Source organism: Pseudomonas nitroreducens (assembly GCF_014204515.1).
GTDB lineage: Bacteria > Pseudomonadota > Gammaproteobacteria > Pseudomonadales > Pseudomonadaceae > Pseudomonas > Pseudomonas nitritireducens_A.
This window is the reverse complement of the sequence record NZ_JACHLI010000015.1, coordinates 1-57,174: the sequence shown is the minus strand read 5'-3', so window position 1 is coordinate 57,174 and position 57,174 is coordinate 1. Positions and strand designations below refer to the sequence as shown.

Below are 57,174 nucleotides of genomic sequence, written 5' to 3'. Positions count from 1 at the left end.
CGCCCAGGTCATCGGGGAACACCTTGCTCGGCGGAAACAGCACCACCGCCGCATCCAGTTCGGCGTTCTCCAACCGCGCCAGCAGGTGACTGCCCCAGCCGCTGCTGACCTGCGCACGCAGCTCGGGGAACTCGCCGGCCAGTTGTCGCAGGGCTTCGAGCAGCACCACTTCTCCGATGCTCTGCGGCACGCCCAGGCGCAGTATGCCGCTGGGCGGGGTGTCGCTGGCCACCAGTTCGCGCAGCCCGTCCACCTCGCGCAGCACCCGCAGGCACTGCTCGAACACCCGGCGTCCGGCGGAGGTGGGCTTGAGCGGCTTGGTGTTGCGGTCGAGCAACTCCACCCCGAGGGACTCCTCCAGGCTCTGCACCCGCCGGGTGATCGCCGACTGGGTGAGGCCCAGGCTCTCGGCAGCCTGGCTGAGGGAGGCGTTGCGGATCACTGCGACGAAGGCGTCGATGTCATCGATTTTCATGGGCCAGGCACCAATTGCATTTCTCGCATATTAGCTTAGATTCAAAATGCATTTCAGGAATAAAAAACCGTTTGCTACCGTAGCGCCAAAACCGACCGGAGTGAATCCATCCGTATGTCAGCTCCCCTGCGCCTCGACCGCTTGCGCCAGTTCATCGGCGATCTCGCGGCCCTGCTCGACGACCATCCCGATGAAGCCACTTTGCTGGCCCAGGCCGGCCCACTGCTGGCGGAACTGGTTCGCCACGACGACTGGCTGCCCGACGACTACGCCCGCCCTGATCCGCAGCGCTACCAGCAATACCTGCTGCACGCCGACTCGCAACAGCGCTTCTCGGTGGTCAGCTTCGTCTGGGGCCCGGGCCAGCGCACGCCGGTGCACGACCACCGCGTCTGGGGCCTGATCGGCATGCTGCGCGGCGCCGAATACTCGCAGCCATTCGCCTTTGCCACCGATGGCAGCCTGCAGCCGGTGGGTGAAGCGCATCGCCTGGAACCGGGCGAGGTAGAGGCGGTATCGCCGCGCATCGGCGACATCCACCAGGTGAGCAACGCCTTCGCCGACCGCTCCTCCATCAGCATCCACGTCTACGGCGCCAACATCGGCGCGGTGCGTCGTGCCGTCTTCAGCGCCGAGGGCGAAGAGAAACCCTTCATCTCCGGCTATTCCAACAGCCAGCTGCCCAACATCTGGGACCTGTCGAAAGAGAACCCCGCATGAGCCAGATCACCCACCGCTCCTTCCACGCCATTCGCACCGCCCTCCTCGCTCGCGAGGAACTGGCGCTGCTCGATGTGCGCGAGGAAGACCCGTTCGCCCAGGAACATCCGCTGTTCGCCGCCAACGTGCCGCTGTCCAAGCTGGAGCTGGAAATCTATGCCCGCGTGCCGCGTCGTGACACGCCGGTGACCGTCTATGACGACGGCGAAGGGCTGGCAGAAATCGCCGCGCAGCGCCTGCTGACCCTGGGCTACAGCGACGTCGCCCTGCTCGAAGGCGGCCTGGCCGGCTGGCGCAGCGCCGGCGGCGAGCTGTTCAAGGACGTCAACGTGCCGAGCAAATCCTTCGGTGAACTGGTGGAAGCCGAGCGCCACACGCCGTCCCTGGCCGCCGAAGAAGTGCAGGCCCTGCTCGACGCCAAGGCCGACGTGGTCGTGCTCGATGCCCGCCGCTTCGACGAATACCAGACCATGAGCATTCCCTCCGGCATCAGCGTGCCCGGTGCCGAGCTGGTCCTGCGCGTCGCCGAACTGGCGCCGGACCCGGCCACCCGCGTCATCGTCAACTGCGCCGGACGCACCCGCAGCATCATCGGCACCCAGTCGCTGGTGAACGCCGGCATTCCCAACCCGGTGTCGGCGCTGCGCAACGGCACCATCGGCTGGACGCTGGCCGGGCAGCAACTGGAGCACGGCCAGGCGCGGCGCTTCAGCGACGTTTCCGCCGCCACCCGCGGCTCTGCCGCCGAGCGTGCTCGCGCCGTGGCGGATCGCGCCGAGGTCGCGCGCATCGATCTCGCCGGCCTGCGCCAATGGCAGGCCGATACCACCCGCACCACCTACCTGTTCGACGTGCGCACCCCGGAAGAATACGAAGCCGGCCACCTGCCAGGTTCGCGCTCCACCCCGGGCGGCCAGCTGGTGCAGGAGACCGACCATGTCGCCAGCGTGCGCGGTGCGCGCCTGGTGCTGATTGATGACGATGGCGTGCGCGCCAACATGAGTGCCTCCTGGCTGGCCCAGATGGGCTGGCAGGTCGCCGTGCTGGACGGCCTGGCCGCCGCCGATTTCAGCGAGCAAGGCGCCTGGAGCGCCCCGCTGCCGGCCAAGCCGCAGGCCGAGACCATCACCCCGCAGACCCTGGCCGACTGGCTGCGCGCACCGGGCACCGCCGTGCTCGACTTCACCGCCAGCGCCAACTACGTGAAGCGCCACATCCCCGGCGCCGCCTGGGCCCTGCGCAGCCAATTGCGCGAGGCGCTGGCCCAGTCGGGAGACGCCGACCGCTATGTGCTCACCTGCGGCACCAGCCTGCTGGCTCGTTTCGCCGTGGCGGACGTGGCTGCGCTGAGCGACAAGCCGGTATTCCTGCTCGATGGCGGCACCAGCGCCTGGGTCGCCGCCGGCCTGCCGACCGAGGAAGGTGAAAGCCTGCTGGCCGCTCCCCGTATCGATCGTTATCGCCGCCCTTACGAAGGCACCGACAACCCGCGCGAAGCCATGCAGGGCTACCTCGACTGGGAGTTCGGCCTGGTGGAGCAACTGGGTCGCGACGGCACCCACGGCTTCTTCGTGATCTGAAGCGAAAACGCCCGGCTGTCCTTTCGAGGGCGACCGGGCCTGATCTCAGGACGGGCCAGGCACGCCTGCGCTGGCCGCACCATCGAAAGGGAAATCACATGATCGAAGGCAAGACTCTGGTCATCATCGGCGGGACGTCCGGTATCGGCCTGCGCGCTGCTCGGCTGGCGCTACAACGGGGTGCGCGCGTGGTCCTTGGCGCGCGCGACGAAGCACGACTGGCCAGCGTGGTGGAGAGCCTTGGCCCCCGCGCCGAGGGCTACCCGGTGGACAACACCGATCGCCGCTCGCTGGGCGAGTTCTTCGCCCGCCTCGAGCGGATCGATGGCCTGTTCACGCCCGCGGCGAGCTATCAGGTTGCCGACTTCAACGAGCAGGACGAAGAGAAGGTGCGCAGCGCCTTCGAGCGCAAGTTCTGGCCGCAGTACTGGGCGGTGCAGGCCGCCCTGCCGGTTCTCGCGCCTGACGCCGGTATCGTGCTGGTCGGCGGCGCAGCCGGTGCGCGCCCGGTGCCGGGAGCGGCTTCCTACGCGGCCTGCAACAGCGCCATCGAAGGCCTTGCGCGGGCACTGGCGGTGGACCTGGCGCCGCGCCGGGTCAACGTCATCGCCCCCGGCACGCTGGATGGTGAATTGTGGCAAAGCCGCGATGCGCATCTACGCGAAAGCGCCTTCGCCCATTACGCCCAGGCCACGCTGCTCAAGCGTGTCGGCACCGTCGAGGATGCCGCCGATGCGGCGCTGTTCCTGCTCGGCAATCCCTACATGAGCGGTGCGACCCTTTCGCCGGACGGCGGCTACACCCTGCGTTAGCCGGGCAAGAAAAGGGGCGCAGCTGCGCCCCTCATCTCGCCTCAGCGCGGCGCCAAACCGACCGAGACGAACTTGGTGTCCAGGTATTCCTGGATGCCCCAGACGCCACCCTCGCGGCCGATGCCGCTCATCTTCACCCCGCCGAACGGTGCCTGGGCGGTGGACGGTGCGCCGTCGTTGATGCCGACGATGCCGTAGTCCAGGCGTTCGGACACGCGGTGCGCGGTATCCAGGTCGCGAGTCCAGAGATACGCGGCCAGGCCGTAAGGCGTGTCGTTGGCGGCTGCCACCACTTCATCGAGCGTGTCGAACTCGATCACCGGCGCCACCGGACCGAAGGTTTCCTCTTCGAGGATGCGCATGCCGGGAGCGACGTCTCGCAGTACGGTCGGCTGGTAATAAAGGCCCCCCAGCGCCTGGCCGCCGACTACAACGCTCGCACCACGGCTAAGGGCATCGGCGACATGCTCGCTGACCTTGCGCAGCCCCTGCTCGTCCACCAGCGGGCCGATCTGGGTGGCGTCGTCCGCGGGGTCGCCCACGCGCAGCTCCTGCACGCGCGCGGCCAGCGCTTCCAGCAACTGGCTGCTGATGGAGCGATGAACGTAGATGCGGTTGGTACAGACGCAGGTCTGCCCGGCATTACGGAATTTGCAGGCCATGATGTCGTCCACCGCGCGCGGGATATCGGCGTCGGCGAAGACAATGAACGGCGCGTGGCCGCCCAGTTCCAGGGAGACGCGTTTCATGGTCTCGGCAGACTGGCGGTACAGCAGCACACCCACTTCGGTGCTGCCGGTGAAGGTCAGCTTGCGCACCCGGCGGTCCTTGAAATACACCGCCGAGACGGTCGCCGCCTGGTTGGAAGTGATGACCTGGAAGGTCCCTTCCGGACCGCCGACTTCGCGCCAGTATTGCTCCAGCAGGATCGCGGTGATCGGCGACTGCTCGGCCGGCTTGACGATCACCGTGCAGCCCGCGGCCAGCGCTGGCGCGACCTTGCGGGTGATCATCGCCGCCGGGAAGTTCCACGGCGTGACCGCGAACACCGGCCCGACCGGCTGGCGGCTGGCGTACAGGCGCTTGTGCTCGTGCTGGCTGGAGAAGGTCTCGCCATACACGCGCTTGGCCTCCTCGGCGTACCACTCGGCGAAACCGGCGGCGTACATCACCTCGCCCAGGGCTTCCTTGATCGGCTTGCCCATCTCCTGGCTGATCGCCGAGGCAACTTCATCCGCGCCGCGAACGATGCGCTCGAACCATTTGCGCAGCAGTTGGCTGCGCTGGAACGCCGTGGTCTGTTTCCAGCTGTCGAAGGCCGATACGCAAGCCTCCAGCAGACGTTGTGCCTCTTCCTCGCCGCAGTCGGGTACGCGGGCGAAGACATCCTGGGTCGCCGGGTTGACCACGCTGTAGAAGCGGCCGTCGGCGGCCCCGCCGGCCAGCGATGGCAGTTCCCAGTCAGCACCGGCTGCAACGGTTAGCTTGTCATTCACGAATCATCACTCCCGTGGAAATGGGCATCCAGTTCAATGCCGGGTCGAGTCAGGCGTCGGCGGCGATCAGTGCGCGCTCGAACAGGCGCAGCGCCTCGGCGACATCCTGCTCGGAGATCACCAGCGGACAGAGGAAGCGCACCACGTTGCGGTAGACGCCGCACTTGATCACCAGCAACCCCTCCTCCCGCGCCGCGTCGATGACGCGTTGCGCCAGTGCTGCATCGGGGGCCTTGGAATCGCGGTCGGCCACGAACTCCACCGCGGCCATTGCGCCGATGGCGCGGATGTGGCCGATGCTGCGGAAGCGCGATTCCAGCGAGCGGAAACCCTCCAGCAGTTGTGCGCCGATGGCCTGGCTGCGCTCCAGCAGGTTTTCGCTCTCGAAGATGCGGATGACCTCCAGCGCGGCGGCGCAGCCCAGCGGGTTGCCGCCGTAGGTGCCGCCCAGGCCGCCGGGCTTGGGTGCGTCCATGATCGCTGCGCGGCCGACTACGCCGGAAATCGGCAGGCCGCCAGCGAGACTCTTGGCGACGGTGACCAGGTCCGGCTGGATGCCCGAATGCTGGAAGCCGAACAGCTTGCCGGTGCGGCCGAAGCCGGTCTGGATTTCGTCGCAGATCAGCACGATGCCCAGCTCTTCGGTCTTCTTGCGCAGCGCGCGCATGAACTCCACGGGCGCGGCGACGAAGCCGCCGTCGCCCTGCACCGGCTCGATGATGATGGCGGCCACACGGTCGGCGGCGATCTGCGTGTCGAAGACTTCCTGCAGCGCCGCCAGGGCCTGCTCGCTGCTGACCCCGCGGTACTCGTTGGGATACGGCACGTGGTAGACGTCCGGTGCCAGCGGGCCGAAATTCTGCCGGTACGGCTGGCTCATGCCGGTCAGGCTCATGCCCATCAGCGTGCGGCCGTGGAAGCCGCCACGGAAGGCGATCACGCCAGGGCGATTGGTGTGGCCACGGGCGATCTTGATGGCGTTCTCCACCGCTTCGGCGCCGGTGGTGAGGAATACCGACTTGTAGTGCTCTTCGCCGCCGACCAGCTGGTTCAGCTTCGCCGCCAGTTCGACGTACTGGTCGTAGGCTGCCACCTGGAAACAGATGTGCGAGAACAGCTCCAGTTGCTTGCGCACCGCCTCGACGACGCGCGGGTGGTTGTGGCCGACGTTGAGCACGCCGATGCCGCCGACGAAGTCCAGGTACTTCCTGCCCTGGTCATCCCAGACATAGGCCCCGGCAGCGCGGTTGAGGGTGATCGGATGGGCAACCGCCACGCCTTGGGAGACGTGCTGGTTGCGGGCGGCGACAGACGAATACGGACTGGAGGACATGGGCATCACCTTTGCGGATTGTGGAGAAATCCTATCCACCGTCCGGGACGCCAGATACCTGTGCCAGGCAGGAGATTGCGCGGGAGACTTCGAGCTGAAAGTAGGAAGGTCCAGCCACGGAGGCGGCCTTCACGCACGACTGTGACCTGGCTGGAAATGACTGCAGATGACAGCCCGGCAAGCGCCGGACCGCAAGGCTGAATCTGTTGTTCAGGCGTTCTCGTGGATAAGCCGGTACATCTGCGCGGCGACCTGCAACCGGAAACGATCGTCCGGATTCTCCAGCGAGATACCGAGGATGGTCTCCATCCGTGACACCCGGTAGCGCAGCGTGCTGATGTGGATGTCCAGCGCCCGCGCGGTATTGAGCAGCTGGAAACCCTCGCTGGCCAGGCACAGCACGGTGTCCACCAGCGAGTTGCCACGCCTGGGGTTCTCCAGCGGCGCGATCAGCCGTTCCAGCAGCATGCGCCGGGCATCCTCGTCGCCCATCAGCGCCCGCGGAAACAGAACTTCGTCGAAGTTGTGCAGCTTGCCTGGGCGCAGCAACGGCATCAGCGCCGCCACATCCTCGGCGCCCAACGCCATGCCGGATGCGCCGCGATGTACACGGCTCACCGCGAGCGCCCCACCCTCCTCCCCCAGGGCCTTCCAGACGCCATCCGCCGACACCTCGGCCGGAAGCAGGAAGCTGATCTGGTTCAACGACACGGAAATCAGCGGCGCCACCTCCAGCTCCTGCATCACCCTGGCGATGCGCTCGGCGCTGCGCGCGCGCCGATTGAAGCCATCCAGCGCCAGTGGAATCGGCTCGTCGAGCAGCAGCAGGCACACCCGGTAATCCCGGTTCTCGCTCCAGCCGGAGGCCTTGGCCCGCTCGATGGCGCTGGGCGTCGCCGAGAACTTGCCTTCCAGCAGACCGGCGACGAAGGCATAACCCAGGCGGGTTTCCTGGTTCGACAGCTCGCGCTGGTGGGTCAGGTGCAGCGCCGCGATCACCGCCGCATGTTCCAGGGCGCGGGAATCCAGTTCCTCGAATTGACCGTCGGCACTCTCCAGCCAGACGATGCCGATGACCTCGTCATGGGCGCGGATCGGGCAGCCCAGGCGTGCAGCGGCCAGACCGTGGGCTGCATCGAACAACGTCGGCGCATTGCCGTGGAAGGCATTGAACAGCGACTGGCGCTGGGTGATCCGGCTGATCAGCGTGCGCTCCTCGTCCTCCCTGCAGTCCGGCCGGGAACTGCCGAGCAAGGTGCCATCGGCCGAAACCAGGGTGGCCGGTTTCTCCAGCGCCTGGTTCAGGGCGATGGCAACCCCTTCCAGGTTGCTGGCGTCGATGGCGGCCGCGGTCAGGGTGCGATGGATGAGGTCCGAGCGGCGGATGATCTCCGCCTGCACGTTGATGATCCGTGCCAGCACGTCATGGGTGATTTCGCTGAACGGGATTTCCCAGGGCAGCTCCAGCAGCGGCAGGTCGCAGCGGTCGGCTTCGTCGATGGCGGCCTGGGTGAAGTGCTCGCGGAAATACGGCACCGCCAGTACCACACCGGCCAGGCCGATGCGGCTCAGGCTGCGGACCATCTCGCGGCAGGTCTGGTCGTCTTCCGGCCAGTTGTAGCCGGTGGTCAGCAGCAGCTCGCCGGGTTTCAGCCAGTTGGTGATCTCCGGGTGGTCGACGATGTGCACCCAGGTGATCTCGCGATCCATCGCACCGCGCCCGGCGACGACGGTGGCCTGGCGCAGAACCGTGTTCTCGATGGCGGTGTCGAGCTTCATGGGACCCCTTCAGAATGCTGAAAGCCCGCCGGCCAGTCGCGACAAAACCCTCGTGGCGAGGGTTCTGGCGGAACAGCGGCGGGTCGAACGAAAAGCATCAGCCATGGGCCTGCGCCCACGGCTGATCGATTGCCTCGCTTAACGGCTGGCCCAGGACATGAAGCGTTGCTCCAGCGCCTCGCCGTTCTCGGTCCAGAAGTCCACGTCCATCTGCAGCGCGTTCTTCATGTTCTCCGGCGCGGTCGGCAGCGCGCTGGCCAGCTTCTTGTCGAGCAAGGCGGCTGCGGCGGTGTTGGACGGGCCGTAGGCCATCTTCTCGGTGTAGAGCTTCTGCTGCTCCGGGCGCATGGCGAAGGAGATGAACTGGTAGGCGGCGTCCAGGTTCGGCGTGCCCTTGAGGATGGCCCAGTCATCGAACTGGTAGAGGTTGCCGTCCCAGACGATCTTCAGGTTGGCGCCGCTTTCCTGCGCGGCGTGGATGCGGCCGTTGTACGACGAGCTCATCACCACGTCGCCGGACATCAGGTACTGCGGCGGCTGCGCGCCGGCTTCCCACCACTGGATGCTCGGCTTGATCTCGTCGAGCTTCTTGAAGGCGCGGTCGACGCCGGCCGGGGTGGACAGCACCTTGTAGACCTCGCCCGGAGCGACGCCATCGGCCATCAGCGCAAACTCCAGAGCGCCACGGGCCGACTTGCGCAGGCTGCGCTTGCCGGGAAACTTCTTCAGGTCCCAGAAATCCTTCCAGCCGGTGGGCGCGACTTTCAGCTTGTCGGCGTTGTAGGCCAGCACGTTGGACCAGACGAAGATGCCCACGCCGCACTCGGACTTGGCGCCTTCCACCAGCGGTTCCTTGATGCCGAGGCGCTCATAGTCGAGCTTCTCGAACAGGCCGTCCTCGCAACCGCGGACGATGTCGGTGTCCTCGATGTCCAGTACGTCCCAGGAGACGCTTTTGGTATCGACCATGGCCTTGACCTTGGCCATCTCGCCGTTCCACTCGCCGGCGATCAGCTTGGTGCCGGTTTCCTTCTCGAACGGCTTGTAGAAGGCCCCCACCTGGGCCTCCTTGCTGGCGCCGCCGTAGGAAATGACGGTCACGCTGCCAGCCGCCATCGCCTGGCTGGCCAGGGCCAACCCGCTCAAGGCCACCAGGGCCAGTGCTTTTGCCTTCATTGTTGCGCTCCTGTAAAGCTGCAAGTCATTGTTGGAATTAGAAAAGGCAGAATTGGGGAACAGGCGGATCGACTTTCTTGTGGGATGTTTCCGCAGTGCCAGGGGCAATGGGGCCAGGTACGAACCGGCGATATCGTCAGCGTGACCGGCCAGGCGGGATCCGACTGTCCCGAATGATCCTAGGGCAGCCCCGCGCTGGCCGCTATCTACTTCAAGTATCAGGTTGGCGCCTGAAATTGGTACATGAAGTGGGAAATGTCTGTCGATCATAGCCGCGGAATCGGCAAATGCGCATCCACGTTGCTCACCATGGGCTGACGTTCCGCAGGGCGAATAATGCGCAGCGTTATCCGCCTTCCTTCGCGCTACGGCGAACAGGCTGACATACGCGAACCTCGAAAACTGCCACCCTCACCCACCTTTCCTGGACCTCGCTCCTACGCCGCGAAGCATCCTTCCGACGTGGCGCGGGCTTCCGGGAAACGCCCGACTTGCCATTGGCATTGCGATCCTACAAGGCCCCTGCTTAGCGTTCTTCCCGCCACGGAACAGCCGTGGCCAGGTGTGGAAGCCTGTTTGATAAAGCCTTGCTGTAGCAGGGACGGCCCGGCCTTTCGCGAGGCGGGGTCGTCCCTGGCTGTCTATGGCGGACCGTGTGAGGCGGGCTTCGGCCCGACCGGTCTATGGCTCTATCAGCCGGCTTCCACCCTTGCACGGTCCGCCTCCCCTTTGGGTGGCGGTTTGATCGCTGTACTTCCTGCCCTGCGCACGGAGAACGCCATGACCCCAAGCATCGAATTCCCGGCCAATCCCGGCCTGAGCGTCCAGACCTTCCAGCGTTTCGACCGCACCCTGCGCGGCCTGATGATCGACCAGCAGGCCTGGTTCGTCGCCCGCGACCTGGCGCGCCTGACCAACACCCATTTCAGCGCCCGCGTGCCGCGCAAGCTCGACCCCGACCAGTACCGCTGGGAGCTGCTGGCCGGCGGCCGCGAGGATGAGCTGCTGGTCAGCGAAAGCGGGTTGTACACCCTGCTGCTGGTCTACTTCTTCCACCCGGAGAATCGCAACCTGCGCCAGTGGCTGAGCAACGAGGTGGTGCCGGTGCTGCGTGACTCGCGGCTGCAGCAAGGCGGTGGCCCGCGCTACTTCCTGCGCAAGGTGCAGGAGCACTCGCTGGCGATGCTGGAGTGGCAGGGTGGCGTGTGGATGCGCGTGGGCGATGCGGCGCGGCTGCTGGAGGCGGAAACCCGCCTGTCGCGTTGAGCCCGGCTCGACCCTGTGAGAGTTTCAGCCCGCCTGCGTGCGGGCTTTTTCAGGCTTGCTCGGCCGTCAATTTGAAGCTGACGTCATGCACGTTGTGTCGCTCCACGCTGTTGCGGATGGAGTGATAGGCCTTCTGGAACCCTTGCAGGTCAAGGATCGGAATCTGCAGGTGGCGGGCGACATGGCACCAGGCGCGGGCTTCGCTCATCGCCGGGTCGGCCACCTGGAATTCGTGGGCGCTGCCGTCCCTGACGAAACACACACGGTATTGCGGTGCCGATAAATCATGCTGCATGGCTACCTCGGGCGTCTGGCTCTTGTGCTGCAGAAGACCGGAGGCTGGGCGCAGCGGTTCCGCCTTTTTAAAGAGAGCCGGCTGCGGAGAGCGTTGAGCAAGCCGTAGCCGCGAAGCCTGGCCGGCCTTGCGGTATTGCCGGCGGGATTTCGCGGACAAGGTCCGCTCCTACGGGGAGCGGCGGCGCAGCGCTTGCAGGAGCGGAGTTTCTCCGCGAATCCCCGGCAACGCCGGGGCAGACCGTAGGGCGCATAACGCGTCAGCGTTATGCGCCGTGGGGCATCGGCGGATAACCCGCTCCGGGTTATGCGCCCTACGCGGGCATAGTCGGGTGGGTTCGCGAGCAAGCTCGCTCCTACAGCCCGGCCCACGCTTGGTGCTACACGGCGAGCTGGCTGTCAGTTCGCGCCCACCGCCCGTGCCCGCGCCTGGTGCAGCTTCTTGTAGCTGTCGATCAGGCGCAGGTGGCGGTCAAGGCCTTCCAGTTTCGTGCTGGTGGGCGTCAGGCCGTAGAAGCGCACGCTGCCGTCCAGCGAGCCGAGTACCGCGTCCATGCGCGGGTTGCCGAACATGCGGCGGAAGTTGGCCTCGAAGTCGGCCATGTCCATTTCCTCGTCCAGGTGCACGTCCAGCGCGGCGTTGAGCGCCTGGTAGAACAGCCCGCGGTCGACGGTGTTGTCGTTGTACTGCAGGTACATCTCCACCAGTTCCTTGGCCGTCTCGAAGCGTTTCACCGCGAGGTTGATCAGCAGTTTCAGTTCGAGGATGGTCAGTTGGCCCCAGACGGTGTTGTCGTCGAACTCGATGCCGATCAGCGTGGTGATGTCGGTGTACTCGTCCACCTCGCAGGCTTCCAGGCGCTTGAGCAGCGACTTGAGGCGGACGATGTTGAGGCTGTGCAGGTTGAGGATGTCGGCGCGGAACGCCAGGGCCTTGTTGGTGTTGTCCCAGATCAGGTCTTCCACCGGGTAGATTTCCGAATAGCCAGGCACCAGGATGCGGCACGCGGTGGCGCCCAGGTGCTGGTAGACGGCCATGTAGACCTCCCTGCCCTGCTCTTCGAGGATGCCGAACAGGGTCTGCGCTTCCTGCACATTGGAATCGTCACCGTGGCCGGAGAAGTCCCATTCGACGAAGTCGTAATCGGCCTTTGCGCTGAAGAAGCGCCACGACACCACACCGCTGGAGTCGATGAAGTGCTCGACGAAGTTGTTCGGCTCGGTCAGCGCCTGGCTTTCGAAGGTCGGCTTGGGCAGGTCGTTCAGGCCCTCGAAGCTGCGGCCCTGGAGCAGTTCGGTGAGGCTGCGTTCCAGCGCCACTTCCAGGCTCGGGTGGGCGCCAAAGGAGGCGAATACACCGCCGGTGCGCGGGTTCATCAGGGTCACGCACATCACCGGGAACTGGCCGCCCAGGGAGGCGTCCTTGAGCAGCACCGGGAAGCCCTGCTCCTCCAGGCCCTGGATGCCGGCGAGGATACCGGGGTACTTGGCCAGCACCTCCTGGGGCACGTCCGGCAGTGCCAGTTCGCCTTCGAGGATTTCGCGCTTCACCGCGCGCTCGAAGATTTCCGACAGGCACTGCACCTGGGCTTCGGCCAGGGTATTGCCGGCGCTCATGCCGTTGGACAGGTAGAGGTTCTCGATCAGGTTGGACGGGAAGTACACCGTCTCGCCATCGGACTGGCGCACGAAGGGCAGCGAGCAGATGCCGCGCTCAGTGTTGCCCGAGTTGGTGTCGTAGAGGTGCGAGCCGCGCAGTTCACCGTCCGGGTTGAAGATGTCCAGGCAGTGCTCGTCGAGGATTTCCTCCGGCAGTTCGTCCTTCGCGCCGGGCTTGAACCAGCACTCGTCGGGGTAATGCACGAACGGCGCGTTGGCGATTTCCTCGCCCCAGTACTGGTCGTTGTAGAAGAAGTTGCAGTTCAGCCGCTCGATGAACTCGCCCAGCGCCGAAGCCAGCGCGCTTTCCTTGGTGGCGCCCTTGCCGTTGGTGAAGCACATCGGCGACTGCGCATCGCGGATGTGCAGCGACCAGACGTTGGGCACGATGTTGCGCCAGGAGGCAATTTCGATCTTCATCCCCAGGCCGGCGAGGATTTCCGACATGTTGGCGATGGTCTGCTCCAGCGGCAGGTCCTTGCCCTGGATATAGGTGCTGGCACCGGCGGCGGTGCTCGGCATCAGCAGCGCCTGGGCGTCGGCGTCGAGGTTCTCGACCTGCTCGATGACGAAGTCCGGGCCGGTCTGCACCACCTTCTTCACCGTGCAGCGGTCGATGGAGCGCAGGATGCCCTGGCGGTCCTTCTCGGATATGTCCGCCGGCAGCTCCACCTGGATCTTGAAGATCTGCTTGTAGCGGTTCTCCGGGTCGACGATGTTGTTCTGCGACAGGCGGATGTTATCGGTGGGGATGTCGCGGGTCTGGCAGTAGAGCTTGACGAAGTAGGCCGCGCACAGCGCCGAGGAAGCCAGGAAGTAGTCGAACGGTCCCGGCGCCGAACCGTCGCCCTTGTAGCGGATCGGCTGGTCGGCGATCACCGTGAAGTCGTCGAACTTGGCCTCCAGGCGAAGGTTGTCGAGAAAGTTGACCTTGATTTCCATGCGCGCGCACCACGAAAAGAGAAAAACAACAGGGCCGGCATTATCCGGACAAATGCCGCCGGGGGATACCTTGAGCACCGCGAGCCGTGCGCCGGGCGACGCGCGGCCCGCCCCTCGCGCCCCGCTGACGCGGCGCTTGCGGTAAGATGCGCGGCTTTGCGCCGGCCAGGCGCCCGTCCACGAGGAATCCAGCGTGCTCACATCCCAGGTCATCATTATCGGCGCCGGCGCCGCGGGACTGATGTGCGCAATGAGCGCCGCCGAGCGCGGCCGCCAGGTACTGCTGCTGGACCACGCCAACAAGGCCGGCAAGAAGATCCTCATGTCCGGCGGCGGGCGCTGCAATTTCACCAACCTGTACTGCGAGCCGGCCAACTTCCTGTCGCACAACCCGCACTTCTGCAAGTCGGCGCTGGCGCGCTTCACCCAGTGGGACTTCATCGGTCTGGTGGCCAAGCATGGCGTGCCCTACCACGAGAAGAAGCTCGGCCAGCTGTTCTGCGATAACAAGTCCAGCGACATCCTCGGTCTGCTGCTGGACGAGTGCGAGCAGGCCGGCGTCGACCTGCGCCTGGACACCTCGGTCAGCGAGATCGCTCGCCTCGACGAAGGCGGCTACCAGCTGCAGACCAGCCTCGGCCCGGCGCGCTGCGAATCCCTGGTGATCGCCACCGGCGGCCTGTCGATCCCGACCCTGGGCGCCACCGGCTTCGGCTACCAGATCGCCCGCCAGTTCGGTCACAGCGTGCTGCCGACCCGCGCCGGCCTGGTGCCCTTCACCCTTACCGACCCGCAGCTCAAGGCCCTGTGCACCGAGTTGTCCGGCACCTCGGTGGAAGACTGCCGGGTCAGCTGCAACGGCCAGAGCTTCGTCGAGAACATCCTGTTCACCCACCGCGGCCTCAGCGGCCCGGCGATCCTGCAGATTTCCTCCTACTGGCAGGCCGGCGACGCCATCAGCATCGACCTGCTGCCGCACATCGACCTGCCCACCTGGCTGGCCGAGCAGCAGCGCGAGCGTCCCAACAGCGAGCTGAAGACCCTGCTGGGCGAGCTGTTCACCAAGAAGATGGCCGGCCTGCTGGCCGAACAGTGGTTCGTCTCCAAGCCGATGAAGCAGTACACCCCTGCCGAGCTCAAGGCGATTGCCGAGCGCCTGGGCGACTGGCAGCTGGTGCCAGCCGGCACCGAGGGCTATCGCACCGCGGAAGTCACCCTGGGCGGCGTGGATACCCGCGAGGTGTCGTCGAAGACAATGGAGTCGCTGAAATCCCCCGGCCTGTACTTCGTCGGCGAAGTGCTCGACGTCACCGGCCACCTGGGCGGCTTCAACTTCCAGTGGGCCTGGGCCTCGGGCTACGCCGCCGCGCAGTACGTCTGAGTCGGCCGCTGAGTTCCCGCACAGGGCACCGCTCAGCCCCTTGAGCTGAACTTCTGCGGGCAGCGTGCCCCCAACCCTACTCCTGTCACCGTTGATGAGGAGGGAACATGGGGTCGCTCAATGCCTGGCTGGACCTGACCCAGCTCAGCCGCCTGCTGTTGGTGGTGCTCGCCGCCGCCATCGGTTTCACCATCCTGCGCTTCCTGGTCGGTTCGGCGCGCAGGCGCCTGGAAGGCCGCACCAGTCAGTGGGCGTGCTACGCCGCCGCCATCGCCGGGCGCACCAGCAACCTGCTGATCTTCGTCTTCGCCCTGATGCTCGCGCTGAAGCTGACCACCCTCCCCGACAACTGGAGTTCGGCCCTGGCCCACGCCTGGTTCGTCGTGCTTGCGCTGCAGGTGGCCTGGTGGATGGATGCCTGTGTGCGACTGTGGACGCGCGACCTGTCGCGGCTGCGCTTCGGCGGCATGCAGAACCCGGTGATGGCCTCGCTGATCTCGGTGGTGGTGCTGCTGGTGGTGTGGGCGGTGATGCTGCTGTCGATCCTGGCCAACCTGGGCGTGGACATCACCGCGCTGATCGCCAGCCTCGGTGTGGGCGGCATCGCCGTGGCACTGGCAGTGCAGACCATCCTCAGCGACATCTTCGCCTCGCTGTCGATCGGCTTCGACAAGCCGTTCGAGATCGGCGACTTCGTGGTTTTCGGCGATGTCGCCGGGACCATCGAGCACATCGGCCTGAAGACTACCCGCATCCGCAGTCTGAGCGGCGAGCAGATCGTCTGCTCCAACGCCGAGCTGCTCAAGCAGACGCTGCACAACTACAAGCGCATGAACACCCGGCGCATCGTCTTCCAGTTCGGCGTCAGCTACCGCACCCAGGCAGACAAGGCCGAAGCGGTGGCCGAGCTGGTCCGGAAGATCATCGACGGGGTCGGCGAGGCGAAATTCGACCGTGCGCACCTGCTCTCCTTCGACGAAAGCCGCCTGCTCTACGAGGTGGTCTACATCATGCAAACCGCCGACTACAACCGCTACATGGACGTGCAGCAGCACATCAACCTGCGCCTGTTGGCCGGCATGCAGGAGCTGGGCGTCGAGCTTGCCCTGCCGGTGCGGGAGCTGCGCAATGTGGAAGTCCTCGCCGACGCTCCGCGCAAGCCAGTGGAGCGAAGCCATGCCCATTCGGCGCCTCAACCCGAACAAGGGCGGACCAGTCACTGAGCAGGTGCTTCACTGTTCTGGGCGGCATTCGATGGCTTGGGCGATCGCTGCGGCAACCAGGGGTTTGCAGCAGATCGCCAGGAATTGATATCCAATTGCCATCATTGTGTGCTTAAGTCGGTGCATCGAGCGGGCTGGCAGGGAGGCGGCGTGGTGGCGATCTACAGCAAGGGCAGCTACGAGGTGTATACCCCCGGCGGGGTTGGCAAGCGCATCGGCGTGCTGCACAACGGCCGGGTGGAACTGGCGGACAGCGCCGAGCGCTTCCGTGTCTACGCCAACCACCTGTTCATCGAGCTCGACGGCCAGGACCTGGGCCAATGCGTCGGCGAGATCGACGCCCATGGCCGTGCCCAGTGGCTGGATGGCCGTGCCCTGTTCCGCCTGGTACCCAAGGATTCCTGAAGCCGCCTCAGCAGGCGCTGGCAGCGCCGCTGCGCTGCAGTTCGGCGAGGCAGTCCAGCGCAGCGGCATAGCTGCGGCGCCGTGCGCGCTCCAGGCCGCTGGCGCAGTCGATGACCTGGTAAAGCCCGGCCTCCAGCGCCTGCACGCGAAACTGCGGCTGCGCCAAGGTGATCCGCCGCCGCGACTCGAAAGCCTCGCGGGCCAGAGCGGTGCGGCGCAACAGATTCGGTAACGACTGGCGATCGGGCATGGCAATCCTCTGCCTGGAAGTCCCTGGAGGCCCGCTGATCCTGGCGAGCCGTTCTTCGATTACGCCCCGATAGTAGCCAAATGATATCAATTCGAGTTTGTCGCTGCTCCCGCGCAGGAGCCGGGGAATATCGCCCAGGACCGTAGGGCGCATAACGCGCCAGCGTTATCCGCCGTGGGACATTTGGCGGATAACCCGTTCCGGGTTATGCGCCCTACGTGGGGTTGCCGCGTCGGGAGGGGGCGCGAGGACCGTAGGGCGCATAACGCGCCAGCGTTATCCGCCGCGGGACATTTGGCGGATAACCCGTTCCGGGTTATGCGCCCTACGTGGCGTTGCCGCGTCGGGAGGGGGCGCGAGAAAGTCCCAGCAGGATTCAGCGGACGCTTTCCGGCATATAACAGGCGACGAGGTCGAGGCAGGCGCTCATGCCGTGCTCGATGGCCTTCATGTTGCGTCGCCGCTGCCAGTCCAGCCACAGGCCGTCGAGCATGGCCATGATGGCGTCGGCGGACTTCTCGATGCGCTCGGCGCCCACCTCGCGCTCCTCGGCGATGCGCCGGAGGATTTCCACCAGGCGCTCGCGGTAGATGGCGTAGAGCTTGCGCTCGGTATCGGCGATGTCTTCCTGGAACAGCGAGGCGGACCACAGGTCGATGCGCACCGAGAGGTAGCTGCGGTCGAGGAAGGTGGCGGTGAAGCCGCTGCGCAGGAACACTTCGAGCTGCGCCATGGCGGTGCGCGGCTCGGCTTCCAGCCCGCTGCGGGTCGCCTGGTAGAGCTGGTGCGAGGCGTACTTGTAGGCTTCCACCAGCAGCTCGTTCATGTCCTTGAAGTGGTAGCTGATGTGCCCCAGCGCCATCTCGGCGCGGGCCGCCACCTTGCGTGCGGAGAGCTTGGCGTAGCCCTCCTCGCTCAGGCAGAGGAAGGCCGCCTTGATGATTTCCTCACGGCGCAGTTCAGGGTCGTAGATCTTCTTCGCTTTGGGTTGCGCCACTTTCTGCTGCGACACTTTCTGTTGCGACATAGTGTGCCGGTTCCATCTTGGGCAAATCAGGGTTGGCCATTCGGGGCGGATTATTCCGCCCCGTGTCCGTGCCGGTCAAAAGTTAGTTCATTCAGAGCCTGATCCAGGTCGCCTTCAGCTCGGTGTACTTGTCGAAGGCGTGCAGCGAACGATCACGCCCGTTGCCGGACTGCTTGAAGCCGCCGAAGGGCGCGGTCATGTCGCCGCCCGAATACTGGTTGACCCACACCGAGCCGGCCCGCAGCGCGCGCGCAACCTGATGCGCGCGGGAAAGGTTCGACGTCCACACCCCCGCCGCCAGGCCGTAGGGCGTGTCGTTGGCGATGGCCACTGCTTCCTCGGCATCCTTGAAGCTGATCACCGAGAGCACGGCGCCGAAGATTTCCTCGCGGGCGATGCGCATGTCGTTGCGCACGCCATCGAAGACCACCGGCGCCAGGTAGCAGCCCTCGCCTTCCCCCGTGCCGGCCACCAGCCGGGCGCCCTCCTCCAGGCCGCTGGCGATGTAGCCCTGCACTGACTGCAGGTGCTGGGCATCGACCAGCGCGCCGTAGCGGCTGGCCGGGTCGAGGGCGTCACTGGGTGTCCAGGCGCCGAGCGCGTCGCCCAGGTGGTGCAGAAACTCTTCGCGCACCGAGTCCTGCACCAGCAGGCGCGAGCCGGCGGTGCACACCTGGCCCTGGTTGTAGGCGATGGCGGAGGCAGCGCTGGTGGCTGCCGCGCGCAAATCCGGCGCGTCGGCGAAGACGATGTTCGGGCTCTTGCCGCCCGCCTCCGTCCACACGCGTTTGAGGTTGGACTGCCCGGAGGCGACCATCAGCCGCTTGGCCACGCCGGTCGAACCGGTGAAGGCGATGGCGTCCACATCCATGTGCCGCGACAGCGCGTCACCTGCCTCGGCGCCGAAGCCCGGCACCACGTTCAGCACGCCCTCGGGAATCCCTGCCTCGCAGGCCAGCGCGGCGATGCGGATCGCCGTCAGGGGCGAGCGTTCGGACGGCTTGAGCACCACCGAGTTGCCGCAGGCCAGCGCCGGGCCGAGTTTCCAGCTGGCCATCAGCAGCGGGAAGTTCCACGGCACTATCACTCCGACCACGCCTACCGCCTCGCGGGTGACCAGGCCGAGCTGGTCCTCGGCGGTGGCGGCGATCTCGCCGTAGACCTTGTCTATGGCCTCGGCGGACCAGCGGATGGCGTTAGCCGCGCCGGGTACGTCGGTGGCCAGGGCATGGGCGATGGGTTTACCCATGTCGAGGGTTTCCAGCAGCGCCAGTTCCTCGGCGTGGCTCTCCAGCAGCTCGGCGAAACGGATCAGGGTGCGCTTGCGCTGCACCGGCGCCAGGCGCGACCAGTGCCCGGCCGCAAACACGCGGCGCGCGCTGGCCACCGCGCGGTCGATATCCGCCGCGCCGCCACGGGCGATGGCCGCCAGCTTGCGACCGTCCAGCGGGCTGGTCTTGTCGAAACTGCGCAGGTCCTGCGCGTCGTGGTACTGGCCATCGATGAAGCAGCGGCCTTCGATGGCGAGCGCGGCGGCGCGTTCGCTCCAGTGCTGCCGAGTGGTTGCGGTCATGCTGTGCTCCTTGAGTGGAAAGAGATTCAGGCCACGCCCCGGTGCGCCAGGCCGTCGAGCCAGTCCGGGTCCATCTGCGGCATGCTGTCGAGCAGGCGCGTGACGTAGCTGTCGCAGGGCGGCGTGAACACCCGCTGTTTTTCGCCGAAGTCGACGACCTTGCCGGCCTTGAGCACCAGCACGTCGTCGGCGATGGACTTGACCACCGAGAGGTCGTGGGTGATGAACAGGTAGGTCACGCCCAGGCTCTGCTTGAGGTCGTCGATCAGCCGCAGGATGCCTTCGGCGACCAGCTGGTCGAGGGCGCTGGTGATCTCGTCGCAGACGATCACCGCCGGGTCTGCCGCCAGCGCACGGGCGATACCGACGCGCTGCTTCTGCCCGCCGGACAGTTCGCCCGGCCGCCGCGCCATGAAGCGACCCGGCTCCAGGCCCACGGCGGCGAGCAGTTCGCGGGTGCGCTCCTCGCGTCGCGCGGCACTCAGGCCGCCGTAGAACTGCAGCGGCCGGCCGACGATGTCGCCGATGCGGTGGCGCGGGTTCAACGCGGTGTCGGCCATCTGGTAGATCATCTGGATTGCCCGCAGGTCGTCGCGGCTGCGTTTGGCGTAATGCCCGGCCAGGGGCGCGCCGTTGAACAGCAGGCTGCCCTCGCGGGCCGGCAAGGCGCCGGTGATGCAGCGGCCGAGGGTCGACTTGCCCGAGCCGGACTCGCCGACAATGGCCAGGGTGCGCCCGGGGAAGACCTTCAGCGACACATCGTCGAGCACCTGCTTGTTGCCGTAGCCGGCGCGGATGCCGCGCAATTCCAGCAGCGGCTTCTGGTCGGCGGCCACCGGCGGCCGTGCCTCGCACGCCAGGTTTCGCACCGCCCACAGCGAGCGGGTGTAGTCCGCCTGGGGTTGTGCTATCAGCCGGCGCTTGTCGCCACGCTCCACCAGGTGACCATCCTTGAGCACCATCACCTCGTCGGCCATCTGCGCCACCACGGCCAGGTCGTGGGAGATGTAGATGGCCGCCACCTGGAACTCGCGGACCAGCTCGCGGATGGTCAGCAGCACGTCGATCTGGGTGGTGACGTCCAGCGCCGTGGTCGGCTCGTCGAAGATGATCAGGTCCGGCCGGCAGGACATCGCCATGGCCGTCATGATCCGCTGCAACTGGCCGCCGGAGACCTGGTGCGGGTAGCGCTCGCCGATGCTCTCGGGCTCGGGCAGGGAAATCTTACGGTACAGCTCCACCGCGTCCCGGCGCGCCTGTTCGCGGGCGGCCAGGCCGTGCTCCAGGGCGCTCTCGCAGTGCTGGTCGATCAGCCGGTGCGCGGGGTTGAAGCTGGCTGCGGCGGACTGCGCGACGTAGGCAATGCGTGCGCCGAGCAGCTCGCGATGCTGCGACTCGGGCACCTGGCGCAGGTCGATGCCATCGAAGAGGATTTCCCCGCCGCTGATGCGGCAGCCATCGCGGGTGTAGCCCATGGCGGCGAGGCCGATGGTGGATTTGCCGGCGCCGGACTCGCCGACCAGGCCGAGAATCCGGCCGCGCTGCAGTTGCAGGTCGATGCCGTGGACGATCTCGTTCCAGCCGTCCGCGCCGCCGGCCTCGATGCGCAGGCCGGTGATCTTCAGCAAGGGTTCGCTCATGTTGCGTGTCCTCAGGTACGGGAGCTGACGTTCATCGCCGCTGGGCGAGGAACCAGTCGGCGACGAAGTTGACGGCGATCGCCAGCACGCCGATGGCGGCGGCGGGAATCAGCGGAGTGAGGTCGCCGAAGGAAATCAGCGAAGCGTTCTCGCGGACCATGCTGCCCCAGTCCGCCAGCGGCGGTTGCAGGCCCAGGCCGAGGAACGACAGCGAGGAAATGGTCAGGAACACGAAGCAGAAGCGCAGGCCGAACTCCGCCACCAGCGGCGCGCGGACGTTGGGCAGCAGCTCCACCGCCACCAGCCAGAACAGCCCCTCGCCGCGCAGCCGGGCGACTTCCATGTAGTCGGTCACCACCACGTTGAGCGACACCGAGCGCGCCAGGCGGAAGATCCGCGTGGCGTCCACCAGGGCGATGACGAACACCAGGTTGGCGATGCTGGTGCCGAAGATGGTCAGCAGCAACAGCGCGCAGATCAGCTGCGGCACCGCCATCAGCACGTCCACCAGGCGCGACAGCGCGCCGTCGACCCAGCCGCCCACGGCAGCGGCGATCAGCCCCAGCGAGCCGCCGATGAAGAACGCCAGCGCGGTGGACAGCAGCGCGATGCCGATGGTGTTGCGCGCGGCGAAGATCACCCGCGAGAGCATGTCGCGCCCCAGGGCGTCGGTGCCCAGCCAGTGCTGTGCGCTCCACGGGTCGTATTCGCTGCCGACGATCTCGGTCTCGCCGAAGGGCGCCACCAGCGGGCCGAACAGCGCGAGGAAGGTGTAGAAGAGGATGATCAGCAGGCCGATGCGGGCGGTCCAGGTCATCTGCTTGAAGGTTGCGATCAAGGCATTCATCGGTTCGCCCTCACTTGCGATGCAACAGGCGCGGATTGGTGACGATGGACAGCACATCGGCGAGCAGGTTGATGCCGATGTAGACCACCGCGAAGATGCAGCAGCAGGCCTGGACCACCATGACGTCGCGCTTGATCACCGAGTCCACCATCAGCTGCCCGAGGCCGGGGTAGACGAACACCACCTCGACCACCACCACGCCGGTGATCAGGTACGCCAGGTTCACCGCGATGACGTTGACGATGGGCGCCCAGGCATTGGGCAGTGCGTGGCGCAGGACGATCTTCAGCCGCGACAGGCCCTTGAGCCGGGCCATCTCGATGTAGGGCAGCTGCAGCAGGTCGAGCACCGCGATGCGGGTCATGCGCATCATGTGCGCGGTGATCACCAGGGTCAGCGTCAGTGCCGGCAGGAAGGCCGCCTGCAGGTGCTCCAGCAGGCTCGCCGAGGGCGGCACATCGGCGATGGAGGGGAACAGCGGGTGCTTCACCGCCAGCCAGAGGATGAGGATGTAGCCGATGAAGAACTCCGGCAGCGACACCGCCGCCAGGGAGATGACGTTCACCACGCGGTCGTACAGCGAGTCCTTGTACAGCGCTGCGAACAATCCCAGTAGCAGCGCCAGGGGCACTGCGATCAGCGCCGTGTAGCCGGCCAGGAACAGGGTGTTGAGCAGGCGCTGGCCGATCAGCTCCGACACCGCCCGGCCGTTGGACAGCGAGGTGCCGAAGTCGCCCTGCAGGCTGCCCAGCAGCCAGTGCAGGTAGCGCGTCAGCGCCGGCTGGTCGAGCCCCAGCTCGTGACGCAGGGCGTGCAGTGCCTCGGGAGTGGCGGACTGGCCGAGCAGCTTCTGCGCCATGTCGCCGGGCAGCAGCTGCACCGCCGCGAAGATGAGTGCGGAGACGCCCAGCAGGGTCAGGGCTCCGAGAAGAAAACGCCGCAAGAGAATGGGATAAATCAGAGCCATGTCGTCGACCTGCTGATCGGTGGGCCATTGTTGTTTTTGTGGTGATGGAAACTGCGGGGAGGGCCGCACGCGCCCTCCCCGGCTTGCCGGCAGGCGTTACTGCGAGGCTTTGGTCAGGAAGGCCTTGAGATGCGGCACCACCTGGTCGCTCGCTTCGATCAGGATGGCGTGCTTGAGGTCCGGCAACACCACCAGTTCGGAATGCGGCAGCGCGTCGGCGATCTGCCGGTTCAGCCCCGGATTGCAGCCGCCGTCGAACTCTCCGGTGAGCACCAGGCACGGCTGGGTGACTTCATGCAGCCAGGGCGCCATCTCGGTTTCGGCGTAGATGTGGAAGACGTTGAGGAACACTTCGGCTGGCGTTGCCATCACCTGCTGCTTACGCCACTCGATGACCTCCGGATGCGCCGCGCAGAAGCTTTCGGTGAACCAGCGCTGGGTCAGGGTATCCAGCACCGGGCCGATGCCCTTTTCCTCCATGGCGCGGACCACCTTGCGCACGTTCTCGCTGTCCTGTGGCGAGCGGAATGCCGCGGTGGACAGCAGGCCGACGCTCAGCACGCGCTGCGGATACTTGTGCGCATAGGCCGGGCCGATCATGCCGCCCAGGGAATGGCCGATGATGTGCATCTGCTCGATGCCCAGCCTGGCGCGCAGGGCTTCCAGGTCTGCGACCAGCTCGTCCAGGCCGAAGTCTTCGCTGGGCAGCGGCGACTCGCCGTGGCCGCGCAGGTCATAGCGGATGCAGGTGAAGCTGTCCTTGAGCGCCTCGGTGACCTTGTCCCAGCCGGTCTTGCGCGCGCCGATACCGTGCACCATCACCAGGGCCGGGCCCTGGCCGTCCACCACGTAGGCGCAATCGATTGCCTTGCTCATCGTTCGCCTCCTCAGGCCTGCGTCTTGGCTTCAGCAATGCTCTTTTCAGCAAGAATCTCGGCGTAACTGCGTCCGCCCGTGCCCCAGTCCACCGGATCCACCTCCTTGAGCAGGATGGTCACCGCCTGGGCCTTGCCACCGCAGACCTGCAGGTAGGTGTCGGTCAGCGCCTGGATCAGCTCGCTTTTCTTTTCAGGGGTGCGTCCGGGGAAGAGCTCAACGGTAATCAGGGGCATCAGCCGGTCCTCTTGTTCAGGGTAGGTTGCGTGGTATTGGCGCTGAAGTGCGGAATGATCTGCTCGCCGAAGCGCCGCATCATGTCCAGGCTGTCCTCCTGGGACTGGCCGAAGTTGGCGGTCATGATCACTTCGTCGATGCCCGCCTCGGCGTAGGCCGAGAGCTGGTCGATCATCTGCTCGCGGGTGCAGATCAGCAGGTTCTTGCCCAGTTCCTCGATGGACTGCTGGCGCGGCAGCGCTTCGATGCCGCCGCCATGGACGATGCCGGGGCCGGTGAACACGTTGTCGAAGCGCCGGTAGTACTCGTAGGCAAGCTGCAGCTTCTCGCGGGCATCCGCCTCGTCGCGGGCCAGGTAGGTGGCGCGCTGCAGCGAAAGCCGGGCGTGCCGGGAAGATTTCGGCTTGGCCTCGGCCTTGCCGCGGCGGAAGGCGTTGACCTGGTCCAGCAGCATCTGGTGGTCGCCACTGAGCGGCGTGGTCTGCACCGAGAAGCCCTTGCATGCGCTGGCCTGGATGCCTTCGGGGGCCATGCTCGCCACCACCAGCGGGATTTCCCGTTCGGGGCGCGGCATCACGGTCAGCGGGCCGAACTGGTAGTACTTGCCGTCCCAGCTCACTTCCTTGCGCGTCAGCAGCGCCTGCAGCACGGCGAGGGATTCGTCGAAGCGCTCGCGGGTCTCGTGCATCGGCACGCCGAGCATCTCGATCTCGTACTTGAAGGCGCCGCGCCCGACGCCCAGCACCAGCCGGCCATCGCACAGCGCGTCGGCCTGCACCACTTCTCCGGCGAAGACGCGCATATCGCGGATCGGCAGCACGGCGATGGAAGTGACCAGCTCGATGTGCCGGGTGACCGCGGCGATCTTCACCGCCATCTGCAGGGGCGAAGGCACCAGCAGGATGTTGATCAGGTGGTGCTCGGGGATGGAGATGCCGGCGTAGCCGACCTCCTCCGCCACCACGGCCTGCTCGACCATCTGCTCGTAGAGTCGTTTGCCGGAGGCATCCGGGTCGGGCAGGTAGGAACTTAAGAAATGGTTGAATTCCATGTTGTCATCCACTCGGTGGTCTTAGTGTTTCCAGTCCAGCCAGGGCACGGGCTGGCCCGCGATGCCGGCGATGCGTCCGCCGTCGGCGGTGTCGCAGTAGATGCCGAAGCTGTCGGCCTGGCGCTCGCTGAAGAAGCGGTGGAGCATGCTGGTGCAGTAGTCGCCGCGAACCAGCCGCCAGGGCTCGTCTTCGGCACGGAACAGGCGTACCTCGCGGCCTGCGCTGGCGGTCGGGGCCAGCTCGCCGCTGGCATCGGCGCGGAAGATCAGGCGGGTGAAGTCGTCCCCCGCCTCCTCGAACATCGAGTAGATGAACGACACCTCGCCGACCAGGCCGACGCGGCGGAACACCTCGTCGATCACCGCTTTCTGGCTCACCCCGGCGCGCCAGAACACCTCGGGAATGTTCCAGTGTTCCTGGCCCGCCTCGCGCACCAGCAGCACGCCGTTGTCGCGGGCGATCAGGCAGCCGACCTTGAGCGCGCTGCCGCGCTCGACCTGGATGGCCTTGGCGCCCTCGGCGAAGTCGATGTAGCTGCCACGGAAGTAGCCCAGCGGGCTGCCGACGCTGCTGCGGTAGCGCTGCACCTCGCCGATCAGGATCACGTGATCCCCTGCTTCCACCAGGCTGTGGCGGGTGCAGCTGAGCACGCTCAGGCTGTCGGCCAGGCACGGCACGTCGGCCTCGCAGGAGAGCAGTTCGACGCCGGCGAACTTGTCCGCCGTACGCCCGGCGAAGCGGTTGGACAGCTCGCGTTGCCAGTCGCCGAGAATGTTGATGGCGAAGCGCTCGGCGGCGCTGAACACCGCCAGGCTGCCGGCGCTTTTCGCAATGCACACCAGCACCAGCGCCGGGCTCAGCGACACCGAGGTGAAGGAGTTGGCGGTGAAGCCGCGCGGAGTGCCATCGGCCTCGCGGGTGGTGACGATGGTGACGCCGGTCATGAAGGTGCCGAAGACGTTGCGCAGGCTGCGGGTGTCGTCGGCGCTGACCGGATGCCAGTCGAGGTTGCTCATCTCGCTCTCCCTCACGCCAGCGACCAGCGCTCGATGGCGCGCATGCCGTCCAGCGCCATGTCGCCACCGATGGTGGGCGAAGTGACCACGTCGTTGCCCATGCCCATGATGTGGTTCATGAACATCGGCACCACGGTGGAACCCTCGTCGCGCAGCATCGCCTGCATGTCCCAGTAGATGGCCTTGCGCCGGGCTTCATCGAGCTCGGAGCGCGCCTGCAGCAGCAGCTTGTCGAAGCGCTCGTTGTTCCACTGGGTGTCGCCCCAGGACGCGCCGCTGGCGTAGATCTGGCTGAAGATCCAGTCCGGGGTCGCGCGGCCGGTCCAGTAGCACATGCACATCGGCTTCTTCGCCCAGACGTTGATCCAGTAGCCGTCGTTGGACTCGCGCACCACCTTGAGGTTGATGCCGGCCTTGCGCGCGCTTTCCTCGAACAGCACGCCGGCATCCACCGCCCCTGCGAAGGCTGCGTCGGCGGCGCTGATGCTGATGTCCAGGCTGTCCATGCCGGCCTGCTTGAGGTAATAGCGCGCCTTGTCCGGGTCGTACTGGCGCTGCGGCAGCTCGCTGTTGAAGTACTTCTGCTGGCGGCCGATGGGATGGTCGTTGCCGACGCTGCCGTGGCCGCGCAGCAGGGATTTCACCCACTGGTCGCGGTCCACCGCGTGCTTGAGCGCCAGGCGCACGTTGTTGTCCTGGAACGGGCTGACCTGGGCGATCATCGGCATGGTCGCGTGGTTCAGGCCGGTGACCTCGGCGATGCGCACCTTGTTGCTGCGCTGCAGCAGCGACAGGGTCTTGATCTCCACGCGGTTGATGACGTTGACCTTGCCGGTGAGCAGCGCGTTCTGCCGCGCCACCGAGTCGGCGATGGCGATCAGCTCTGCCTCTTCGACGTGCGCCCGGCCGGGCTTCCAGTAGTTGGGGTTGCGCACCACGTAGGCACGCACGCCGGGGTTGTATTCCTTGAGCATGTAGCCGCCGGTGCCCACGCCGGAGCGCCAATCGACCTGGCCGTCGGCGCCGCGCGGCAGGATGCCCAGGTGGTAGTCGCTCATCAGCACCGGGAAGTCGGCGTTGCCGCCCTTGAGGGTGACGCGCACGGTGGAGTCATCGACCGCCTTCACCTCGTCGATCTGCGAGACGATGGACTTGGACAGCGACTTGGAGCCGTCCTTGCGGTGGTAGTCGAGGGTGGCCACCACGTCGTCGGCGACGAAGGCCTTGCCGTTGTGGAACTGCACGCCGCTGCGCAGCTTGAAGGTCCAGACCTTGGCGTCCGGCGAGGACTCCCAGGACTCGGCCAGCTCGGGAATGGCGTTGCCGCTGCTGTCGATCTCCACCAGGTTGCCGCGCAGCGCCTGGCTGAGCAGCATCATGAAATCGTCTTCGGCCAGGCCCGGATCGAGGCTGTCGGTGGTCGATGCGCCGGCCAGGCCGAACACCAGCCGCCCGCCCTTCTTCGGCTCGGCGAACGCCGGCAGCGGCAGGCCGCCGAGCAGCACGCCGGCCCACAACAGCCCCATCGTGCCCTTCACCAGGTCACGGCGTGTTACTCCGCCGACCTGCTCCCCAGGTTGCTTTTCCTTCATCGCGCACCTCGCAAGACACTTGAGTTTTGTACGACCGTACAGGCGTCAGACGAAGTTGCACCTGTGGTCTTCTGATAATTGTTATTGCCTCAATGCGGCTGGCCGTGAAGTTCTCTACCGGAACCAGTCTGGACAGTTGTACAAATTAATATCAGCAAGCATTCTGACCTGCAAGATATTTCTGTACAGTCGTACAGAAGATTCGCGACAAACCCTGCTGGCCGGCGAAATCGGCTATGGTCGTGGCTTCTTCCGCCAGCGCCGAGATACCGCCCCATGCGCATTGTCATTCCCGACGACTACCAGCAGGTGATCGCCACGCTCGACTGCTTCGAGCGCCTGGCCGGGCACCAGGTCACCCTCCTCCACGATCTGCAGCCGGCAACCCGGGACGAACTGGCTGCGCGCTTCGCCGACGCCGACGCCCTGGTGCTCACCCGCGAGCGCACACGCATCGATGCGGCGCTGCTCGACCGCCTGCCGAACCTCAAGTTGATCAGCCAGACCGGCAAGGTCTCCAGTCACCTCGACCTGCAGGCCTGCACCGAGCGCGGCGTGGTGGTCACCGAAGGCCGCGGCTCGCCGGTGGCGCCCACCGAGCTGGCCTGGACGCTGATCCTCAATGCACGCCGGCTTCTGGTGCCGGCCATCGAGGCGTTCAGGCAGGGGCAGTGGCAGGTCAACCTGGGCCGTGCGCTGGCCGGGCAGACCCTGGGCATCTGGGGCTACGGCAAGATCGGCCAGCGCCTGGCGCGCTACGCCACGGCCTTCGACATGCCGGTGCTGGTCTGGGGCAGCGAGAACAGCCGTGCGGCGGCCGAGGCCGATGGGCACCGCGCCGCCGCGTCGCGGGAAGCGTTCTTCGCCGAGGCGGATATCCTCAGCCTCAACCTGCGCCTGTCCGATGCCACGCGGCATCTGGTCAGCTTCGAAGACCTCAGCCGGATGAAGCCCGACGCCCTGCTGGTCAACGTCAGCCGCGCGGAATTGATCGCCCCCGGTGCGCTGCTGCAGGCGATAGATGCCGGGCGACCGGGACAAGCGGCGCTGGACGTGTTCGAAACCGAGCCGCTGCTCGATCCCGCCGATCCCCTGCTCAACCACCCGCGCATCCTCTGCTCCCCGCACCTGGGCTATGTGGAGAAGAACGGCTACGAGCTGTACTTCGGCGATGCCTTCGACAACCTGCTGGCGTTCTTCGACGGCCAGCCGAAGAACGTCGCCAATCCGCAGGCGCTGGAACGCTGATTGCCGCGCGGGATCGTGCCCTGCCCCGCCTGGCGCTGGCCGGCGGAAATGCCGTTTCACAGCTTGGCGGGATGCAGCATCCAGAATGGCGCCCTGGCGCATGACGGTGGCCGCCGCCCTCTTTAGCGTGCGCTCTGCACACAGAAGAGGACTTCAGCATGGATCAACCCCTTTCCCAGCGTGTCGTAGCCATTACCGGCGCCTTCGGCAACCTCGGCCAGGTGCTGGCGGAAATGGCCGCCAGCCAGGGCGCACGCCTGGTCCTGATCGACCACGCCAGCTCCGAACGGCACAGCTCAGCGGACTGCCTGCTGCTCCCGGATACCGACCTGACGTCCAGCACGGCCTGCCAGGCTGTGGCCGCACGCATCGAAGAACACTTCGGTCGGCTCGATGCGCTGGTCAACGTCGCGGGCGGCTTTGCCTGGGAGCCGGTGCAGGGTGGCGATGTCGAGACCTGGGATCGGCTTTATGCCCTCAACCTGCGCACCGCGCTGCTTACCACCCAGGCGCTGCTGCCATTGATCCGTCGCTCGGATGCTGGGCGCATCGTCAACCTCGGCGCCGGGGCGGCAGCCAAGGCAGGCCTCGGCATGGGCGCTTACGCCGCCTCGAAGGCCGGCGTGATGCGCCTGACCGAAAGCCTCGCCGAAGAGCTCAAGGACCAGGGCGTGACCGTCAACGCCGTGCTGCCGAGCATCATCGATACACCGCAGAACCGCGCGGCCATGCCTGAAGCTCCATTCGACCGCTGGGTGACCCCGCAGCAACTCGCCGCGGTGATCCTGTTCCTGCTGTCCGACGCGGCCTGCGCGATAAGCGGCGCCGCCATCCCGGTCAGCGGCAGGGTCTGATCGCACCGACCGGCGCCACTCGCCAGGGTGGCGCTCGCGTTGCTAGATTGCGCTTCCCATAACGACAACCGGACCACCGGACTCCCTTGCCCCTATGCGCCCCGCCACTGCCAGCGCCGCCTTCATCAACCACGTTCTGGACACAGCCGAGCAGTACGGCTGCGACGCTGACCTGCTGCTGCGCGAGATCGGCCTGCCGCGCGAGCGCCTGGCCGACCCGATCCTGCGCATCCCCATGCAGCAGTTGCGCGCCCTGCTGGAACTGGCGGCGCGCATGAGCGGCCTGCCGCATTTCGGCCTGCTGGTGGGCACTGGCGTGCGTCCGGGAACCTACGGCGTGCTCGGCTACGTGCAGATGACCAGCGCCACCCTGGGCGAGTCGATGAGCATGATCCGGCGCTTCGGCAAGATCGTCTTCGACAGTCCGTCCAGCCAGACGCATATCACCTTCGAGCAGGGCCAGGTGGTCCTAGAGGATCGCCGCATCACCGAACTGGAGCCCTACAGCGCTCTCCTGCAGGAAGCCGTGCTGGCCGGCTGGCTGGCCTTCGGCCGCTGGCTGATCGGTAGCAGCGCACCGGCCACGGCGGTGCAGATGATGCACCCGGCCCAGGGCGACCCGGCGCTCTACGAACGCTTCTTCGGCTGTGCGGTGCAGTTCGGCGCCAGGCGCAACGCGCTGGTCTTCCCCGAGGCGATGCTCACCGCACGCATCCAGGGCGCCGACCCGCGCACCCACAAGAGCCTGCTGCTGGAGGCGGATCTGCAACTGGGCCGCTCCTACGCGCCGCTGTCGGTGATCGGCCGCGTGCGCGCGCTGCTGGTGGAGCACATGCCCGGCGGCGAAGTGAGCCTGGAGGGACTGGCCAGCGAGCTGGCCATGTCGCCGCGTACCCTGCAGCGCAAGCTGGCCGCCGAGGGCGAGAGCTTTTCCCAGGTGCTGGAAACCATGCGCATGGAACTGGCTGACCACTATCTGCGGCGCACCGACTCCAGCGTCATGGAAATCGCCCTGCTGCTCGGCTTCTCCCAGGCCAGCGCCTTCAGCCATGCCTTCCGCCAGGCGCGCGGCATCTCCCCGGCGGATTTCCGCAAGACGCTGCGCATTCACTGACCTCGTTTTCCCTCAACCTTCCCATCGGCGGATAACCGCAAGCGGTTATTCGCCCTACGCGTGTATCAGCCTCGGTGGGCGCCGATCCGGTCCCGTAGGGCGCATAACGCCAACGGCGTTATCCGCCGCCTCGCTGACATACGACGCCTATGCCGCGTCATCACTGCCCCTGATACAACGCCGATTGACGTCAGCCGACATGCGCTCTGGCGCCCTGCATCACGCCCGATTCGCGGCACCGCGTTAGCCTCCTCGCATCATAAGAAGGAGGCAGAACATGCCCAACATGATCGTCTATGCCGTACCGGCATTCCTTGTGCTGCTGCTGGTGGAACTGCTCTGGAGCTTCTGGCGCAAGCGCCAGACCTTCGCCCTCTCCGACAGCCTGTCGAGCGCGTCCCTGGGCCTCAGCGGGCAGGTCATCAACCTGTTCGTGCGCGCCATGAACTTCGGCATCTACCTGCTGGCCTACCAGTACCTGGCGCTGTTCGACCTTTCCACCTCGCACTGGTGGGTCTGGGTCATCGGCCTGCTCGGCTACGATTTCTGCTACTACTGGCACCACCGCATGGGCCACGAGGTCAATCTGGTCTGGGCGTCCCACGTGGTGCACCACTCCAGCGAGGAGTTCAACTACTCCACCGCGCTGCGCCAGACCAGCACCGGCTTTCTGACCAACTGGTTCTTCTACTGGCCGCTGGCGCTGATCGGCATTCCGCCGACCGTGTTCATCGTCGCCGGCGCGGTGATCCTCGGCTACCAGTTCTGGATTCACACCCGCCATATCGGCCGCCTCGGCTGGTTCGACTACTGCTTCGCCTCGCCCTCCAACCACCGCGTGCACCACGGCCAGAACGAGTATTGCGTGGACAGGAACTACGGCGGCGTGCTGATGCTCTGGGACCACCTGTTCGGCACCTTCGCCAAGGAGCGCCCGGCCGCCGAAGAACCGATCATCTACGGCATCCATGGCCAGCTGAAGACCTTCGATCCGCTCAAGGCCAACTTCCACAAGTACCGCGACCTGCTGGCCGATGCGCGGCTGGCGGACAGCTGGGGCGACCGCCTCCGCGTCTGGTTCGCCCGCCCCGGCTGGCGCCCTGCCGCCGCCTTGCGGCTGGACCCGAAGCCGCCCCACGACATCACCCAGTTCCGCATCTACCGCCCGCGCATCTCCACCGCCACGGCCTTCTACTGCCTGCTGCAGATGCTCCTGCTGATGGTGCTGGGCATGGGCTTCCTGGCCTTCGCCTACCAGCTGCCGCTGGCAGGCAAGATCGTCGGCGCGATCTGGATCATCGCCTCGCTCTGGGTCCTTGGTCGCAGCCTGGAGAACGCGCCGGGCAACGGTCGCTGGCAACTGCTGTGGCTGGGTTCGCTGGCGGTTCCGGCAGCCGTCGCCCACCTGCAATGGGGCCTGCCGGTGGCCTGGGCGGTGGCGCTGTTCTGCGCCGCGACCCTGGGCCTGCTCGGCATGCTGCTGCGCTCGCTGCGCCAGCCACAGCCGCTGGAGGCCTGAGATGAATGCCAGCGTGATCTGCGAACTGCTGCTGAGCGCCGCCTGCCTGTGGGCCGCGGCCGACAGCCTGCGCCACGGCCAGTTCTGCCGCCTGGCCGGCTTCGTGCTGATCGCCTGCACCGCCCTGCTCGGCGCGCTGGTCTACGGCGGCGTCGAGACGGCGCGGCCGGCGCACCAGTGGCTGACCGGCGTGTCCGGGCGCATCAGCCTGCTGCTGATTGCCGTCGGCAGCCTGCACGGTTTCTCCCGCCATCTGCTGCTGGCCGTACTGGGCGCGCTGATGCTCTGGCTGCCGCAACAGGCCGCGCTGGTCGGCAACCTGCTGGCCGTGATCGCCATTGCCTGGCCGGGGCGCTCCGGGCGCTGGCCACTGGCGCTCGGCGGCGCACTGCTGTTCGTCCTCGCGGGGCTCGGCATCGCCGGCCCCGGCCAGTGGCTGGGCGTGCCGCGCGTGGACCTCTATCACCTGACCCTGGCGCTGGCGGCGCTGTGCTGGGCCCACGCCCGGCTGCAAGGCACCCGCTGGCAACTCCGTTCACCCACGCCGCTCGCTCGCTGAAAGGCGAGCGATCACACCCCAGGAGAATTCACCACCGCTTCACCTTCCATCCAGCGTTTCACCCTCCGCCTGCGTTGCCAACAGGGCGTCCCCAAGCGCCCGGCTAATGACAAACACAATAAGAATCCGTCGTTGGAGTAGCCTCACATGACCACCAGCACCCGCAAGCGTCGCTTGCAGACCGGGTCCGCCATTGCCTGCGTACTTCCCTTCATGCTCAGCGGCCAGTCGAAGGCCGTCGAGTTCAGCTTCCTCGACAACCAGCTCAGCGGCTCGCTGGACACCACGGTGTCCTACGGCGCGTTGTGGCGCGTGCAAGGTCAGGACAAGACCAACAACGACGTCAACAGCAACGACGGCAACCGCAACTTCAGCCCGGGGCTGGCCTCGGAGGTTTACAAGATCACCTCGGACCTGGAGGCGACCTACCAGAACTACGGCCTGTTCATGCGCGGCTCGGCGTTCTACGACACGCAGATCATGGACAAGCGCAACGACTACTACGACCACAACGATCCGCCGCAGCCGTCGCAGAGCTACCCGCACAACGACCACTTCACCGACGCCACCCGCGACACCGCCGGCCACCGCGCGGAAATCCTCGACGCCTACCTCTACGGCAACTGGGACGTCGCCGAGCACCCGCTGAGCGCGCGCCTGGGTCGCCAGGTATTCAACTGGGGCGAAGGCGTGTTCTACCGCGGCGGGGTGAATACCACCAACCCGGTGGACGCCGCCAAGTTCCGCCTGCCCGGCTCCGAGCTGAAGGAAGTGCTGATGCCGGTGGAGGCGGTCAGCTTCAACCTCGGCCTGACCGACAATCTGTCGATGGATGCCTTCTACCAGTGGAACTGGAAGGAAACCCGGCTCGATCCGGCGGGCACCTTCTTCTCCGAGACCGACCTCTTCGCCGACGGCGGCAACACCGGCTACACGCGGGTCCGGGCGCTGTCCGACCCGACCTTCCAGAGCCTCTACCCGATGCTCTCGGCCAGCCACTTCGCCGGCCTGCAGGGCACCGACTACCTGGACTCCAACGGCTACTTCAAGGTGTCGCACATCGGCCAGGACATCAACGCGAAGAACGACGGCCAGTTCGGCGTGGCCTTCCACTACATCGCCGAGCAGCTCAACTCCACCGAATTCGGCTTCTACTTCGTCAACTACCACGCCAAGGACCCGGTGATCTATGCCGACCTGAACAAGAGCTACGCCGGACTGGACATGGACCAGTTGGCCCGGCTGGTCGGTTCGTCGTCCTACGACGCGCTGATGCAGAGTGGTGGGCAGATGCTCGGGCTGGTCAACGCCGCCGCGGCGGTGGACATGGCCAACCAGGCCACCGCGCGCCGCGAGTACGTCGAGAACATCCGCATGTACGGCCTGAGCTTCAACACCACCCTGGGCGATGCCTCGGTGTTCGGCGAGATCGCCTACCGGCCCAACCTGCCCATCGGCGTCGCCACCACCAACGACCTGCTCGGCGACATGCTCGCCCAGGCCGGCAAGATCGCCGATGGGCAGAAGGTCAACGTCGGCGGGCAGATGGTCGGCCTCGGCGGTGCGGTGCACGACTACGAGCGCGTGGAGTCCTTCAACAGCTCGCTGGGGACCATCTACAACTTCGGCCCGTCCCTGAGCTTCGACTCGTTCATGGGCGTCTTCGAGGTCGCCGCCGAGCAGCTGCGCGGCAGCAGCCTGCAATACACCGCTTACGACGGCAGCACACGCTACTACTCCGGGCGCAGCAACGGCGCCTACGTCTCCGGCTTCGACCGCAGCGACCAGGTGAACCGCAACGCCTACGGCGCCACCCTGCTGCTGACCGGCACCTGGAACGACGTGTTCGCCGGGGTCAACCTCTCGCCCTACGCCGTCTACAAGGACGACTTCAGCGGCAACTCGCAGCAGGCCGGCAACTTCATCGCCGGGCGCAAGGCCTACACCCTGGGGCTCAAGGCCACCTACCTGAACAGCCTGGAAGCCGAACTGCAGTACACCGAGTTCTACGGCGCCGGGCAGGAAAACGCCGCCCGCGACCGCGACAACGTCGGCTTCAACGTCAAGTACTCCTTCTGATGCGGAGAACCACCATGGGCAACATCCGTACCCTGATCGGCGCCGCTGTCGCGCTGACCCTGTCCGCCAGCGCGCTGGCGGCGGTTTCCCCGCAGGACGCGGCCAGATTGCAATCCACCCTCACCCCGCTGGGTGCGGAAAAGGCCGGCAACGCCGCCGGCACCATCCCCGCCTGGACCGGTGGCATCACCCAGGCGCCGGCCGGCTTCAAGCCCGGCCAGCACCCCATCGACCCCTACGCTGCCGACAAGCCGCTGTTCACCATCACCAAGGCCAACCTGGAGCAGTACAAGGCCAACCTGACGCCGGGACAGCTGGCGATGTTCAGCAACTACCCGGACACCTTCCAGATCCCGGTCTACCCGACCCGCCGCAGCGGCTCGGCGCCGCAGTGGGTGTATGACAACACCCTGAAGAACGCCACCAGCGCCAAACTGGCGGAGAACGGCAACGGCTTCGTCGATGCCTTCGGCGGCATTCCCTTCCCGATTCCGCAGAGCGGCGTAGAGGCGGTGTGGAACCACATCGCGCGCTACCGCGGCACCTACATCGTGCGCCGCGCCGCCGAGGCCGCCGTGCAGCGCAACGGCGACTACTCGCCGGTGGTCACCCAGCAGGAAGCACTGTTCAAGTACTACCAGCCCGGTGGCAACTTCGCAGACCTGGGCAATCGCATGTTCTACTTCCTCGCCTTCACCAAGAGCCCGGCGCGCCTGGCCGGCAGCGCGGCGCTGGTGCACGAGACCCTCGACCAGGTGAAGGAGCCGCGCCAGGCCTGGGCCTACAACGCCGGCCAGCGCCGCGTGCGGCGCGCGCCGAGCCTGGCCTACGACACCCCCATCGCCTCCTCCGACGGCCTGCGCACCGCCGATGACACCGACATGTACAACGGCGCGCCGGATCGCTACGACTGGAAGCTGCTCGGCAAGAAGGAGATCTACATCCCCTACAACAACTTCCGCCTGGCCGGCGGCGAGCTGAAGTACAAGGACCTGCTCACGCCCAACCACCTCAACCCGCAATACACGCGCTACGAGCTGCACCGCGTATGGGTGGTGGAAGGCACGTTGAAGCCGGGCGCGCGGCACATCTACTCCAAGCGCGTGCTGTTCCTTGACGAGGACAGCTGGGGCGCCGCCGAAGTCGACCAGTACGACGGCCGCGGCGAGCTGTGGCGCGTCTCCATGGCTTACCTGCGCAGCTACTACGAACTACCCACCACCTGGACCTCCGTCGACGTCTTCCACGACCTGCAGGCGCGCCGCTACGTGGCGATGAACCTGGACAACGAGGAACCGGCAAGCATCGACTTCGGCCAGGCCATCCCCGACGGCGAGTATTTCAGCCCCTCGGCGCTGCGCCGTCGCGGTACCCGCTGATAGCCCCTGCTCCCCGGCAGCCATTGCCGGGGAGCCCATCCTTGAGTGAATGAGAGAGCACCATGTCCCGCGCCGCCCTGACCCTGAAGTACTTCGCGATCTACCTGATGCTGCTGGGCATCGCCCTGGTGCTGTTGCCCAACCTGCTGCTGACGCTGTTCGGCATGGCGCCGACGGCGGAGGTCTGGGTGCGGGTGGTCGGCGTGCTGGCCTTCAACATCGGCCTGTACTACTGGTTCGCCGCGCGGGCCGAGTGCCGCGAGCTGTTCGTGGCCTCGGTGTATACGCGGGCCATCGTGCTGGCGAGCTTCGCTGCCTTTGCCGCGCTGAAACTGAGCGAGCCGGTGTTGGTGCTGTTCGGTGCCGTGGACTTCTGCGGCGGCCTCTGGACCCTGCACGCCCTGCGCAAGGACAGGGCGAGCTGAGCGCTGCCCCTCAGCCGGCTTCCACCTGAGCGGCCAGCCACTGGAGAAACTCGGCAAAGCCGCTCGCGCCCTTGACCCGCTGCGGATACACCAGGGTGTAGCGCGCGCCGGTGGTGATACAGCCGTCATGCACCCGCACCAGTTGCCCACCCAGCAGTTCGTGGCGGGCGATCACTGCATCCACCAGCGCCACGCCCTGGCCATGCAGCGCCGCGACGATGGCGGACTCCAGCGTGTCGAAGGTCAGGTGCGCATTGCCGCCGGCCAGCGAATCCGGGTACAGCTCCTCCCAACGCCGCCAGTCCACGCGGTCCAGGCTGCCGTCCACCAGCCGCGCGTTGCGCAGCACGTCGGCGCCGCTGGAGCCGGCCAGCAGGCCCGGCGCGCAGACCGGAATCAGTTCCTCTTCCCACAGCTCCAGTGCGGCGAAATCCGGCCAGGTCGCGGTGCCGTAGGTGATCATCCCGTCGAGGGCATCGAAGGCAAAATCCGGGAAGCGCTCGTAGGCGGTGTCGACGCTGACGCTCACTTCCGGATGCTCGCGGTAGAACTCGCTCAGGCGCGGGATCAGCCAGCGCGTGGCCATGGTCGGGTGTGCCCGCAGGCTGACGCTGCGCCCGACGCTGGCAAGCATCTGCGAGGCATCGGAAAGCAGACCGATGACCTGCTCCGCCACCGGGATCAGCGAGGCGCCCTCGGCGGTCAGCACGATGCGCCGCGTGTGGCGTTCGAACAGGCGATTGTCCAGGCACCTTTCCAGCTGCGCCACCTGGCGGCTCACCGCGCTCTGGCTCAGGTGCAGCTGCTCCCCCGCCTTGCCGAAATTGCCGGTTTTCGCAACCGTCAGGAACGCCTGCAACAGCTCGATGGAGGGCAACTGGCGGGTCATCTTTCTATGCATTCCTCACATGGGATAAATGCCGAGACGTCACTTATCTTCCGCCCCCGGCGGGCTCACTCTGGACGCAGCCACGACGCACGACGCTGCGTCCCCACAATCTAGCGGGCCACGCCATGAACAGTCCAGAAACGGCATTGCACAAGACATTGCACGCGTCCTCGCACAACGCGGTGAACGCCGACCATGGTCGCCTGCCGGCGCAGGTCGACGTGGCGATCATCGGTGGCGGGCTGATGGGCTGCTCCACCGCCTACTACCTGGGCAAGGCCGGCGCCAGCGTGCTGCTGCTGGAAAAGAGCACCCTGGCCGGGCAGCAGTCGTCGCGGGCCTGGGGCTTCGTCCGCCAGCAATCGCGGGACGAGGCCGAAGTGCCGCTGATGCAGGCCAGCATCGGAATCTGGCGCAACCTGGAGCAAGAGCTGCAGGCGGACCTGGGCTGGCGCAATGACGGCTGCCTGTTCGTCGCCGGCAACGAGGTCGAGCGCGCCGGTTACGAAGCCTGGCTGAGCGTGGCGCGGGACTTCTCGCTGGACACCGTCATGCTCTCGCCCCGTGAGGTGGAAGCCCGCCTGCCGGGCTACGCCGTGGCGCAGCTGGGCGGCCTGTTCACCGCCAGCGACGGCCAGGCCGAACCCACCCGCGTGGCCCGCGCCTTTGCCCAGCGCGCCCGTGAACTGGGCGTGCGGATCGTCGAGCAATGCGGCGCCCGCGGCATCGACATGGCCGCCGGGCAGGTGGTGGGCGTGGACACCGAGCGCGGTTACGTGAAGGCGAAAACCGTGGTCTGCGCCGCCGGCGCCAACACCTTCCGCCTGCTGCGGCAACTGGGCATCGAGCTGCCGCAGCAACTGGTGCGCGGCACCGTGGCGCGCACCACCGCAGGGCCGGCATTGAGCGGCATTTCCACCATCGCCAACGGCGTGGGCTTCCGCCAGCGCCTGGATGGCAGCTTCAACATCGCCGACGACGCCCACGTCGATGTCGACATGACCCTCGGCCACCTGCGCGCGCTGCACTGGTACGCGCCATCGCTGTGGGCGCATCGCAAGTCGTTCCGCTTCAACCTCAACGGCGCCTGCCTGACCGACCTGAAACAGCGCCTGCCCTGGTCGGAAGCCGTGCGCCTGGGCGACGGTATCCACGTCCGCGATCCGCAAGTGCGCCCTAACCGCCGCAGCCTGGCGACTGCCCTGCATGGCCTCAAGGCGGCCTTCCCCGACCAGCGCCATTTGCAGATCGCCGACAGCTGGGCCGGCGGCATCGACGTGTTGCCCGACGGCATCCCGGTGATCGATGCGCAGACCGCGCCGGTCGGCCTGGCCGTGGCCACCGGGTTCTGCGGCCACGGCTTCGCCATGGGGCCGGTGGTGGGCAAGACCCTGGCCGACTGGATCCACACCGGCCAGCCGGGCCTGGACATGCGTCAGCTGCGCCTGTCGCGCTTCGCCGAGGGCGATGTCAAGCCGCCCTCCTCGCTGTTCTGACCAGACTCCATTGGGGAGGCATTCAGGTGAAACGACCACTCACGCCCAACACCTTCTACGATCCCGCCTCGGTGGCCGGCAAGGCGCCACCGATCACGGACGAAACCGACCTGCTGATCGTCGGTGCCGGCGCCGCCGGGTTGGCGGCAGCCCTGGCCGCCGCCGGGCGCGGCCTGCGCGTTACCCTGGTGGACGAAAACCCGGTGCCGCTGGAAACCATGGGCGAGGACGTGCCGCTGCATTTCGGCGGGCGCATGGATGCGGCGGTCGCCAACCGCAACGCCGTGCTGCAGAGCCTGCTCGATGCCCGGCCGGAAATTGCCGATGCGCTCGACGCCGGCGTCGATGTGCGACTCGGCACGGTGGTCTGGGGCCTGTTCGCCCAGCAGCCGACCCACGCCTGGATCGAGGGCACCGTCGCCGGCCTGGCCGATGAAGAGCACGCCTACCTGCTGCGCTTCCGCCAGGTGATAGTCGCCGCCGGCCGCCGCGACATGGGCCTGGCCTTCGATGGCTGGCAACGCCCCGGCGTCATGGGCGCCAGTGCGGCGTACCGGTTGGCCAGCCTGTATGACGCACTGGCCAGTGAAACCGGCGTACTGGTGGGCAGCGATACCCAGGCGCTCGCCACTGCCCTGGCGTTGATCGACAAGGGCGTGCGCATCGCGGCTGTCGTCGAACAAGCCGATGAAGCCGTCGGCGAGCCAGCCCTGCTGGAGCAACTGCTCGACCATGGCGCGGCGCTGCTCACCGGGCATGTGATCCGCGAGGCCGCCGGCAACGCTTTCGGTGTGCAACGCGTCAGCGCCGTGGCCCTGGATGCCGAGGGGCTGCCGGACGCTGGCCGCACCACGCTATTGGACTGCGACACCCTGCTGCTGGGTGTGGCCGCCATCCCCGCCATCGAACTGCTGGAAGCGGCCGGTTGCACCATGGCCTTCGACAGCGAACGCGGCGGTCATGTCGCCGTCTGCGACGGCCAGCAGCGCACCTCCCTGCACTGGCTGCTGGTGGCGGGCGACTGCGCTGGCATCTGGGCGCGCAAGAGCCTGGACGACACCATCGCCCGCCGCGAAGGCCGGATCGCCGCGCGTACCGCGCTCGCCGCGCTGGGCATTCATACCGGCGACGAAGAGCCAGCCGTGATGCCCGACGAAGCCAGTGGCGATCTCGCCGCCCGGCGCAGCGCCTGGGTCCGGTCGACCATACTGCACGCGCAGAACCAGCCCCACGTCTGCCTGTGCGAGGAAGTCACCGCCGGGGAAATCCTCGGCCACCTGCCGCCGCGCTACCTGGGCTGGACGCCCGACCCTTCGACGCCAGCCCTGCGCAAGGGCGAGCCGCATCCGGACGTCACCAAGCGCCTGACCCGCGCCTGCATGGGCCCCTGCCAGGGCCGCCGCTGCCGCGAACAGGTCGCCGGATTGCTCAGCCTGGATTCCGGGCAGGGGCTGGCCGGGATCGCCCTCGCCTCCTTCCGTCCGCCGGTGCGGCCGCTGTCGCTCAGGCAACTGGCGCAGTTCGAAGAGACCGTCGAGATGCGCGGCCGCTGGGACGCCTGGTTCGACATGCCGTCGCAGTGGACGCCGTTCTGGCTGTGCGGCGACCAGCCGACCCTGGCCCGGCGCCCGCCCCTTTCCCAACCCCGCAGCGAGGAGTGAAGCGATGAGCACAGGATCGACCCTGGGAGCCTCCGTGGTCATCGTCGGCGGCGGCGTGACCGGTCTGAGCGCCGCCTGGTGGCTGGCGCGCGAGGGCGTCGACGTGCTGGTGCTGGAGGCCGGCCTGATCGGCTGGGGCGCCTCCGGGCGCAACGGCGGCGGCTGCTCGCACCACCACAGTCCGCTGTTCCTCGAGGAGCAACGGCTCTGGCCGCGGCTCGACGAACTGCTCGGCTACCCCACCGAGTACCGCCCCGACCGCATCAGCATCGACCTCGACGAGCACCAGCTATCGCTGGACCGCAAGGTCGTCGGCGAGATCGCCCACCACGGCCTGCACGCCGACCTGCTGGACCCGCAGCAGGTGCGCGAGCTGGTGCCCTTCTGCGGCGACAACGTACTGGCCGGCTACTACTACCACTTCGGCGGCCACGCCAACCCCCATCGCACCCTGCAGGCCTATGCCTGGGCAATGCAGGATCACGGCGGGCGCCTGCTGGAAAACACCGCCGTCAGCGGCTTCCTCCGCGAAGGCTCACGGGTCACCGGCGTGCAGACCGCACTCGGGCCGATCGGCTGCGACCAGCTGGTGATCGCCGCCGGCCCGCATACCGGCGAACTGGCTGCACAACTGGGCGTGGCTATTCCGCTGGTCACCGCGCGGGCCGAGATGATCGTCACCGAACCCCTGCCGCTGCTGGCCGTGGGCGGCGTCGACGGCAACGGCCTGTACGGCCGGCAGACCCTGCGCGGCAACCTCGCCTACGGCGGCGGCCCCCACGAATGGGTCGACCTCGACGACCTGCGCGGCACGCGCCCGCAGTCGACGCCACTGCAGGGCAACATCGCCCGCCGTCTGGCCGAGCTTTTCCCGAAGATCGCCCACAAGCGCATGATCCGCAGCTGGGCCGGCTTCATCGAGAACACCCCGGACGGCCGCCCGGTGATCGATCGCCCGGCTGCACTGGACAACCTCACGGTGGCGACAATGTCCGGCGTCGGCTTCGGCCTGTCGCCGGCCAGCGGCCACGCCATCCGCGACCTGGTGCTGGACCGGGCGTGCAGCTTCACTGACCTCAGCACCTTCTCCCTGTCGCGCTTCGCCCAGCTCGAAGCCGACTGGCCAAGTATCCAGGGCTGGCTGCCGCTGCCGGCCCCGAGCGCAAACAAGAACAATCATCCAGACGCCTGAAAGAGGGATTCGCCATGAAACCACTGCTGCGCCCACTGGCCCTGTTTGCCGCCCTCGGCCTGAGCCTGAACCTGCTGCCTTTCGCCGCGCCCGTCCAGGCCAGCGAGACGCTGAGCTTCGGTGTCGCCGCCGAGCCCTACCCGCCGTTCCTGGTGAAGTCGCCGTCGGGCGAGTTCACCGGCTTCGAACCAGACCTGATCCGCGCCCTCTGCCAGCAGATGCAGGCCACCTGTGAAATCCGCGAAGTGGCCTGGGACGGCATCATCCCCGCGCTGCTGGCGAAGAAGTTCGACGTGATCTTCAACTCCATGGGCATCAGCCCGGAGCGGCAGAAGGTCATCGCCTTCTCGCGGCCCTACTACGAGGCGACCGGCATCTTCGTCGCCGCCAAGGACAGCCAGCCGGACCTCTCCCCGCAAGGCCTGGCCGGCAAGTCCATCGGCGTGCAGGGCTCGACCACCAACGCCGCGTTCATCCGCACGGCCTACGGCAGCACCTCGGACGTGCGCCTGTACAACACCCAGGACGACTGCAACGCCGATCTGGTGGCCGGGCGCATCGACGTGATGTTCCTAGACAAGCTGGGCGATGCGGTGTTCCTCAACTCCCCCGAGGGCGCGATGTTCGAGGAAAAAGGCACCGGCAGCGTGAAGATGGACCCGCTGCTCTACGGCCTGGGCGTCGGCGCCGGCCTGCGCAAGGAAGACACCGCGCTGAAGACGCGCATCGACAAGGCGCTGGACCAGCTGCATGCCTCGGGCAAGTACACGCAGATTTCCCGGCAGTACTTCGACTCCGATCTCTGGCCGAAGTAGTCCGCCCACAACCCACCACGCCCCATCCAACAATCTCCATCCAACAATCTCCATCCAACAGTCCCCATCCAACCATCCCCATCCAACAAGAATGAGAACAGGATGAACCACACCCTCTCCCGCTTCGCGGCGAGCGCCGCCTGCCTGGCCATCACCCTGGCCACCCAGGTCGCCCACGCCGACACCCTGTACATCCACGCCGGCCGCCTGCTCGACGTGCAACGCGGCAAGGTGCTGGAAGACCAGCGCATCGCCGTCGACAACCAGCGCATCGTCGCCATCGAAACCTGGAGCCCGCCGCTGGCCGGCAGCCAGGTGGTCGACTGGTCCGCGCGCACGGTGCTGCCAGGGCTGATCGACATGCACACCCACATCGCCGACTGGGACATGACCAGCAACGTCGCCGAACCGCTGCTGCATTCGCCCCAGGCCTACGCGCTGCTGGGAGCCAAGCATGCCTACCAGACGCTGCGCGCCGGCTTCACCAGCGTGCATGACGTGGGCACCTACCGCGCCTTCACCGACGTCGCCCTGCGCGATGCGATCAATGCCGGCCAGGACCTCGGCCCGCGGATGAACGTGGTCGGCGCCTACATTTCGGTGGCCGGCGGCGGTGGTGAAGTCACCGGTTTCGCGCCGGGAACGAAACTGCCCGAAGACATGCGCGTCGGCGTGTACCGCGACGCCAACGACGCCAAGCTGAAGACCCGCTACCTGTTCCAGCAGGGCGTCGACACCATCAAGATGGTCGGTACCGGCGCTGTGCTCGCCGAAGGCACCGAGCCTGGGCAGATGGAGATGACCGAGGAGGAAATGCGCGTCGTGGTGCAGGAGGCCAAGGTCCACAAGAGCTATGCCACGGTGCACGCCCACGGCAGCGACGGCATCAAGGCGGCGATCCGCGCCGGGGTGAAGTCGGTGGAGCACGCCTCGCTGATCGACGACGAAGGCATCGCCCTGGCGAAACAACACGGCACCTGGCTGGTGATGGACATCTACAACGGCGACTACATCGACAAGGTCGGCCGCGAGGAACACTGGCCCGAAGGCTACCTGCGCAAGAACCTCGAGACCACCCAGGTGCAGCGCGAAGGCTTCCGCAAGGCGGTGAAGGCCGGGGTGAAGGTCGCCTTCGGCACCGACGCCGGCGTCTATCCCCACGGCCAGAACGCCCGGCAGTTCGCCTACATGGTCAAGTACGGGATGACGCCGATGCAGGCCATCCAGGCCGCCACGGTGGTCGCCGCCGAGCTGCTGAACTGGCAGCAGGACGTGGGCGCCGTGGAGGTTGGCCGCTACGCCGACCTGATCGCCGTGGACGGCGACCCGCTGGCGGACATCGCCCTGCTGGAGAAAACTCCGCAGGTGATGAAGGGCGGCAAGCTGGTGCCCGCCGACCTGCTGCCCGTCGACTAGCGGCGGCCGTCCCTGGCCGTGTGAAGCGTGCCGGTCAGAACTGTTGTCGCTCAGAACTGTTGTTACTCAGAAGAAATGGGTGAAGCGTATCGCCCCTTCGTTCATCCGGTAGCCGTCGCCGGACTGGCCGGTGTAGTCCAGCCTGACCTCCGAGGTGGCGTTGACCTTGAGGTTCAGGCCGGCGGCGTACTGGTTCACCTGGCGCGGTGTGGACAGCTGGCTGTTGAACGAGCCCACCGAGTCGTCGGAGCCGATCAGGCGCATGTCGGTGTTCCAGTCGTCGCCGGTGGAGAAGGAACGGCCGACGCTGACCGACGGCGTCAGCTCGGCGCCATTGGCGAAGTGGATGTGTTTGCCCGCTTCGAGCATCGGTGCCGCCGTGTAGAGCGTGTCGTTGCCCGCGTCCACCTTGAGCCCCAGTGCACCGGCGTTGGTCTCGCGGAAGCTGTCGGTGTGGATGTTGACGGCGTGCACGTCCAGGTAGGGTTTGACGTACCAGTCGTCGCGCCCGGCCAGGTACGACACCCGCGAGTGCAGGCCGAGGTTGTAGCCATCGAACGAGCCATGGGCCTGCAGGCGCTGGTCGCCCACCTGCAGGTTGCGGCTGGAACGGTAGCTGCCCTGGGCCACGTCCAGCGCCCCGCTGAAGGTCCACGGGCCCCACTCGCGCTTGATCACCGCACCCAGGCTGTAGCTATGGTCGGTCACCCCGCCCACGCCGCTGGAGGAAGACTCCTCGCCATCGTTGTAGGCCACCGAGCCACCCAGCCACCAGCCGTCGGCGATCTGGTGCTGGCCGCCGATCTGGAACACATGGTTGGTCAGGCTGTAACGATCGCCGTCGCTGCCATCCACAGAGCTGTTCTGGTCCACCGCACGCGCCCACAGGCAGTCGCGCTCATGCTGGCCGGCGGCACTGGCGTCGTTGTCCGGGCAGCTGTTCATGCGGTTGACGAAGGCTTCGCTGGCGGTGAGCCGCGCCACGCCGACCATCTGCAACGCTTCGGCGCTCAGCCCGGCGAGGGTGGCGCGGTACTGGCCGGGATTGCTCACCTGGTCGAGCGCGCCGTACAACGGCGACAGCGCCTGCGCGCCGGCGTCGTAGTTGGCCTGCAGGTGATCGGCCAGTTGCTGGGCGTTGCGGCTCAACCCGGCGGCCCGCGCGGCGCTGGAGAACTGTGCGTTCTGCGTTACCGACAACGAGTCGCTGGTGATCTGCGGGGTGTACTTGTACAGGTAGTTGGAGGCGTCCTCCACGGTCAGGTTGCTGGTGGTCAGGCCCTGGCTGGCGGTGAGAATCTGCGCCGAGGTGCTGGCCATGGTCACCGGATTGATCTTCACCGTGCCGGACAGGTCCGCCGCACCGAAGACGTTGAGGGTCGAGACCTGGCCGCCAGCGAAATCGACGCTGCTGGTCAGGGTGCCGCTGCTGTTCAGGTGGCCGGTGAGCAGGGTGTTGGGCGCCTGGTTGGTGGCGCTCAGGCCGTTGCCGACCTGCACATTGCCGCTGCTGTCGACCTCGGCGGCCGAACTCACGGTGCCCATCTGAGGTGCCCAGGTGCCGGCGTTGGTCAGCGTCCCGCCGTTCAGCCGCACAGCGCCGCCGAGGGTGCCACTGGCCTGGTTGTCGACGGTCACCACGCCGCGCAGGGAGTCCACCGCATAGCCCGAACTCGGGCCATGCTCGATGGTTCCGCTGTTGGTCACCGTGTTGCTCGTCGCGTTGCTGTTGAAGACGATGGTGTTGCCGTTCTGGCTGCTGACCGTGCCGGTGACCTTGACCGCCGTGGCGTTGCTGGAGGCGCTGCTGCCATCGGCGTTGACGAAGATCGCCGGCGCATTGTTGCCGGTGGTGGCGACCGCACCGTCGACCTGCACGGTGATCGGTCCGGAAGTGCCGGTGCCGCCGGCCGTGCCCATGTAGGCGGTGCCGTCGCTGGCGACCAGGCCGCCACCGCCGCCCACGCTCTGGGCGAAGATGCCGGTGGCGGCGCTACCGGTGGTGGTCACGCTGGCATTGACCGGCACATCGACGATGACCGCGCTGCCATTGCCGGTGCTGCCCAGGTTGAGCAGGCCACGGTTCTGCGGGGTGAATGCGCCCGTGGCATCGCCGGTGATGGAGAAGTCCCCACCCAGCAGGCCACCGCCACCCACGCTCTGGGCGATCACGCCGTAGGAGCCGGCGCCGCTGGTTGCCACGTTGCCCAGCACATGCACGCTGGCACTGGAGCCATCACCGACCACGCCGTTGGCCACGGCGAAGTAATTGGCCGCGCCGGTGGCTGCCGCCTGCAACCAGCCGCCGCTGCCGCCGATGCTCTGCGCCAGGACGCCGGGCGCATTGATGCCGGAGGTCTGGACGTTCTGCGCCATCACCAGCACCGGGCCACCGCCGCCGCAGGTGGCAGCGGTGCCGCCGCAGGCCTGCACGGCGTCCTTGCCGGCCAGCTGGAAGCCGCTCATGGTCAGCCCGCCGGTGCTGACCGCGCCGCCGGTGAGCGGGTTGCTGGTGGTGTCGTTGAGCGACACCAGGCCACCGCCGCCGCCGATACTCAGGCCGGCGATACCGGCCGCGTAGCTGCCCGAGGTGGACACCAGCGTCGCCGGTCCGCCGCCCAGGTCGGGCATGCTGTAGATCGCCACGCCGCCGCCATCGCCGGTGGCGCCGCTGTTGCCGCCCAGCTGCACGTTGACCGTCTGCGGCTTGGTGTTGCCGTTGAGACCGCCGGTGGAAGTGAAACCACCTACGCCGCCGCCACCGCCGATGCTCGCGGCGAGGATACCCACCGAGGCACTGCCTTCGGTGGCGATGCTGCCATTGTTGGTCACGCTGACATCGTTGCCATTGCCCGCCGCGCCACCCTGGCCGCCCACGGCGATGGTGGCGTTCATCTTCGCCGGATCTTCGCTGGAGTTGTTCGAAGCGCTCACCAGGCCACCCGCGCCGCCACCGCCGCCCACGCTCAGGGCGAAGATGCCGTCGGCCATCGGGCCCAGGGTGTGGATCGCGCCGGTGCTGGCGTTGAGGACGTCGACGGTGCCGCCGTCACCGCCGGTGCCGCCCTTGCCGGCAAAGCCGCCGCCGATGTTCAGGGTCATGTTCAGGTCGCCGTTGCCATCGCCCGCGGCCGGCAGCTTGGCGCCGTCTTCGCTGTTCTGCGTGTAGTAGCCCTTGACCAGCCCGACCACCTTGTTGACGCCCTTGTCGAACAGCGAACTGGCATTGGGCACGAAGCCCTGGGTGTTGTTGCTGTAGGTGGTCACCACGCTGGGCAGGGATTTCTCCAGGTAGTTGAACAGCTGGGTCTGCGGGTCGTTGCCGCCCTTGCCGCCGCCTCCGCCGACGCTCTGCGCGTAGATCGCCGAGGCATCGCCGCCACCGGTGACGATGCTGCCGGCGTTGTTCACCGTGACGCTGCCGCCGGTGTTGCCCGAGCCGCCATTGCCGCCGACCGCCACCCGCGCATTGAGCGTGCCGGAGCTGCCGTTGGCCACCCCGCCGCCGCCATTGCCGCCACCGCCACCGATGCTCTGGGCAAGGATGCCGTGGGCGTTGTCGCCCAGGGTGATGATCGCCGCCGCGGCCGAGTTGTTCACCGTGACGCTGCCGCCGGTATCGCCGGTGCCGGCGCCACCGCCGATGCCCAGCTCCAGCTCGCCGGCCTTGCTGCTGTCGTTGTCGGCGAACTGCCCGCTATCGGCACTGCCCACGCCGCCGTTGCCGCCGCCCCCGCCAATGCTCTGCGCGGCAATGGCACTGCTGTCGTTGGCCATGGTCCAGATCAGCCCATTGTTGTTCGCGGTGACCGAGCCGCCGCTGCCGCCGCCCTTGCCGTCGCCACCGATGGCCATGTTGATGTTGAGGGTGGAGCCCTTGGTGTTGAGCTGGGTGGCGCTGGAGTCGCCGCCGTTGCCGCCACCGCCGCCGATGCTCTGCACCAGCAGGCCGTGGGAGCCGGTGCCGTTGGTGACGATGGAGAAGTCGTTGGTGCCGGTGACATTCCCCCCATCGCCACCGGCGCCGCCCTGGCCACCGATGGACAGGGTGAAGTTCAGCGACGGCGCTTCGGAGCTGTTGATCAGCTGGTACGCCGCGGCCTTGCTCGCACCACCGTTGCCGCCACCGCCGCCGGCGCTCATCACCTGCATGCCGTAGGCGTCGTTGTTCTGGGTGAGAATCTGCCCGTCGTTGAGCCCCTGCACGTCACCGGCGTCGCCGGCCTTGGCGCCTTTACCGCCGACGGCGACGGTCACGTCGAGCTGGGCGCCGCCTTCCACCGAACTGGCCGAGCCGCCGTTGCCACCGCCGCCGCCGATGGCCATGGCCTGCATCCCCACCGAGTGCGCGCCGGACGTCTGGATCACGCCGTTGTTCGCTGCCGAGACCTGCAGGGTGCCACGCTGGCCGGCGCTACCACCGCTGCCGCCGGTACCGCCCACGGTCATGTCGAACACGCCGCCGACGGTGCTCGACGCGTTGCCGCCGGAGCCGCCGCCCCCGCCGATGCTCATCGCGGTGATGCCGTTGGAGCGGTCGCCCTGGGTCAGGATCACTGCGCCGTCCAATGGCTTGCCGAAGGCATCGAGGTAATCGCCGTTGTTCACAGTGACCGTGCCGGCGGTGCCACCGGTCTCGCCATTGCCGCCCACGGCGAAGCCGGCGATCACGCTGCCGGTGCTGACGTCGCCGCCCGCCCCGCCACCGCCGCCGATACTCTGTGCAACGATGCCGCTGGCGTCGTTGCCCACCGTCGAGATGGTGGTCTGGGCGCTGTCCCCGGCGCTGGTGGAAAAGGTCTTCACCGACACGTCGCTGCCATTGCCGCCGATGGCGCCATTGCCGGACTTGGCCTTGAACACCGAGCCGGCGCTGGCCCCGTCGCCGCCCGAACCACCGATGCTCTGGGCGAGGATCGCCGGCGCGGTATGCCCGGTGGTGCTGACGTTGATATCGCCGACGGTCAGCTGCACGCCGCCACCGGACCCCGCCGCCCCGCCGCCGCCGGCATAGGCCGTGGGGCCCGAGGCGATGCCGCCCAGGCCACCATCGCCACCGAACGACTGCGCCGCCACGCCGGCGCTGAGGAACGAGGTTTCCGCCGTATTGCCCTGGGGCAGGTTGATGATGTTGCCCTTGTCGGTCACCGGCGAGCCCACTGCGGAAATCAGCCAGCCGGGATTCTGCGCCTCGCCGATGAGGGTCGCCGTCACCTGGCCACCCGAACCGCCCTTGCCGCCGTAGCCGCCGCGGGCAGTACCGCCGCTGGCGGAAGCATTGACGCCGACACTGCCCGCACCGCCCTGGCTGAGCAGCTGGACCCCGGTACCGCCGGAAACGAAGCTGGCGGTCTGGGTGTTCAGCGTCACCGAGCCGCCATCGCCGCCGGCGCCGCCGCTGCGCCCGGTGGAATCGCCGACGGTATGGATGGATTCGCCGCTGCCCGAGTTCGCCGGATTGGGCCCTGCCCCGGCGCCACCGATGGAAGACATCAGCAGTGCCGTCGCGCCAGGCGTGGTGCCGACCCAGCCCTGCTTGCTGACGATGCTGCCACTCAGGTTGCCGATCACGGCGCCGCCGTCACCGCCCGAACCAGCCGCGCCCGAGGCACCGTTATTGGTGTCGTAGCCGCCGCTGAAGCCGCCCATGCCACCGGTGCTCTGCACCGAAACGGCTGCCGGGCCGCTGCTGGAGCTGTTGACCTGGGTACCTTCGGCCAGGGTCAGGGACAGTTCGCCCGGCGTGCCGCCCAGTCCGCCGTCGCCACCGGTCGGGCCGCTATTGCCGCCTTCGGTATCGTTACCTGCACCGCCTTGGCCGCCGGTGACGGACAAGCCCAGGGTCGGACCGCTGCCGCCCGCCGTCAGCGTGGTGCCGCCGTTGACCTGGACCTCCAGGTCCGGGCCGGCCGGTGCGGCGCCGCCGGGCTGTGGGTCCTTGTCGTCGCCGGTGCCGACGGCGCCAGGCTGGCCGGTCTGATTGTTCACATAGGCGCCCTGCGGGCCGCTGGGCAGGATGACGCTCTGGGCCAGGGCCGGGTGGGCCTGGAGCACGGCGGTCAGCACCAGGGCCAGCGGAGTCAGGGTGAAAGGGTTCAGTCCGGGCAGCCGGGGGCCGCCGAGGCGATTCGGGGACATGGGAAAAGTACCTGCGGGATTGCCCGGGAAGCCGGGCTGGGAGCGCACATGATAGGAACCCGGCCGGGAGTTTTTAACTCGCTTTCCGGGTGCCTGCGCTTACTCGAAAAAACGCTGGAAAATCAATTTCCTGCAGAGAAAAACCGGCATGATCCAGGGCCCATCGCGTACCTCGACCTCAGGTTTGGATGCGCCTCAGAAGTTCAGCAGCAGCTTGATCAGCGCATCCTCGATGCCTTTGCGGCGCTCGGGTTCGCGGGTCTGCGGATCGTTGAGCATCGCCCGCAGTACGCCGCTGACGGAATGGGTCAGCACGAACGCCTCGTTCTCGTCCACCTCGCGCAGCTGTTGACCCGCGCCCGCCAGGCCGTTGGCCTTCATGTGCTCGATAATCGCCAGGCGCAGCTGCGGCAGCGGCGTGCTGCCGTGGCGCGTGAGCAGGTAATTGACCAGCACCGGGTGCACGCCGGCGCGGCCCCCGTAGGCGTTGACGATGGCGCCGACCATCGCGCGGATCCGCCCGCCGGGCTCGGTGACGTCCTCGCGCGTCAGGGCCACCATGACGTCTTCTACCAGGGCGCTCATCTCCCGTTGTGCCAGCTCGTCGAGTATCCGCTGCTTGTTGGGGAAGTACTGGTAGAGGGTGCCGACGCTGACTCCCGCGCGCTCGGCCACACTGTCAGTGGTGAAACCGTCCAGGCCATCGCGTTCGAGCAGCTGGCGGGAGGCCTCCAATATGAGGTCGACCTTCTCCAGCGCCCGCGCCTGGCGCGGAGTCCGCCTTGCAACCTCTTGATTCTTGATGACTTTTCTTGGCATTGGCGGGCGCTCGAAAGGCGAGTACTGGGGAAGCCGGACCCTTTCTATGATGGCAGCCACCCCACCAACCACAAGGTGATCCGATGACACACACTACCGCAACCCCACCGGAAAACCCCACCCGCCGCCTGGGCATGCGCTACCGCTTCGCCGACGAGCACATGGACCTGTTCTTCATGGCCGCGCTGGGCTGGGGCCCGGCCGGCGGCCTGGATGTCGGCCAGGCCTGGTACATCGCCGAGCAGATCGTCGATGGCGACCCGGACAGCTGGGTAGATGCCTTCGAGCGCTACGGCGCCTACCTCGACCAGCAGGCCTCCTCCTGGCTGGCCCGCGGCTGGCAGCGCCAGGCCGGCGAGATGCGCCTGAAGGCCTTCGCCAGCTACCGCTCGGCCTGGCAGTTCGCCGGGCCCGGCCAGCGCTTCGTCGAACTCTACCAGCAGCAGCGGCGCGCCTTTGGCCAGGCGCTGGAGGAGCTGCGGATTGCCAGTGTGCGCTTCGACACGCCCTGGCAGCACAGCCAACTGCCCGGCCGATTCTTTCCCCATGCCGACGCGCAGGCCCCACTGGTGCTGGTGATCGGCGGCGCGGATACCAGCCATGAAGACCTGTTCCTCACCGTCGGCCGCAACCTCCTCGAACGCGGCTACGCCGTCGCCCTGGCGGACCTGCCCGGCCAGGGCCTGACCCAGGCCGACGGCCTCTACTGGGAGGGCGAGGCAGAGAAGCCCATTGCTGCCGTCATCGACCAACTGATCGAGCGCTTCGGCGCCCGCCCTGGCCACATCGCCCTGCTGGGCCTGAGCCTGGGCGGCTACTTCGCCGCACGGGCCGCCGGCCATGAAACGCGACTGGCGACATTGATGGCCAGCACGCCGCTGCCGAATGCCGGAGAACTGTTCGCCCGCTCGGTGCAGGCGACCGAGCAGCAGTTCGACGCTGCGCCGCCCTCACCCGCCGCCATGCGCAACCACCAGACGACCTTCTGGAAAGCCGGCGCACAAACTCCCGAGGAGTTGGTCACCCGCACCGTCGCCATGCAGGCCGATCCCAGCCTGGTCCGACTGCCGTTCCTGTCGCTGCTGGGCGGTGGCGAGTCGGAGCTGTTCGCCAGCCAGGCGCGCCACTGGCACGACAGCATCCGCTCAACCCGCAAAGCCCTGGTGGAACTGCCGGCGGAAACCGGCGCCGACGGTCACGTGCAGGTCAACAACCGCCTGCGCCTGGCCCAGGAATGCAGTGGCTGGCTAGACGACCTGTTCGGCCGGCACTGAGGAGCCCATCACCATGCTTGTGCAACGACACCCGGGCGAAGACCTGCTGCCCGAGCCGCTCGCGCTGCCCACCCATGAGGATGCTGCGACAGGCCGGCGCCGCTCGCCGTCCCTGGATGACGATATCTGCATCCATATCTTTACCGTCTCGGCCACCATGGTCGGCGTCTGCCTGACGGTGATCGGCATCATCCGGGTGATCCTCACCCTGCGTCAGGAAGACCTGCTGATCGACGATCTGGTCGCCTCGAACATGCTGCTCTACATGCTCTCGGCGTTCTGCTCCTACTGGAGCCTGCGCACCCACCGCACGCGGCGCGGGTTGCAGGTCATCCGGGTGGCCGACATGGTGTTTCTGGTGGCCCTGGGGTTCACCGCGCTCAACGCCTGCATCATCACCTGGGCTATGAGTTCGACACCTGTGCCCTGAGGCCCGAAACCCGGCGAAGCGGCATTGCGCCCGCGTGCTTCCCGCAATCCTCGCCAGCTCCACAGGAGACAACCATGTATATCGCTATCGTCCTCGCCCTCATGCTGGTGCTGCCGGTCGGCTGCATCGCCGTCGAAGCCGTCGTGGGCAACCACGGGCTGACGGCGCTGCTGGTGGCGAAGTGGTTCGTCATCTGGTCGGTGGGCGCGCGGCTGTCGCTCGCCGGACTGCGGCAGATCATCCAGCCGCGCTATACCGCCGAAGTGATCCTCGGCCTGCGGCACGAGGAATCGCACTTCCTGGTCCGTGAGCTGGGCTTTGCCAACCTGGCGATGGGCATTACCGGTCTGGCCTGCGCGCTTTTCCCGGCATGGATTCACGCCATCGCCCTGTGCGGTGGCGTGTTCTATGCCCTGGCTGGCATCCATCACGCCCTGCAGGCACACCGCGGCCCGCTCGCGGACCTTGCCATGGTCTCGGACCTTTTCGTGGCGGCAGTCCTGCTGCTGGCCTTTGCGGCCATCCTGCTGTTTTCCAGCTGAGGCTTGCCGTCCGGCGGGCACTCACCTGTAGGAGCGAGCTTGCTCGCGAACCCGCATGGCACAGCGCACCGGGTAAAAAGAGCTTCGCGAGCGAGCTCGCTCCTACAGGAAAAGCGATCAGTGACCGGCGCTGGCCAGCAATCGCTGCGCGCGGGCCAGCACGGGGGCATCGACCATCTGCCCGTCGACCTGGAAAGCCGCCGCGCCACTCTCCGCTGCCGCCACCACGCGGCGCGCCCAGTCCAGTTCATCAGCGCTGGGCGCCAACGCGGCGTGGACCACGGCGACCTGTTTCGGATGGATGCACAGCGCGCCCAGCAGGCCAAGGTCGCGGCCATGGCGGATGGTCGCGGCGAAACCTTCGGCATCGTCGAAGGCCGGGAACACGGTGTCCAGCGGCGGCTGCAGGTCGTTGATCCGCGAATGCAGCAGCAGGCCCAGGCGCACCTGGTCATAGACCCCGGCAGCCGCCGGGGTGCCGCTGGCCATGCCGATGTCCAGCGCCAGGTCGAGGCCGCCGAAGGTCAGGCGCTCGACGCCTTCGCAACTGGCGATCTCGCCCAGGGCCAGCAGGCCGCGGGCGCTCTCGATCAGCGTCCATACCGGCTTGCCGCAGGAAGCGGCGATGCGCACCTGTACCGCGCGCTCGGCCTTGGGCAGCAGGATGCCGATAACTCCGGGCAGGCGCCCGCACAGTTCAAGGTCGGCGGCTTGCTCGGGGTCGCCGGCGGCGTTCACCCGCACCCGCACGCGGGCATCCGGGTTGGCGTTGAGAAAGGCTTCGAGATTGTCCCGTGCCTGGGCCTTGAGCGCCGGCTCGACGGCGTCCTCGAAGTCGACGATCACCGCGTCGGCGCCGCTGGCCAGGGCCTTGGCGAAACGCTCCGGGCGGCTGCCGGGTACGAACAGCGCGGTGCGTACGATGGATTCCTGGGTCATGAAACTCTCCTGGGTCATACCGCGCCCTGCTCGTGCAGGCGCTGGATATCCCCGGCGGTATAACCCAGTTCGCGCAGCAGGTCATCCGTCTGCTGCCCTAAAGCCGGCACGGCATCCATGCGCGGCGCGTAGGCATTGCTGTTCACTGGCGGCAGCAGCGCCGGCAGGCGGCCGGCCGGGCTGTCGATCTCCCGCCAGCGGTCGCGAGCGGCCAGTTGCGGGTGCTGCCACAGGCCGCGCATGTCATTGACGTGGGCGTTGGCGATCTGCGCCTGCTCCAGACGCTGGACCACCTGTTCAGCGCCCAGATTGGCAAAGGCTTCGACGATCAGCGCACGCAGCGCATCGCGATTGGCCACGCGCAGGCTGGTGGCGGTGAAACGCGGGTCGGCGGCCAGCTCCGTGCGTTGCAGGACGACTTCGCAGAACAGCTTCCACTCGCGTTCGTTCTGCACGCCGAGCATGACGCTGCCGCCATCGCCGGTAGGGAACGGCCCGTACGGGTAGATGGTGGCGTGGGCGGCGCCGGCACGTGGCGGCTGCGACTGGCCTTCGAACGCGTAGTACATGGGGAAGCCCATCCACTCGGCCATGCCTTCGAGCATCGACACCTCGACGCGGCTGCCCTCCCCGGTTCTGCCGCGCAGCAGCAACGCCGAGAGGATGCCGCTGTAGGCGTACATGCCGGCGGAAATGTCGGCGATGGAGCAGCCGGCCTTGGCCATCTCGTCGGCGCCTGGCCCGCCGGTCACCGAGAGGAAGCCGCTCTCGCTCTGGATCAGCAGGTCGTAGGCCTTCTTCTGCTCGTAGGGGCCGCCTTCGCCGTAGCCGGAAATGTCGCAGACGATCAGCCGCGGGAAGCGCTCATGCAGCGCCTCGAACGATAGCCCCAGGCGCGCGGCAGCGCCCGGCGCGAGGTTCTGCACCAGCACGTCGGCAGTTTCCAGCAGTTGCTCCAGTACGGCCTGGGCCGGCTCCTGCTTGAGGTCCAGGGACAGGCTTTCCTTGGAGCGGTTGGTCCAGACGAAGTGCGAGGCCAGGCCGCGCACGCGCTCGTCGTAGCCACGGGCGAAGTCGCCGACGCCGGGGCGCTCGATCTTGATCACGCGGGCGCCGAGGTCGGCCAGCTGACGGGTGCAGAACGGCGCGGCGATGGCGTGTTCCAGGCTGACGACGGTGATGCCGTCGAGGGGACGCGAACTCATGGGCAACTCCAGACGCCGGCCGGGCGGCCGACGCTCGTTCTTCAGGAATATCGGACGGTGGCACCGGGCGGCTGGCCGCCTGGGAGTCTCTGTCAGTGGAAGTCGTCGAGGTTCGCCAGTTCGTGCAGGCTCCAGCTGGCCCGCACCAGGCGATCCGCTTCGGCCTCGCTGCGCTGGCCGGCGAAGGCCAGCAGGCGACGGAACTTGTCTTCCAGTTCGGCGCGGCTCAGGCCGTTGCCCGGATCGCCCTTGGGCTCGTCGATGGCGCCGTGCAGCTGGCGGCCATCGGTGGTGAGCACGTCGACGCGGCCGAGCCAGCGTCGCGGGTAGGCGCCGTCCACTTCGGGGTCGAGCTGCATGCTGACCTTCTCGCGGAACGCCGCGACCTCGGCGTCGCTCAGGGAGAATTCCTCGAACTCCACCAGCCCGGCCTTGCCGTGCACGGCGATCAGGCCCAGCACGGTACCCATGGAGAACTTCGCCTGGTGCACCGTCTGCGGCACCACCACGCGGCCGAGCACATCGATGGCGCCCTGGTGGACGCGCGTGGTGACCTGGGCGATATCGCCGTGCTTGAGGCCTTCGCGCTGCATCAGGCCCAGCAGCGCGTCGGCGGCGGGATGGGTGTGGCGGCAGGAGGCGTGGAACTTGTAGGAGGTCTCGCAGAGCGCCCAGCGGGTGCCCAGGCCGTCCACCAGACGGCTCGGGTCGGCGTCGCTGGACATGCCGGCGGCCATGCCCTGTTCGCCTTCGAGGATGTTCTGCGCGCCGCTCAGGCCGTCGGCCGTCAGGTAGGCGGCGAGCAGGCCGTCAGCGGCGGCCTTGGCGGTGTGCAGCTGCTTGGAATCGGCGGCGTCGCGGAGGAACTCCCAGAGCCCGGCGGCCTGGGTGCCGGCGCTGCCCAGGCAGTTGACGAACTGCCGGCTGTCCAGGCCCAGCAGCTTGCCGACGGCCACCGCAGCGGCCAACGTGCCGACCGTGGCGGTGGTGTGGAAGATGCGGTAGTGCGAGCGGCCGAGGAACTCGCCGATGCGAATGCCCGCTTCATAGCCGGCGACGCTGGCGAGGATCAGCTCGCGGCCGGACTTGCCCAGCTCCTGCGCGGCGGCCAGGGCCGCCGGGAAGACCACGGTGGCCGGGTGCAGTACCGAGCTGTTGTGCAGGTCGTCCTGCTCCACCAGGTGCGAGCTGGCGCCGTTGACCAGGGCGGCGAAGTACGCCGAGGTCGAGGTGCCGTCCACCAGCACGCGGCTCTGGCCGCTGGCCGGGCCCATGCGCTGGGCGTAGCGCTGGAACAGCGGGATCGGGTGGCGATTCTGGCTGGCCAGGGCCGAGCCGAGCCAGTCGAGGAACAGTTCCTCGGTGTACTCGACCACGGCGCTGGGCAGGTCTTCGTAACGCAGGCCGGCAAGGAATTCGGCAAGGGCGTGGGTATTGTTCATTGTTCTTCGTCCCGGCTCAGAAGGAACGCGGCAGTTCGAGCAGGTGCTCGGCCACGTACGACAGGATCAGGTTGGTGGAGATCGGCGCCACCTGGTACAGGCGGGTCTCGCGGAACTTGCG

The 57,174-nt window shown here is 67.3% G+C and carries 48 protein-coding genes (1 of these 48 only partly in view); 23 read left to right on the top strand and 25 right to left on the bottom strand.

The genetic code is table 11. The features are described 5' to 3' along the window. Nucleotides 1-475 carry the 5' portion of a LysR family transcriptional regulator gene (locus HNP46_RS18705; RefSeq protein WP_184591824.1) on the bottom strand. Its footprint begins 422 nt before the window's first position, so only the first 475 of its 897 coding nucleotides appear in the window; the start codon lies at nucleotides 473-475; its stop codon lies off the left edge, out of view. 114 nt (nucleotides 476-589) lie between these two features. On the opposite strand from HNP46_RS18705, the gene HNP46_RS18700 reads away from it, so the two are divergent. From HNP46_RS18700 to HNP46_RS18690, 3 genes are all read left to right on the top strand, one after another. Further along, a complete protein-coding gene (locus tag HNP46_RS18700; RefSeq protein ID WP_184591822.1) occupies nucleotides 590-1,195 on the top strand; it encodes a 3-mercaptopropionate dioxygenase in 606 nt (201 codons plus the stop codon). Next, a complete protein-coding gene (locus HNP46_RS18695; protein WP_184591821.1) occupies nucleotides 1,192-2,775 on the top strand; it encodes a rhodanese-related sulfurtransferase in 1,584 nt (527 codons plus the stop codon). The genes HNP46_RS18700 and HNP46_RS18695 overlap by 4 nt, the downstream gene beginning before the upstream one ends. Before the next feature lie 98 nt (nucleotides 2,776-2,873). Further along, nucleotides 2,874-3,587 carry an SDR family NAD(P)-dependent oxidoreductase gene (locus HNP46_RS18690; RefSeq protein ID WP_184591819.1) on the top strand — a complete coding sequence of 238 codons (714 nt, stop codon included), beginning with the start codon at nucleotides 2,874-2,876 and terminating at the stop codon, nucleotides 3,585-3,587. 41 nt (nucleotides 3,588-3,628) lie between these two features. Here the strand turns inward: HNP46_RS18690 and HNP46_RS18685 are convergent, their stop codons facing one another. The 4 genes from HNP46_RS18685 to HNP46_RS18670 all read right to left on the bottom strand — a co-directional run bounded on the left by HNP46_RS18685 (nucleotide 3,629) and on the right by HNP46_RS18670 (nucleotide 9,371). After that, nucleotides 3,629-5,083 (bottom strand): NAD-dependent succinate-semialdehyde dehydrogenase, encoded by a 1,455-nt coding sequence (locus HNP46_RS18685; RefSeq protein WP_184591817.1) that lies wholly within the window; start codon nucleotides 5,081-5,083, stop codon nucleotides 3,629-3,631. 49 nt (nucleotides 5,084-5,132) lie between these two features. Further along, a complete protein-coding gene (gabT, locus tag HNP46_RS18680; protein ID WP_184591815.1) occupies nucleotides 5,133-6,416 on the bottom strand; it encodes a 4-aminobutyrate--2-oxoglutarate transaminase in 1,284 nt (427 codons plus the stop codon). Between the two features lie 210 nt (nucleotides 6,417-6,626). After that, nucleotides 6,627-8,195 carry a PucR family transcriptional regulator gene (locus HNP46_RS18675; protein WP_184591812.1) on the bottom strand — a complete coding sequence of 523 codons (1,569 nt, stop codon included), beginning with the start codon at nucleotides 8,193-8,195 and terminating at the stop codon, nucleotides 6,627-6,629. 138 nt (nucleotides 8,196-8,333) lie between these two features. Further along, nucleotides 8,334-9,371: an ABC transporter substrate-binding protein gene (locus HNP46_RS18670; RefSeq protein ID WP_184591810.1), complete on the bottom strand. Its 1,038-nt coding sequence runs from the start codon at nucleotides 9,369-9,371 to the stop codon at nucleotides 8,334-8,336. Nucleotides 9,372-10,151: 780 nt separating this feature from the next. On the opposite strand from HNP46_RS18670, the gene HNP46_RS18665 reads away from it, so the two are divergent. Then, nucleotides 10,152-10,637, top strand: a complete 486-nt coding sequence (locus tag HNP46_RS18665) for a BRO-N domain-containing protein (protein WP_184591807.1) — start codon at nucleotides 10,152-10,154, stop codon at nucleotides 10,635-10,637. Between the two features lie 49 nt (nucleotides 10,638-10,686). Here HNP46_RS18665 and HNP46_RS18660 read toward each other — a convergent pair whose 3' ends face one another. Together HNP46_RS18660 and HNP46_RS18655 are read right to left on the bottom strand one after the other, a co-directional pair. Further along, complete coding sequence (locus tag HNP46_RS18660; RefSeq protein WP_184591805.1) at nucleotides 10,687-11,091, bottom strand: hypothetical protein; 405 nt, start codon at nucleotides 11,089-11,091, stop codon at nucleotides 10,687-10,689. Nucleotides 11,092-11,330: 239 nt separating this feature from the next. Continuing rightward, nucleotides 11,331-13,532, bottom strand: coding sequence for an OsmC domain/YcaO domain-containing protein (locus HNP46_RS18655; protein ID WP_184591803.1), 2,202 nt, complete (start codon nucleotides 13,530-13,532; stop codon nucleotides 11,331-11,333). Nucleotides 13,533-13,725: 193 nt separating this feature from the next. Here HNP46_RS18655 and HNP46_RS18650 point away from each other — a divergent pair, with 193 nt between their 5' ends. The 3 genes from HNP46_RS18650 (at nucleotide 13,726) to HNP46_RS18640 (ending at nucleotide 16,541) form a co-directional block, all read left to right on the top strand. Beyond that, nucleotides 13,726-14,913, top strand: a complete 1,188-nt coding sequence (locus HNP46_RS18650; RefSeq protein ID WP_184591801.1) for an NAD(P)/FAD-dependent oxidoreductase — start codon at nucleotides 13,726-13,728, stop codon at nucleotides 14,911-14,913. 107 nt (nucleotides 14,914-15,020) lie between these two features. Beyond that, entirely contained in the window at nucleotides 15,021-16,136 is a 1,116-nt protein-coding gene (locus HNP46_RS18645; protein ID WP_184591799.1) for a mechanosensitive ion channel family protein, read from the top strand. 153 nt (nucleotides 16,137-16,289) lie between these two features. After that, nucleotides 16,290-16,541 (top strand): hypothetical protein, encoded by a 252-nt coding sequence (locus HNP46_RS18640; protein WP_184591797.1) that lies wholly within the window; start codon nucleotides 16,290-16,292, stop codon nucleotides 16,539-16,541. A 7-nt stretch (nucleotides 16,542-16,548) separates the two neighbouring features. Here the strand turns inward: HNP46_RS18640 and HNP46_RS18635 are convergent, their stop codons facing one another. The 11 genes from HNP46_RS18635 to HNP46_RS18585 all read right to left on the bottom strand — a co-directional run bounded on the left by HNP46_RS18635 (nucleotide 16,549) and on the right by HNP46_RS18585 (nucleotide 27,618). Next, a complete protein-coding gene (locus HNP46_RS18635) occupies nucleotides 16,549-16,791 on the bottom strand; it encodes a hypothetical protein (RefSeq protein ID WP_184591795.1) in 243 nt (80 codons plus the stop codon). Between the two features lie 376 nt (nucleotides 16,792-17,167). After that, nucleotides 17,168-17,818 carry a TetR/AcrR family transcriptional regulator gene (locus tag HNP46_RS18630; RefSeq protein WP_184591792.1) on the bottom strand — a complete coding sequence of 217 codons (651 nt, stop codon included), beginning with the start codon at nucleotides 17,816-17,818 and terminating at the stop codon, nucleotides 17,168-17,170. Between the two features lie 91 nt (nucleotides 17,819-17,909). Beyond that, nucleotides 17,910-19,391, bottom strand: coding sequence for an aldehyde dehydrogenase (locus tag HNP46_RS18625; RefSeq protein WP_184591790.1), 1,482 nt, complete (start codon nucleotides 19,389-19,391; stop codon nucleotides 17,910-17,912). 26 nt (nucleotides 19,392-19,417) lie between these two features. Beyond that, complete coding sequence (locus HNP46_RS18620) at nucleotides 19,418-21,031, bottom strand: ABC transporter ATP-binding protein (RefSeq protein WP_184591788.1); 1,614 nt, start codon at nucleotides 21,029-21,031, stop codon at nucleotides 19,418-19,420. A gap of 31 nt (nucleotides 21,032-21,062) precedes the next feature. After that, the gene (locus tag HNP46_RS18615) at nucleotides 21,063-21,878 is read right to left on the bottom strand and encodes an ABC transporter permease (protein ID WP_184591786.1); all 816 of its coding nucleotides are present in this window, start codon (nucleotides 21,876-21,878) and stop codon (nucleotides 21,063-21,065) included. Between the two features lie 10 nt (nucleotides 21,879-21,888). Beyond that, nucleotides 21,889-22,845 carry an ABC transporter permease gene (locus HNP46_RS18610; protein ID WP_184591784.1) on the bottom strand — a complete coding sequence of 319 codons (957 nt, stop codon included), beginning with the start codon at nucleotides 22,843-22,845 and terminating at the stop codon, nucleotides 21,889-21,891. Nucleotides 22,846-22,941: 96 nt separating this feature from the next. Continuing rightward, nucleotides 22,942-23,721, bottom strand: a complete 780-nt coding sequence (locus tag HNP46_RS18605) for an alpha/beta fold hydrolase (RefSeq protein WP_184591782.1) — start codon at nucleotides 23,719-23,721, stop codon at nucleotides 22,942-22,944. A gap of 11 nt (nucleotides 23,722-23,732) precedes the next feature. Then, nucleotides 23,733-23,957, bottom strand: a complete 225-nt coding sequence (locus HNP46_RS18600) for a tautomerase family protein (RefSeq protein ID WP_184591780.1) — start codon at nucleotides 23,955-23,957, stop codon at nucleotides 23,733-23,735. Next, a complete protein-coding gene (locus HNP46_RS18595; RefSeq protein WP_184591778.1) occupies nucleotides 23,957-25,009 on the bottom strand; it encodes an LLM class flavin-dependent oxidoreductase in 1,053 nt (350 codons plus the stop codon). The genes HNP46_RS18600 and HNP46_RS18595 overlap by 1 nt, the downstream gene beginning before the upstream one ends. Before the next feature lie 21 nt (nucleotides 25,010-25,030). Further along, nucleotides 25,031-26,026 (bottom strand): flavin reductase, encoded by a 996-nt coding sequence (locus HNP46_RS18590; protein ID WP_184591776.1) that lies wholly within the window; start codon nucleotides 26,024-26,026, stop codon nucleotides 25,031-25,033. An 11-nt stretch (nucleotides 26,027-26,037) separates the two neighbouring features. Next, nucleotides 26,038-27,618: an ABC transporter substrate-binding protein gene (locus HNP46_RS18585; RefSeq protein WP_184591775.1), complete on the bottom strand. Its 1,581-nt coding sequence runs from the start codon at nucleotides 27,616-27,618 to the stop codon at nucleotides 26,038-26,040. A 276-nt stretch (nucleotides 27,619-27,894) separates the two neighbouring features. Here HNP46_RS18585 and HNP46_RS18580 point away from each other — a divergent pair, with 276 nt between their 5' ends. The 8 genes from HNP46_RS18580 (at nucleotide 27,895) to HNP46_RS18545 (ending at nucleotide 36,795) form a co-directional block, all read left to right on the top strand. Next, complete coding sequence (locus HNP46_RS18580) at nucleotides 27,895-28,866, top strand: D-2-hydroxyacid dehydrogenase family protein (protein ID WP_184591773.1); 972 nt, start codon at nucleotides 27,895-27,897, stop codon at nucleotides 28,864-28,866. Between the two features lie 158 nt (nucleotides 28,867-29,024). Further along, complete coding sequence (locus tag HNP46_RS18575) at nucleotides 29,025-29,720, top strand: SDR family oxidoreductase (RefSeq protein ID WP_184591771.1); 696 nt, start codon at nucleotides 29,025-29,027, stop codon at nucleotides 29,718-29,720. A gap of 94 nt (nucleotides 29,721-29,814) precedes the next feature. Beyond that, nucleotides 29,815-30,834, top strand: a complete 1,020-nt coding sequence (locus tag HNP46_RS18570) for an AraC family transcriptional regulator (protein WP_184591769.1) — start codon at nucleotides 29,815-29,817, stop codon at nucleotides 30,832-30,834. 277 nt (nucleotides 30,835-31,111) lie between these two features. Then, a complete protein-coding gene (locus HNP46_RS18565; protein ID WP_184591767.1) occupies nucleotides 31,112-32,353 on the top strand; it encodes a sterol desaturase family protein in 1,242 nt (413 codons plus the stop codon). A gap of 1 nt (nucleotide 32,354) precedes the next feature. Next, complete coding sequence (locus tag HNP46_RS18560; RefSeq protein WP_184591765.1) at nucleotides 32,355-32,912, top strand: hypothetical protein; 558 nt, start codon at nucleotides 32,355-32,357, stop codon at nucleotides 32,910-32,912. 147 nt (nucleotides 32,913-33,059) lie between these two features. After that, entirely contained in the window at nucleotides 33,060-34,991 is a 1,932-nt protein-coding gene (locus tag HNP46_RS18555) for a DUF1302 domain-containing protein (RefSeq protein ID WP_184591763.1), read from the top strand. Nucleotides 34,992-35,005: 14 nt separating this feature from the next. Beyond that, a complete protein-coding gene (locus tag HNP46_RS18550; protein WP_184591761.1) occupies nucleotides 35,006-36,370 on the top strand; it encodes a DUF1329 domain-containing protein in 1,365 nt (454 codons plus the stop codon). 62 nt (nucleotides 36,371-36,432) lie between these two features. Further along, complete coding sequence (locus tag HNP46_RS18545; protein WP_184591759.1) at nucleotides 36,433-36,795, top strand: hypothetical protein; 363 nt, start codon at nucleotides 36,433-36,435, stop codon at nucleotides 36,793-36,795. A gap of 10 nt (nucleotides 36,796-36,805) precedes the next feature. On the opposite strand, the gene HNP46_RS18540 is transcribed toward HNP46_RS18545, so the two are convergent. Then, a complete protein-coding gene (locus HNP46_RS18540) occupies nucleotides 36,806-37,684 on the bottom strand; it encodes a LysR substrate-binding domain-containing protein (RefSeq protein WP_184591757.1) in 879 nt (292 codons plus the stop codon). A gap of 125 nt (nucleotides 37,685-37,809) precedes the next feature. On the opposite strand from HNP46_RS18540, the gene HNP46_RS18535 reads away from it, so the two are divergent. From HNP46_RS18535 to HNP46_RS18515, 5 genes are all read left to right on the top strand, one after another. Beyond that, a complete protein-coding gene (locus HNP46_RS18535; protein ID WP_184591755.1) occupies nucleotides 37,810-39,180 on the top strand; it encodes an NAD(P)/FAD-dependent oxidoreductase in 1,371 nt (456 codons plus the stop codon). A gap of 26 nt (nucleotides 39,181-39,206) precedes the next feature. Further along, nucleotides 39,207-40,841 carry an FAD-dependent oxidoreductase gene (locus HNP46_RS18530; RefSeq protein ID WP_184591752.1) on the top strand — a complete coding sequence of 545 codons (1,635 nt, stop codon included), beginning with the start codon at nucleotides 39,207-39,209 and terminating at the stop codon, nucleotides 40,839-40,841. A 4-nt stretch (nucleotides 40,842-40,845) separates the two neighbouring features. Beyond that, a complete protein-coding gene (locus HNP46_RS18525; protein WP_184591743.1) occupies nucleotides 40,846-42,033 on the top strand; it encodes an NAD(P)/FAD-dependent oxidoreductase in 1,188 nt (395 codons plus the stop codon). A 14-nt stretch (nucleotides 42,034-42,047) separates the two neighbouring features. After that, nucleotides 42,048-42,848 carry a transporter substrate-binding domain-containing protein gene (locus HNP46_RS18520; protein WP_184591741.1) on the top strand — a complete coding sequence of 267 codons (801 nt, stop codon included), beginning with the start codon at nucleotides 42,048-42,050 and terminating at the stop codon, nucleotides 42,846-42,848. Nucleotides 42,849-42,950: 102 nt separating this feature from the next. After that, entirely contained in the window at nucleotides 42,951-44,264 is a 1,314-nt protein-coding gene (locus HNP46_RS18515; protein WP_184591736.1) for a metal-dependent hydrolase family protein, read from the top strand. A gap of 66 nt (nucleotides 44,265-44,330) precedes the next feature. Here the strand turns inward: HNP46_RS18515 and HNP46_RS18510 are convergent, their stop codons facing one another. Further along, nucleotides 44,331-50,402: an autotransporter outer membrane beta-barrel domain-containing protein gene (locus HNP46_RS18510; protein ID WP_184591734.1), complete on the bottom strand. Its 6,072-nt coding sequence runs from the start codon at nucleotides 50,400-50,402 to the stop codon at nucleotides 44,331-44,333. A 195-nt stretch (nucleotides 50,403-50,597) separates the two neighbouring features. After that, complete coding sequence (locus HNP46_RS18505; RefSeq protein WP_184591732.1) at nucleotides 50,598-51,221, bottom strand: TetR/AcrR family transcriptional regulator; 624 nt, start codon at nucleotides 51,219-51,221, stop codon at nucleotides 50,598-50,600. An 83-nt stretch (nucleotides 51,222-51,304) separates the two neighbouring features. Here HNP46_RS18505 and HNP46_RS18500 point away from each other — a divergent pair, with 83 nt between their 5' ends. The 3 genes from HNP46_RS18500 to HNP46_RS18490 all read left to right on the top strand — a co-directional run bounded on the left by HNP46_RS18500 (nucleotide 51,305) and on the right by HNP46_RS18490 (nucleotide 53,467). Beyond that, nucleotides 51,305-52,495, top strand: a complete 1,191-nt coding sequence (locus HNP46_RS18500) for an alpha/beta hydrolase family protein (protein WP_260403206.1) — start codon at nucleotides 51,305-51,307, stop codon at nucleotides 52,493-52,495. 13 nt (nucleotides 52,496-52,508) lie between these two features. Beyond that, entirely contained in the window at nucleotides 52,509-52,925 is a 417-nt protein-coding gene (locus tag HNP46_RS18495; protein ID WP_260403205.1) for a hypothetical protein, read from the top strand. A gap of 74 nt (nucleotides 52,926-52,999) precedes the next feature. Beyond that, on the top strand, nucleotides 53,000-53,467 hold the full coding sequence (locus HNP46_RS18490; RefSeq protein ID WP_184591730.1) for a DUF6790 family protein: 468 nt from the start codon (nucleotides 53,000-53,002) through the stop codon (nucleotides 53,465-53,467). A gap of 117 nt (nucleotides 53,468-53,584) precedes the next feature. Here the strand turns inward: HNP46_RS18490 and HNP46_RS18485 are convergent, their stop codons facing one another. From HNP46_RS18485 to HNP46_RS35900, 4 genes are all read right to left on the bottom strand, one after another. After that, nucleotides 53,585-54,406: an HpcH/HpaI aldolase/citrate lyase family protein gene (locus tag HNP46_RS18485; RefSeq protein WP_260403204.1), complete on the bottom strand. Its 822-nt coding sequence runs from the start codon at nucleotides 54,404-54,406 to the stop codon at nucleotides 53,585-53,587. 14 nt (nucleotides 54,407-54,420) lie between these two features. Then, nucleotides 54,421-55,611 (bottom strand): CaiB/BaiF CoA transferase family protein, encoded by a 1,191-nt coding sequence (locus tag HNP46_RS18480; RefSeq protein ID WP_184591727.1) that lies wholly within the window; start codon nucleotides 55,609-55,611, stop codon nucleotides 54,421-54,423. Nucleotides 55,612-55,703: 92 nt separating this feature from the next. Next, nucleotides 55,704-57,053, bottom strand: a complete 1,350-nt coding sequence (locus HNP46_RS18475; RefSeq protein WP_184591724.1) for an MmgE/PrpD family protein — start codon at nucleotides 57,051-57,053, stop codon at nucleotides 55,704-55,706. 16 nt (nucleotides 57,054-57,069) lie between these two features. Next, nucleotides 57,070-57,174: hypothetical protein (locus tag HNP46_RS35900; protein ID WP_253392587.1), on the bottom strand; the 105-nt coding region annotated here is incomplete at its 5' end.

Excerpts from the sequence above, each read along its gene's own strand:
- HNP46_RS18580 (WP_184591773.1), top strand. The coding sequence starts at position 27,895 with ATGCGCATTGTCATTCCCGACGACTACCAGCAGGTGATCGCCACGCTC.
- HNP46_RS18525 (WP_184591743.1), top strand. The coding sequence starts at position 40,846 with ATGAGCACAGGATCGACCCTGGGAGCCTCCGTGGTCATCGTCGGCGGC.
- HNP46_RS18550 (WP_184591761.1), top strand. The coding sequence starts at position 35,006 with ATGGGCAACATCCGTACCCTGATCGGCGCCGCTGTCGCGCTGACCCTG.
- HNP46_RS18490 (WP_184591730.1), top strand. The coding sequence starts at position 53,000 with ATGTATATCGCTATCGTCCTCGCCCTCATGCTGGTGCTGCCGGTCGGC.
- HNP46_RS18695 (WP_184591821.1), top strand. The coding sequence starts at position 1,192 with ATGAGCCAGATCACCCACCGCTCCTTCCACGCCATTCGCACCGCCCTC.
- HNP46_RS18655 (WP_184591803.1), bottom strand. The coding sequence starts at position 13,532 with ATGGAAATCAAGGTCAACTTTCTCGACAACCTTCGCCTGGAGGCCAAG.
- HNP46_RS18505 (WP_184591732.1), bottom strand. The coding sequence starts at position 51,221 with ATGCCAAGAAAAGTCATCAAGAATCAAGAGGTTGCAAGGCGGACTCCG.
- HNP46_RS18610 (WP_184591784.1), bottom strand. The coding sequence starts at position 22,845 with ATGGCTCTGATTTATCCCATTCTCTTGCGGCGTTTTCTTCTCGGAGCC.
- HNP46_RS18475 (WP_184591724.1), bottom strand. The coding sequence starts at position 57,053 with ATGAACAATACCCACGCCCTTGCCGAATTCCTTGCCGGCCTGCGTTAC.
- HNP46_RS18495 (WP_260403205.1), top strand. The coding sequence starts at position 52,509 with ATGCTTGTGCAACGACACCCGGGCGAAGACCTGCTGCCCGAGCCGCTC.
- HNP46_RS18570 (WP_184591769.1), top strand. The coding sequence starts at position 29,815 with ATGCGCCCCGCCACTGCCAGCGCCGCCTTCATCAACCACGTTCTGGAC.
- HNP46_RS18675 (WP_184591812.1), bottom strand. The coding sequence starts at position 8,195 with ATGAAGCTCGACACCGCCATCGAGAACACGGTTCTGCGCCAGGCCACC.
- HNP46_RS18540 (WP_184591757.1), bottom strand. The coding sequence starts at position 37,684 with ATGACCCGCCAGTTGCCCTCCATCGAGCTGTTGCAGGCGTTCCTGACG.
- HNP46_RS18595 (WP_184591778.1), bottom strand. The coding sequence starts at position 25,009 with ATGGAATTCAACCATTTCTTAAGTTCCTACCTGCCCGACCCGGATGCC.
- gabT (WP_184591815.1), bottom strand. The coding sequence starts at position 6,416 with ATGTCCTCCAGTCCGTATTCGTCTGTCGCCGCCCGCAACCAGCACGTC.
- HNP46_RS18700 (WP_184591822.1), top strand. The coding sequence starts at position 590 with ATGTCAGCTCCCCTGCGCCTCGACCGCTTGCGCCAGTTCATCGGCGAT.
- HNP46_RS18485 (WP_260403204.1), bottom strand. The coding sequence starts at position 54,406 with ATGACCCAGGAATCCATCGTACGCACCGCGCTGTTCGTACCCGGCAGC.
- HNP46_RS18545 (WP_184591759.1), top strand. The coding sequence starts at position 36,433 with ATGTCCCGCGCCGCCCTGACCCTGAAGTACTTCGCGATCTACCTGATG.
- HNP46_RS18630 (WP_184591792.1), bottom strand. The coding sequence starts at position 17,818 with ATGTCGCAACAGAAAGTGTCGCAGCAGAAAGTGGCGCAACCCAAAGCG.
- HNP46_RS18690 (WP_184591819.1), top strand. The coding sequence starts at position 2,874 with ATGATCGAAGGCAAGACTCTGGTCATCATCGGCGGGACGTCCGGTATC.
- HNP46_RS18615 (WP_184591786.1), bottom strand. The coding sequence starts at position 21,878 with ATGAATGCCTTGATCGCAACCTTCAAGCAGATGACCTGGACCGCCCGC.
- HNP46_RS18575 (WP_184591771.1), top strand. The coding sequence starts at position 29,025 with ATGGATCAACCCCTTTCCCAGCGTGTCGTAGCCATTACCGGCGCCTTC.
- HNP46_RS18585 (WP_184591775.1), bottom strand. The coding sequence starts at position 27,618 with ATGAAGGAAAAGCAACCTGGGGAGCAGGTCGGCGGAGTAACACGCCGT.
- HNP46_RS18500 (WP_260403206.1), top strand. The coding sequence starts at position 51,305 with ATGACACACACTACCGCAACCCCACCGGAAAACCCCACCCGCCGCCTG.
- HNP46_RS18520 (WP_184591741.1), top strand. The coding sequence starts at position 42,048 with ATGAAACCACTGCTGCGCCCACTGGCCCTGTTTGCCGCCCTCGGCCTG.
- HNP46_RS18565 (WP_184591767.1), top strand. The coding sequence starts at position 31,112 with ATGCCCAACATGATCGTCTATGCCGTACCGGCATTCCTTGTGCTGCTG.
- HNP46_RS18535 (WP_184591755.1), top strand. The coding sequence starts at position 37,810 with ATGAACAGTCCAGAAACGGCATTGCACAAGACATTGCACGCGTCCTCG.
- HNP46_RS18560 (WP_184591765.1), top strand. The coding sequence starts at position 32,355 with ATGAATGCCAGCGTGATCTGCGAACTGCTGCTGAGCGCCGCCTGCCTG.
- HNP46_RS18635 (WP_184591795.1), bottom strand. The coding sequence starts at position 16,791 with ATGCCCGATCGCCAGTCGTTACCGAATCTGTTGCGCCGCACCGCTCTG.
- HNP46_RS18590 (WP_184591776.1), bottom strand. The coding sequence starts at position 26,026 with ATGAGCAACCTCGACTGGCATCCGGTCAGCGCCGACGACACCCGCAGC.
- HNP46_RS18670 (WP_184591810.1), bottom strand. The coding sequence starts at position 9,371 with ATGAAGGCAAAAGCACTGGCCCTGGTGGCCTTGAGCGGGTTGGCCCTG.
- HNP46_RS18620 (WP_184591788.1), bottom strand. The coding sequence starts at position 21,031 with ATGAGCGAACCCTTGCTGAAGATCACCGGCCTGCGCATCGAGGCCGGC.
- HNP46_RS18605 (WP_184591782.1), bottom strand. The coding sequence starts at position 23,721 with ATGAGCAAGGCAATCGATTGCGCCTACGTGGTGGACGGCCAGGGCCCG.
- HNP46_RS18555 (WP_184591763.1), top strand. The coding sequence starts at position 33,060 with ATGACCACCAGCACCCGCAAGCGTCGCTTGCAGACCGGGTCCGCCATT.
- HNP46_RS18600 (WP_184591780.1), bottom strand. The coding sequence starts at position 23,957 with ATGCCCCTGATTACCGTTGAGCTCTTCCCCGGACGCACCCCTGAAAAG.
- HNP46_RS18510 (WP_184591734.1), bottom strand. The coding sequence starts at position 50,402 with ATGTCCCCGAATCGCCTCGGCGGCCCCCGGCTGCCCGGACTGAACCCT.
- HNP46_RS18625 (WP_184591790.1), bottom strand. The coding sequence starts at position 19,391 with ATGACCGCAACCACTCGGCAGCACTGGAGCGAACGCGCCGCCGCGCTC.
- HNP46_RS18515 (WP_184591736.1), top strand. The coding sequence starts at position 42,951 with ATGAACCACACCCTCTCCCGCTTCGCGGCGAGCGCCGCCTGCCTGGCC.
- HNP46_RS18645 (WP_184591799.1), top strand. The coding sequence starts at position 15,021 with ATGGGGTCGCTCAATGCCTGGCTGGACCTGACCCAGCTCAGCCGCCTG.
- HNP46_RS18665 (WP_184591807.1), top strand. The coding sequence starts at position 10,152 with ATGACCCCAAGCATCGAATTCCCGGCCAATCCCGGCCTGAGCGTCCAG.
- HNP46_RS18480 (WP_184591727.1), bottom strand. The coding sequence starts at position 55,611 with ATGAGTTCGCGTCCCCTCGACGGCATCACCGTCGTCAGCCTGGAACAC.